Here is a 57,393-nt window from a genome sequence, read left to right as displayed (position 1 = left end):
ACTAGCAACCACCTGTTCCTGCTGGATCTGGTAAGTAAAAACCTGACGGGTAAAGAAGCCGATGCTGCGCTGGGTCGTGCGAACATCACCGTGAACAAAAACAGCGTACCTAACGATCCGAAGAGCCCGTTCGTGACTTCCGGTATCCGTATCGGTACGCCAGCGGCCACTCGTCGCGGTTTTAAAGAAGCGGAAGTACGTGAACTGGCTGGCTGGATCTGTGATGTGTTGGACAACATCAACGACGAAGCGACTATTGAACGCGTGAAGCAAAAAGTTCTGGATATCTGCGCCCGCTTCCCGGTTTACGCATAATTCGGCATTTTTCTCTGACATCACTGTCGGATCTTGTCTCAAACGCCAGCCTGTGTGCTGGCGTTTTTTATGGCGGGCCATCCCTGGCCGCCACCTTGCGGGCCGTCGCAAGCGACGTTGAAAAACGTTCCCCACGTTTTTTATGGCGTGGCGTTGCTGACGTAACGTTAAAAATTTCTCCCGGAAACTTTTATGTCTGTTGATCAAGCTGATACCTTCGTTCGCGTTTAATATCGAATAACGCGTTGCGCCGCCGCATGCACTCTGACACAGTAACCAGCAAAAAAAGTAACCAGCAAAAAACACTGGCAAAAAGAATCGTGAGTAAAAAGCGTTCGCGCATTTTCAGCGTAAAATTTTAAACGTAGTGTTTGCAACGGTTCGTAAGGGGGTGAACGAGGATGTTCACCGTCGAAAGGGAGGAATCATGGTTTTGCAATCGACGCGCTGGTTGGCGCTGAGCTATTTCACCTACTTTTTTTGCTATGGCGTTTTCCTGCCGTTTTGGGGCGGGTGGCTGAAAGGCGAGGGGCTATCCGCTGAGTCGATCGGCATGCTGCTGGGCGCGGGGTTGGTGGCGCGCTTTGTCGGTAGTCTGGTCATCACGCCCAGCGTGAAAGATCCGTCCAAATTGATTACGGTGTTACGTGGGCTGGCGTTGCTGTCACTGGCGCTGGCTGTTGGTTTCTGGCTGGGGAATGCCTGGCTGTGGCTGATGATAGTGATGATCGGGTTTAACCTGTTTTTTGCGCCGCTGGTACCACTGACTGATGCATTAGCTGCGACGTGGCAGCGGCAGGTCGTGATGGATTACGGCAAGGTGCGCGTCTGGGGCTCAATCGCGTTTGTTATCGCTTCTGCTGCAACGGGGGAACTGGTCGCTATTTGGGGACACCCTGCGATTCTGGCAATCCTCAGCGCGGGGCTGGTTGTGATGCTATTAGGCACGCTGCTTCGTCCTAGCGTGATGCCGCAAGCAGCAACGTCGACAGCGCAATCGGTTAGCGTCACGCCGTGGAAACGATTGCTGACCGAACCCGCGGTATGGCGTTTCCTGCTTTGCGTGTCGCTGTTGCAAGGTGCACACGCGGCTTACTATGGTTTCAGCGTCATTTATTGGCAGGATTCGGGCTATTCCGCCTCGATTATTGGCTATCTCTGGTCGTTGGGCGTGGTCGCGGAGATTGTTATTTTTACCTTCAGCCAGCGCCTCTTCCGGCGTTGGAGTGCCAGACAGCTTCTGCTGCTTTCTGCCGTATGCGGCGTGGTGCGCTGGGGCTTGATGGGGGCGACGGTGGCTCTGCCGTGGCTGATTGTGGTACAGATATTGCACTGCGGTACATTCACAGTCTGTCATTTGGCCGCCATGCGCTTCATTGCGGCGCGCAGCGGTGGTGACGTATTGCGATTGCAGGCGGTATATTCCGCGTTGGCGATGGGCGGGAGTATCGCGATGATGACAATGGTGTCCGGTTTCCTGTTTGAGCATTTGCAGGGCGGTACGTTTTGGGTGATGGCGCTGTTGGCGCTTCCGGCACTGTTTATCAGGCCTTCTGTCAGCCACCATACTGCTGTCGAGAAAGCGTAAGAAAATGGTGCGTACTGTCAATATAACATTTTGTGGTAAAAATAATGTTACATTATAACGCTTTTAACGGGTGGGGCGGGCGTATAACGTTGCTAATGGCAGGTCTGGCGTTTGGTCAGCCCGTTTTCGCTCACCCACACAGTTTTATTGATATGCAGACGACAGTCGAGACTCAGAACGACAACATCACCGGTTTACGTATGCACTGGACGATGGATCCCATCACGTCGGCCGACCTGCTGTATGACGCTGGAAAAGCGAAAGCGGATTCTGAAGTTTGGAAAAAGCTGGCCGCAGAAGTGATGGCGAATGTGTTAGGGCAGCACTATTTCACTGATATTTATCGTGATAACCAGCCCGTGAAATATGCGCCGATGCCAACTGAATATCACCTTTCTCGCAAAGGCAATCAGGCGGTACTGGAGTTTGTGTTGCCGCTGGCGCATCCACAGCCGCTGGTCGGAAAGCCGTTGCTGATTTCTACTTACGATCCTACCTACTTTGTCGATATGTCCTACCAGAATGATAAGGCTGTTACGCTGGCGCCTGCGCTGGCATCACGTTGTAAAACCACGCTCCACACACCGGAACCTAATGCTGAATTGCAATCTTATGCACTGTCGCTGGATAAGAACGATGCGCCGGATGAAGACATGGAGCTGGGGAAACAGTTTGCACAGCGGGTGACGTTGCAATGTCAATAAACCTTGGATCGCTGCCGCGTCAACGCTCGTTGTTGAGCCGACTGCGCGATCTGTGGCTGCTGTGGTTGTTTTTAGCGCTGTTGGCCTCGGCGCTGTATTACATCGTAGGGTACTGGCCGCAAATCGTGCTGCAAAGTGCGATTTGGCAGAAGTCACTGCACCAGCAGATGTCGCACCTGTTGCAGATGGTGGAACAGCAGCCGCATCAGGCTGGGCTGAGTTTGATGATGTTCAGTCTGGTCTATGGTGTGCTCCATGCCGTTGGGCCGGGGCATGGCAAAGTCGTCATTATGACCTATCTGGCGACACATCCGTCGAAACTGAAAAGCAGCCTGAAGTTAACGCTTGCCGCCTCGCTGGTTCAGGGGCTGATGGCGGTGGCGCTGGTGACCGTAGTATTAGGGATCTTGCAGCTGTCTAGTCGAACGTTGCATAACAGCAGTTTCTGGATGGAAAAGGGGAGCTTCGTGCTGGTGGCGGGGCTGGGACTGCTGCTCTGTTTCCGTGCGTTGAAACAGCTGTATATCGCCGTCGTGCGGCAGCCTAAACCGGCGACGATTTTGCGTGTAACGCCTTTGCACGTAACGCCTTCTCACGTAACCCAGTTTAACGTACCAACCGATAGACGTATGGTGCTTCGCCCGACGCCTGCGCTTTCCTCTTCTCATCAGCACGATGCTGACTGCGGCTGCGGACACCGCCATCTCCCCAGCAATGAGGAACTTGAGCGCGATAGCAGTTGGCGCACACGTCTGATGATTGTGCTGGCGATGGGCATGCGCCCATGCTCAGGCGCCATTCTGGTGCTGCTTTTCGCTAAAGTGATCGACGTTTATTGGTGGGGGGCGGCCTCTGCACTGACAATGGCCGCCGGAACGGCGATCACCATCTCGGTACTTGCCGTGCTGGTTTTTTACTGCCGTCGCGTCATTGAACGGTTAGGTGCAAATCGCGCATCGCCTGCTTGGCAGCGTGCGATGTTTTCTCTTCTGGCTTTTGCTGGCGGGATGATTTTGGCTGGCTCCGGCATTCTGCTTTACCTCAGCGCACAGCCCGCGATGATGGGCGGTATTCGGCCATTCTCCGGCTGATTTCACTTTTTAATAACCTCACGTTAAAAACCCATTGCCTCCGATAATCACGGCGGGATATCATTTCAATAATGATAACCATTATCATTTATGACCATAATCGCAGAAGGAAATAATAATGAAAAAATGGCTGTTCTCAGTCGTTGTTCTGTTGGGATTGAGTGCGAGCGTTGTTGCCAGCGCTAACCCGATTGTTATTGAAGACGTTAGTGGCAGGAAGGTTGAAATTAAATCCGAAGTGAAGCGGATTATTTTAGGGGAAGGTCGACAGATTTACCTGCTGGCTGCCTTTGATACAGAAGCCCCGTTCCAGCGTGTGGTTGGCTGGCGTGATGATTTGCCGAAAGCGGATTATGACGGCTATCTGGCCTATGAAAATAAATACCCGGAAATCAAAAAGCTGCCGACTTTTGGCGGTGCGAAAGATGGCACTTTCAACGTCGAGCAGGCATTGACGCTGAAACCGGATTTGGTACTGATGAATCTGGAGTCAAAAGCAGCGACGGATGAAGGCAAATTGATTGATAAACTCAATTCGCTGGGCATTCCGGTGGTGTTCATTGATTTTCGCGAGAAGCCGTTTGAGAATGCGGAGAAAAGCATTCACATCATGGGCCAACTGGTCGGTAAACCAGAGCGTGCTGAAGAGCTGATTAAATTCCGCCGTGAGCAGATTGAGATCGTCACCGATCGATTGAAAAACTATCAGGGGCCACGTCCGAAAGTGATGATCGACCGCGCTGGTGGTTATGACGAAGAATGCTGTATGTCATTTGGTGATGAGAACTTCGGTCGCATGGTTGAGGCTGCTGGCGGTGACAACATTGCCAAAAACATCATTCCTGGCACGTTTGGCACGCTGAACCCTGAGCAGATTATCAGCGCGCGTCCTGATGTCGTAGTGGTGACTGGCGCTAACTGGAAAAACTACAATACGGCGAACGGCTGGGTTGGCGTCGGACCAGGAGCCGATCAGAAAGAAGCGCTGCAACGCCTGCAAAAACTGATGGAACGTTCGGCATTTAAAACGCTGCCGGTAGCAACCAATGGTAATGCTCATGCGATCTGGCATCAGTTTTATGACAGCCCGTATCAGTTTGTGGCGATTCAGGTATTAGCGAAATGGATGCACCCGGAGCTGTTCAAAGATCTCGATCCTGACGCGACGTTCCGTACCTTCCATGAAAAGTTCCTGCCGCTGCCGTATCAGCCAGGCTATTGGGTCACGCTGCCTGCGAAAAAATAACGCCGTCAGACAGTCTCAAATAATAAAAAAGCACTGAACCTCATTGGTCAGTGCTTTTTTTGCTACAAAGTGATTAGACGGTGGGTTCGCTGACCAATCCGTCGATAATCACCTGCGGCACGCCCTGTGAACACCGCTCAATACGTCCGCGGACGCCATAGACCGCAGATAAACTTTCTGGGCTAATGACCTCAGCAGGCTCGCCATCAGCAATCAGGTTGCCGTTTTGCAGCATCAGTACGTGATCGCCGTGACGCAAAGCGATATTGATGTCATGCACCACCACAACGGTAATGATGTTGCGCTTACGCGTTTCCTTTCGTACCAAATCCATCACGTGGAATTGATAATTCAGATCCAACGCACTGAGCGGTTCGTCCAGCAAAAGCAACGAGGGTTGACGGATCAGCGACTGCGCCAGCCCAACCAGCTGTTTCTGTCCGCCAGAGAGCTGATCAAGATAGCTCAATGCCAGATGCTCGATGCCTAACTGACGCAGCAGGGTCATGACTTCATCCTGTTTTTCGGCGTTGTGCATGCCGCCTGACGCGCGCTGTGCGACGATAATGGATTCCAGCACGTGCAGGTGAACGCCCGCGGGCAAGGACTGCGGCAGATAAACCACTTTTTCCGCCCGCTGAGCGAACGGGAGTGTCATCAGATTAGTGTCATCCAACCACAGTTCGCCTTCGGAAGCGTTCAGTCCCGCCATGGCACGCAGCAGGGTTGATTTACCGCTGCCGTTAGGGCCAAGCAGTACGGTGATCTTTCCGCGTGGCAGTTGTGGCACGGACAGATCGCGGATTACCTGACGTTTAGGATAACCCGCACGAAAGTGAGAAAGTCGTAATCCAGAAGCGGTTTGCTGGCTCATACGTTCCCTCTGTGACGCAGGATGATACTCAGGAAGAAGGGTACGCCAACCAGTGAGGTGACAATACCGACCGGGATAATGACACCGGGAATGAGATTTTTCGAGGCAACAGACGCCATCGATAGCACCAGCGCGCCAGTTAACGCGCTGGCAGGTAAATAGAAACGGTGATCTTCACCGAAAATCATACGCGCGATATGCGGAGCAACCAGCCCGATAAAGCCGATTGGACCAACAAACGCGACTGAAATAGCGGATAAAATGCTGATGCGCAGCAGCGTCGCCAGACGCAGACGACGCACATTAATGCCAAAACTGACGGCACGATCTTCACCCAATCGCAGCGCCGTGAGCTTCCATGAACTCATCAGTGAGATTGGCATAACGGCGACGAGCACCAGCAGCAGGATACCCAGTTTTTCCCACGAAGCACGGGCCAGACTGCCCATCGTCCAGAACACCAGACCTTGCAGCGTGTCTTCGTTGGCGATGAACTGGAGCATGGAAACCAGCGCATTGAAGGTGAACACCAGAGCAATACCGAACAGGACGACGCCGGAGGTAGCGACCTGCGTCCAGCGCGTAATGCCATCAAGCAGCAGCGCTGCCAATAGAGCAAAGATAAAAGCATTCGCGGAGATAAACCACTGAGCCGGAATGCCGGGAATACCGATTCCAAGGACGATCGCCAGCGCCGCGCCGAATGCGGCAGCGGAGGAAACGCCAAGCGTAAACGGGCTCGCCAGCGGGTTGTTCAGGATCGTCTGCATTTCTGCGCCAGCCAGGCCGAGCGCCAGGCCGACGATGATAGCCATCAGCGCATAAGGCAGACGAATATCCCAGACGATCACGCGAGTGCCTGCATCGGCACTGGCCGGATCGGTCAGCGTCTGCCAAAGCACATCAAGCGTCAGCCCCGAAGGCCCCATCGTGAAGTCCAGCAACAACGAGCCGATGATGATCAACAGCAGTATCGCCATAACACCCACACGGCGTCGAATGATGCCACGATAGTTGTCCATAATGGTGTTGGCATCCGCCGCAGTATTGCGGATACCCGGTTCAGTGGTTGTACTCATGAAAAATTACTCACCTTGTTTCCAGGCAAAGATAAATTCACTGTCAGGCAGCGAGGTAAAATTTTGAATGATATGGCGGTACGTGTCATCCGGGTTCAGGCTAGTGAATAGTTGGGGATAGATCGCTTTCGCCAAATATTCCATGCCGACAATGTTGTAAGGGTGGTTGTAAAACGGGTGATAGATACCGACAACATGTTTCTGTACCACTGCTGGGATCTGACTAACACCCTGACGAGAAATAAGTTTTTCTGCGCTGGCTGCAATGTCTGCTTTATTGGCGTTATAGCCAAGCGGAAGCGTTTTGCTGGACGGCGAGTTACGTTTTGCGCCTGTCATGATATAAACGTCCGGTTTCATACTGATGAGTTTTTCCAGCGAGACGTCGCCGTTAGCGCCCGGCAGTAGTGCGGAACCGATATTATTGGCTCCAATGGCTTCAACCATACCTCCCCAGCCGTTGTGCGCGTGGCTGAAACAGCAGCTATCGGAACGCCCAGCCCAGGCTTCGACAAACACATTGGCTTTTTTAGGCAGTGTTGCGGTTTTTTGCTGAATCGCGGTCAGATGCTGGCGATAAAATTCGCTATAGGCTTTGGCATTATCTTCCTGATTCAACACTGTACCAAGTAAGTCAATGCTGCTGGCAGTATTTTTCGCTGGGTTGACTTCGGAATCAATGAAAACGACCGGAATATTCAATGCACTGAGTTTTGCCAGCACACCACTTTCGGTCAGTGACGGCTTGGCGCGTAGCTGAGCCACCATCAAGTCAGGTTGTTTGGATAATACGCTCTCCAGCTCAACTTCGCCTTTATCGCCAAATCCCATATCCAGAATCTTATCCGCTTCCGGCCATTGGGTCTTCAGCACATTCCAGGTCGCGGTATCGGATTTTTTAGGGATGTTATTCCAGGCAACCAGTCTTTTAAATGGGTTATCGCGATCCAATAAGGCCAGCGTCATAATATCTCGTCCGTCCTGTACCACGATGCGTTTTGGTTCTTGATTGATTTTGACGTTACGACCATCAATGTCTGTGATGGTTACAGGATACTCTGTAGCATAAGTACTGAAGGATGCAGGGAGCGTTATCGCCACAAGCAGTGACATAAACGTTTTTTTCAACATGATCATTTCCTGGCGCATATCTGATGAATAAAGGAGAATGATTTTAATAATTATTATCAGGTATGGATAGTGTAGATCTGGGGAGTAAAGGGAACAACAAACATGAGTAAGTAAAAAAAATGCGCCAGCTCGGTGCTGACGCGGTATTTAATTTTTGTCGGAAACTGTATCAGCGTTTCAGCGCATCGCTCAGTTCTTCACGGATGGTGCCCAAAATGGCTTTCACCACGCGCGGGTTTCCTGCGACCAGATTGCCAGACGCCAGATAGTTATGGCCGCCAACGAAGTCCGTCACGATCCCGCCTGCTTCACGCACCAGCAGTTCGCCACCGGCAAAATCCCACGGCTTCAGACCGATCTCAAAGAAACCGTCGACGCGACCCGCGGCGACATACGCCAAATCCAGTGCGGCAGAACCTGTGCGGCGGAAATCCGCACACTGGGTGAACAGCGCGCTAACGACATTGATATAACTTTTGCTGTGTTGTTTTAATTTGAAGGGGAAGCCTGTTGCCAGCACGGTGCCTTCTAAATCGCGGGCAGTGCTGCTACGCAGACGATAGCCGTTCAATTGTGCGCCCTGACCGCGGGTGGCACTAAACAGTTCATTGCGCATAGGATCGTAAACAACGGCAACTTCGGTACGGCCTTTAATACGGACCGCGATAGAAACAGCGAAGTGGGGTAAACGTTTGATGAAGTTGGTGGTGCCATCCAGAGGATCGATAACCCATTGTACTGCCGGATCGTCACCTGCCAGTTCGCCACACTCTTCACCAATAATGGTGTGCTGTGGGTAAGACTTGCGGATGACTTCAATGATCAGACGTTCTGCATCCCGATCGACGTTGGTCACAAAATCATTGCTGCCTTTCTGGCTAGCTTCGACGGCGTCTGGCGTTTCATAGTTCTTGGCAATTAAATTACCGGCTTTACGCGCAGCGCGTATAGCGATGTTAAGCATCGGATGCATGGTATCGGTCCACTGGAATGTTAAAGAACGGAAAGCGGCGCAAATTATAGCAGCAGAGTAGCAGAAAAGTAAAACAGCTAAGTTTGTGATAAGGTATGGCGGTTTCGGTTTCGTTCGCATGACTTCTTTTATCTATCGCACAACAGAGTACTTATGTTAGACAATATTCGCATTGTTCTGGTTGAAACATCGCACACTGGCAATATGGGGTCAGTGGCCAGAGCGATGAAAACTATGGGATTACGTAAGCTTTATTTGGTCAATCCACTGGTTAAGCCTGATTCGCAGGCGATTGCGTTGGCCGCAGGCGCCAGCGATGTTATCGGCAATGCCACTCTGGTTGATTCGCTCGATCAGGCGCTCGAAGGATGTAGTCTGGTGGTTGGCACCAGTGCGCGTTCCCGAACTTTACCTTGGCCGATGTTGGAGCCGCGTGAGTGTGGTGTTCGCAGCGCACAGGAAGCGGAGCACGCGCCGGTAGCGCTGGTATTTGGGCGTGAACGTGTAGGGCTGACGAATGATGAACTGCAAAAATGTCATTACCACGTGGCGATTCCTGCTAATCCAGAATACAGCTCGCTAAATCTGGCGATGGCGGTACAGATCATCGCTTATGAAGTGCGTATCGCGCATTTGGATCGGTTACAGGCTGGGCAGCCTGAGCATGAAGAATCGCCGTACCCGCTGGTCGACGATCTGGAACGCTTTTATCAGCATCTTGAGCAGACATTGCTGCAAACCGGCTTTATCCGACCAGCACACCAAGGGCAGGTGATGAACAAGCTGCGTCGCTTGTTTACCCGCGCCAGACCTGAAGCTCAGGAACTTAACATCCTGCGCGGAATACTCAGCTCGGTACAAAAAACACACGACGAATAATACCTGAGTGTTTTACTCGGTTAAATAGTTGACTAAAACACTCGGGAATGTCAGACTCGCGGTATGTTCTGCCAATACATGTTTTAATAATACATGTTTTACCTACAGGTATCACTATCATGAGACTGACATCCAAAGGCCGTTACGCCGTTACCGCCATGCTCGATGTGGCTCTGCACTCCCAGGAAGGGCCAGTTCCATTGGCGGATATTTCCGAACGCCAAGGTATTTCACTGTCTTATCTGGAGCAGCTGTTTTCGCGCTTGCGTAAGAACGGACTGGTTGCCAGCGTTCGTGGTCCAGGCGGCGGTTACCTGCTGGGTAAAAACGCGAATGAAATCGCTGTTGGTATGGTTATTTCTGCTGTCGATGAGTCTGTTGACGCAACGCGTTGCCAGGGCCGCGAAGGCTGCCAGGGTGGCGATCGCTGCCTGACGCACACGCTGTGGCGCGATCTGAGCGATCGTATTACTGACTTCCTGAATAACATCACGCTGGATGAGCTGGTGAACAATAAGGAAGTGCTGAACGTTGCGGATCGTCAGGATGCTGACACACGCCGCACCGCAAATGGACGTATCCAGGAAACGATCAACGTTAACCTGCGCGCCTGACACACCTTCAACGTGACGAGCCATCTTTACTCGTCACGTTTTGCCTTTCTGATAGCCGCATAATCCTGACCACATTACCCTATGTGGCATCGGTGTTAGTCCGACTGTCACGGCATGTTCCGACGATAAATTGTTCTGACTATAACATCGTTAAATTTTTTGCATTGGCCCGAGAGGTTGCGGGTATAAACAGCCTGTCAATAAAACAAAACGCATTGCACGTTTTGAAGTGATGTACGGAGTTTATGAGCAATGAAGTTACCTATCTATCTCGATTATTCAGCGACTACGCCGGTTGACCCGCGCGTCGCTGAGAAAATGATGCAGTGTTTGACGTTGGACGGTACGTTCGGTAATCCGGCTTCCCGTTCACACCGTTTTGGCTGGCAGGCGGAAGAGGCGGTTGATATCGCCCGTAACCAAATTGCTGAACTGGTCGGTGCCGACCCGCGTGAGATCGTCTTCACGTCAGGTGCGACCGAAGCCGACAACCTCGCGATTAAAGGTGCTGCCAACTTCTACCAGAAGAAGGGTAAGCACATCATCACCAGTAAGACCGAGCACAAAGCCGTGCTGGATACCTGCCGTCAACTCGAACGTGAAGGCTTCGATGTCACTTATCTGGCTCCTCAGCGCAACGGCATTATCGATCTGGCCGAACTTGAAGCGGCGATGCGTGAGGACACCATTCTGGTTTCCATCATGCACGTCAATAATGAAATCGGCGTAGTGCAGGATATCGCAGCCATCGGCGACATGTGCCGTAGCCGCGGTATCGTGTTTCATGTCGATGCCACGCAGAGCGTAGGCAAACTGCCTATCGATCTCAGCCAGTTAAAAGTGGATCTGATGTCTTTCTCCGGCCATAAAATCTATGGGCCGAAGGGGATCGGAGCACTGTATGTTCGTCGTAAACCCCGTATCCGCCTCGAAGCGCAGATGCACGGCGGCGGCCATGAGCGCGGTATGCGTTCTGGCACCTTGCCTGTGCACCAGATTGTCGGTATGGGCGAAGCCTACCGCATCGCGAAAGAAGAGATGACAGCAGAAATGGATCGCTTGCGTACGCTGCGCGATCGTCTGTGGAACGGTATTAATGATATTGAAGAAGTCTACCTGAATGGTGATATCGAACAGGGCGTGCCTAACATCCTGAACGTCAGCTTCAACTATGTTGAAGGTGAATCGCTGATTATGGCGCTCAAGGATCTGGCGGTATCGTCCGGTTCTGCCTGTACGTCGGCCAGTCTGGAGCCCTCCTACGTGCTACGCGCGCTAGGCATGAATGATGAGTTGGCACATAGTTCGATCCGTTTCTCGCTGGGGCGTTTTACCACCGAAGAAGAGATCGACTACACCATCGAGCTGGTGCGTAAATCTATCGGTCGTCTGCGCGATCTTTCTCCGCTGTGGGAAATGTTCAAGCAGGGCGTAGATATCAGCAGCATCGAATGGGCGCATCATTAATTCACCAGATCGGGGACGACTATCATGGCTTACAGCGAAAAAGTAATTGATCACTATGAAAATCCACGCAACGTGGGGTCATTTGACAACGCCGATCCTTCTATCGGCAGCGGCATGGTCGGCGCGCCAGCGTGCGGTGATGTGATGAAGTTGCAGATAAAAGTCAACAACGAGGGTATCATCGAAGATGCCCGCTTCAAGACATACGGTTGTGGTTCTGCCATTGCCTCCAGCTCGCTGGTAACAGAGTGGGTAAAGGGCAAATCGCTGAATGAAGCTGAAGCGATTAAGAACACGCAGATTGCCGAAGAGCTTGAGCTACCGCCAGTGAAGATTCACTGCTCCATTCTGGCGGAAGACGCTATCAAGGCCGCGATTGCGGATTACAAAAGTAAACGCGACGCGCAGTAATCTCTGCGGGGCACCGTTTCTTGCGGTGCCTGTTCTCGTCGAGGTGGCGAACGATCGAGGTAACAGTATGTCGATTTCTCTGAGCGAAAGTGCGGCACAACGCGTGAACGCTTTCATCGCAAACCGGGGTAAAGGCCTTGGACTGCGTCTTGGCGTACGGACATCCGGCTGTTCCGGTATGGCGTATGTGTTGGAGTTTGTTGATGATTTAAACGACGGTGACACGGTCTTTGAAGACAAAGGCGTCAAAGTCATCGTGGACGGCAAAAGCCTGGTCTATCTTGACGGAACCGAGTTGGATTTCGTTAAAGAAGGGCTGAACGAAGGCTTTAAGTTCAATAATCCTAACATTTCCGGCGAATGTGGTTGCGGCGAGAGTTTCAACGTCTGACCCCTCTTGGGTAGTCAGCACGCGATAGATTAATGACACGCGCTGCTACCCAGAACTCCCAGAGTACCACTATGGATTACTTTACGTTATTCGGGTTGCCCATTCGCTATGATGTGGATGGCGGCCTGCTTGTATCCCGTTTTCAGGATTTGCAGCGTCAGTTTCATCCTGACCGTTATGCTACCAGCCCAGAGCGCGAGCGTATGCTGGCGGTGCAGCAGGCGGCAACGATCAATAACGCCTATCAGGCGCTCAAGCATCCGCTGAAACGCGCGGAGTACATGCTGTCGCTGCACGGTTTTGATGTGAACAACGAACAGCACACGATGAAGGACACCGCATTCCTGATGGAACAGCTGGAACTGCGTGAAGAATTGGAGGCGATCTCGCAGCGATCGGATGCCGATGAGGCGCTGACGGCCTTCGCCGAGCGATTGCAGGCAACGATTGTTAAGCGCCGTTCGCATATGCGTGATGAACTCGATAATGAGACGTGGACAGACGCCGCAGATACCGTGCGCAAGCTACGCTTTTTAGACAAGCTCCAGCAACAGGTTGAAGAACTCGAAGAACAATTGCTGGACAGATAACTGGTTAATCCGGCGGGTAGCCCGATGGTGATTGCCATACGGGTTTTTTCGCCAGCCAATTGATGGAAGCTCAATATGGCCTTATTACAAATTAGTGAGCCTGGCCTTAGCGCCGCACCGCACCAGCGTCGTCTGGCTGTCGGTATTGATTTAGGCACCACCCATTCTCTTGTTGCCACCGTACGCAGTGGCGAAGCCCAGACGCTGATGGACAGCTATGGTCGCGATCTGCTGCCGTCGGTTGTCCACTATCGTCACGATGGTCACAGCGTTGGCTGGGATGCACGCGACAATGCTGCCCACGATCTGGAAAATACCGTCAGCTCAGTCAAACGCCTGATGGGGCGTTCTCTGGTCGACATTCAGCAGCGTTACCCTCATTTACCCTATCGTTTTCACGCCAGCGATAATGGCCTGCCGCTTATTCATACCTCGGCTGGCAATCTCAATCCTGTACAAGTTTCGGCGGACATTTTGTCTGCGCTGGCTGCGCGTGCGGAAGCGGCGTTAGGCGGCGTGCCTGATGGCGTGGTGATTACCGTTCCCGCGTATTTCGATGACGCACAGCGTCAGGGTACCAAAGATGCGGCACGTCTTTCCGGGCTGCACGTATTACGTCTGCTCAACGAACCAACTGCTGCGGCGATTGCTTATGGTCTGGATTCCGGTAAAGAAGGCGTGATCGCTATTTACGATCTGGGCGGCGGCACTTTTGATATTTCCATTCTGCGTTTAAGCCGTGGCGTCTTTGAAGTGCTGGCGACTGGCGGTGATTCTGCGCTGGGCGGTGATGATTTCGATCATCTGCTGGCGGAGTGGCTGCACGAGCAGGCTGGTGTTCACGATCGTGACGATCGCCAGTTGGAGCATGCGTTTCGTGACGCGGCGGTGAAAGCCAAAATTGCGCTCAGCAGTGCTGATGCGATCGATGTGGATGTCGCAGGCTGGCAGGGGATTATCACCCGTGAACAGCTTGATGCACTAATTGCCCCGTTGGTGAAACGCACATTGCTGTCCTGTCGTCGTACGTTGAAAGACGCGGGATTGACGGTAGAAGACGTGCAGGAAGTGGTGATGGTTGGTGGATCGACGCGTGTTCCATTGGTACGTGAGCAGGTGGGGACATTTTTTGGTCGTACGCCGTTGACGTCTATCGATCCAGACAAGGTCGTGGCGATCGGCGCGGCAATTCAGGCAGATATTCTGGTTGGCAACAAGCCGGACAGTGAAATGCTGCTGCTGGACGTGATCCCCTTGTCGCTCGGGTTGGAAACGATGGGCGGGCTGGTGGAAAAAATCATTCCGCGTAATACCACGATCCCCGTCGCTCGTGCGCAAGAATTCACAACCTTTAAAGACGGGCAGAGCGGCATGATGGTGCATGTCTTGCAGGGCGAACGTGAAATGGTAGCGGATTGCCGTTCGCTTGCGCGTTTTTCACTGCGCGGTCTGCCGCCGCTACCTGCCGGTGGGGCTCATATCCGCGTGACTTTTCAGGTCGATGCGGATGGTTTGTTGAGCGTTACGGCGATGGAGAAATCGACGGGCGTTGAGGCATCCATTCAGGTTAAACCGTCGTACGGTTTAAGCGATACGGAAATTGCCACGATGATCACCGACTCGATGCTGAATGCTAAGGAAGATGTCGGGGCGCGTCGTCTGGCAGAGCAAAAAGTGGAGGCTGCACGTGTGCTGGAAAGCTTGCACAGTGCTCTGGTGACCGATGCAGCGTTATTGAGCAATGACGAAAAAAGTATCATTGCCGCGGCATCCGAACACCTGCACATGATGATGCAGGGAAGCGATCCCGTGGCGATTGAGGCCGCGATTAAAACAGTCGATCAACAAACCCAGGAATTCGCCGCCCGTCGTATGGATGCCTCTATCCGTCGTGCGCTGGCAGGCCATTCTGTGGATGAGGTGTAACATGCCTAAGATAGTCTTTTTACCGCATCAGGATTTGTGTCCTGAAGGTGTGGTTTTGGAAGCGGAACGCGGCGAAAGTATTCTGGAAGTCGCCCTGCGTAATGGTATTGACGTTGAGCACGCCTGCGAGAAATCTTGTGCCTGCACCACCTGCCATTGCATCGTGCGTGAAGGCTTTGACTCGCTGGCAGAAAGCACGGAAGAAGAAGACGACATGCTGGATAAGGCCTGGGGGCTGGAACCAGAAAGCCGTCTGGGCTGTCAGGCGCGTGTTGCCGGAGACGATCTCGTTGTCGAGATCCCGCGCTATACGATCAACCATGCGCGTGAGCACTGATCTGAATAGGGAGGAATGGTTATGGGACTAAAATGGACAGATAGCCGGGCGATCGGTGAGGCACTTTACGATCAATTCCCCGATCTCGATCCGAAAACGGTGCGTTTCACCGATATGCACCAGTGGATCTGCGAGCTGGATGAATTTGACGATCGGCCGGATGCCTCCAATGAAAAAATTCTGGAAGCGATCCTGCTGGTCTGGTTAGATGAAGCCGACTAAGCAATATGACGGGGCTGCCTGGTTAATGCCGATCGTTTGAGAACCGAGATACACGGAGCGACCACGGGCGAGGTATCCCTGCTGGAACTTCATCCCCGTGTTTCTCCTAATATGAGGCTTACGTGACCAGTATTAGGCTGGTGGCTCATTTTATTTTCGTGCCAAAATTCGTAACATTTTCATGTCATGATGCACGGTTTATGTATCTGCAAATATGAAAAGTACCTGCAAACATGAAAAGTGGCAGGAATATCCATTATCGGAGAAGCACTATGACGAACAATACCATGCTGATTTCACTCTCCACTCAACCAGCTGATGCGCGCTGGGGAGAAAAAGCGACGCTGAGTGTGAATGAGCAGGGGTTTACCATTCATGTTGGCACGACGTCACTGAATGGCAAAGCTGCACTGGCAACGATCCAGCGTGCCGCCCGCAAAATCGACGGGCAGGGGATTAAACACGTTACGTTGGCGGGTGAAGGCTGGGATCTGGCAAACAGTTGGGCATTCTGGCAGGGTTATCGTGGGCCGAAAGGGCAAAGAACGGTTGAATGGGCTGACCTGAACGACGCCGACAAGAAAGAGCTGGACGACCGTCTTAAGATTGTTGACTGGGTGCGTGACACCATCAACCTGCCTGCTGAAGATTTGGGGCCAGAGCAGCTGGCAACTCGTGCGGTTGACCTGCTGTGTGACGTGGCCTGTGAGGCCGTCAGCTACCGTATTACCAAAGGTGAAGATCTGCGTGAACAGAATTATGCCGGTCTGTACACGGTTGGTCGCGGTTCTGAGCGTCAGCCCGTGTTGTTGGCACTGGACTATAACCCGACGGGTAACCCGGATGCACCGGTGTTCGCCTGTCTGGTCGGCAAAGGTATTACGTTTGATACCGGTGGCTACAGCCTGAAACCGAGTGGGTCAATGGATTCCATGAAGTCAGACATGGGCGGTGCGGCCACGCTGACGGGTGCACTGGCGCTGGCAGCGTCACGCGGTTTGCAACAGCGCGTGAAACTGTATCTGTGCTGTGCAGACAACATGGTGAGCGGCAATGCCTTCCGTCTGGGCGATATCATTCGCTACCGCAACGGTAAAACGGTTGAGGTGATGAACACCGACGCGGAAGGGCGTCTGGTGCTGGCGGATGGTTTGATTGATGCCTCCGAGCAGAATCCGCAGTGGATCATTGACTGCGCGACGTTGACGGGTGCGGCGAAAATGGCGCTGGGTAACGATTATCACGCACTGTTCAGCTTTGATGATGAGCTGGTTGCGGCATTGCAGGAAAGCGCGAAAGAAGAAAATGAGCCGTTCTGGCGTCTGCCGCTGGAAGAGTTCCACCGCAGCCATCTGCCGTCCAGCTTTGCCGATCTGAACAATATTGCCAGTGGTGCACACACCGCCGGTGCCAGCACGGCAGCCGCTTTCCTGTCGCACTTTGTGAAAAATTATCAGCAGGGCTGGCTGCACATCGACTGCTCCGCAACGTATCGTAAAGGTGCGGTAGAACAGTGGGCAACGGGCGCAACCGGACTCGGCGTGCGTACGCTGGCGAATCTCCTGCTGAGCAACGCCAGGTAGTCGGTTCAGTTTGCCATGCGCAGAATGTGTTGAGAATTAAAGCCGCGCTGAGACCCGTTTGAAATTGATGGCTGTTGCCGTTTATTTTATCCAGGTCTCAAAGCGTCGGTGTTTAACGTAATCATGTTGAGGAAAGTATGGAGTTTTCGCCACGTAATAAACTGGAAGAAGTGCTGATTCTGGCCGCCACGGAGCCTGCACATCGCCCTGAGTTTTTCAGCGAACTGATGGAAGCCACGGTGTTCGTGCTGGGGAGCACGGATGACGGGGGTGAATCCGGTGAGACGGTGTTGCATGCGGGCAGTAATGTAAACATTCAGCACTGGGAAAAAGACGATGGTTCATCCGCTATTCCTTTCTTCTCTTCTCTGGAAGCATTACAGAGCGTGATTACGGAAGAGACATCTTTTCTGGCGCTGCCAGTGCGTTCGCTGTTTGAAATAACACAGGGCGTGACGCTGTTTCTCAATCCTAAATTGCCGTATGGCAAAGAGTTTTTGCCGCAGGAAATTGAACATATTCTGTCTGGCGAAGGTAATGGCTTTGTTCAGCAGAGGGTTGTTGAGGAAGAGATGCAGGTCATGCTGAGTCAGCCAGCCGAGATGCCAGCACAGATGATTGATTCCCTGACCCAACTGTTTACCAAGCATCGCCATGTAAAACGGGCGTTTCTGGCACAGATTCAGGAACCGGGTGAAGAGCAGCCGCACCTGTTGATTGGCATTGATGCCGATCAGGATGAGGAAACCATCATTCGTGAAGCAGGCAGCGTCGCTAGCGATACTTTACCGGACGAGCGTCCAGTCGATCTGTGTCTGGTGAAGGAAGGCGAACCGGGCATCAGTCATTACATGATTAAACACACCACGCCGTTCTACGAGCGCAAGTGGGGGAGTTTCCTGAGGGAGTTTAAGGGAAGCGGCAACGCGTAATACCGTGGGTATAAGTTTTATGACGGCGACAGCGGATTACGATTTTTCCGCTGTCGCCTGCAACAACAGTAAATCGATCAGCATCACCAGATTCGATTCAAATGAGCTAATCTCGCCCGCCTCCGCTGCATAGTGAACTGCATCATCGTAGAGCCGGAAGTGCAAATCGGCTAACTCGCCTAATGAATTCAATGACGCGCGGGTAAACGCGATCACCTTCATACCAATGTTTTTGGCAATACGCGCCTTATCCAGCACCTGCTCGGTTTCTCCACTGCGGGATATCGCGATAAACACCTGATACTTCGGCGCGTTATTGAGAAAAATGCCTCGACTGTCTCCTAACCCGGAAGAGAATGCGTCTTTCCCCAGCACCTGAAGTTTCTTCGCCAAATATTCGGCAAATAAATGGGAAAACCCTGCGCCGTAGAGGAAAAAGTGGCTTTCCTGTCTCAGAATAGCGCTGAAGGCTGCTCTATCCTGATGGCTAATGTAGGCAAATGTGCGCTGATAATTGTCGATAAAATGCTGGAAAGTATCAGGAAGCGAGGCATCATCATGCGTGATGACCGGTGAGGGCGCGAGACGCGGATTGTCCGTAAGCAGCGTTTTGCAATGATAAATAAATTCACTGTAGCCGCTAAAGCCGATTTTCTGGCACAGCCGCATGATCGTTGCCGTGGACACATAGGTTTTCTGTGCCAGTTCCCGCACCGTGATTTTGCCGATCAGCGATGAATGTTCGGCGATAAAAGCCAGCACGCGATATTCCGCGCGCGTCAGCGCCTGACCGTGCTGCATTAACGATGCCAGCCGATTATCCACCTGCTACTCCTGAGCGATTCCTGATAGACAAGGAATAAATAGACTGACAACAACATACCGTGCGGAGTTAATCGCGCGCAATCGGAACATCATCGCGGCTGCCCCAGTCGCTCCAGGATCCGTCGTACAGCGTCACATTGGGCACATTTAATTGCGTTAGCGCCAATACCACGACGGATGCCGTTACACCGGAACCGCAGCTGGCGACGATGGGGCGAGTAAAATCCACGCCGTGCTTATGCAGAATGGTCGCCAGTTCAGCATTGGGCTTCAGCGCACCGTTATTTACCAAATCGGTCCACGGCACATTCAGGCTACCGGGGATATGACCACGGTGCAGGCCGGGACGCGGTTCGTCTACTTCTGCATGAAAGCGCGGGGCGGGGCGGGCATCGACAATCTGTTCTGATTTATCCCGGCTGATTGAGAGCACTTCATCGCGTGAGCGGATGGCGTTTTCATCCAATGTGGCGTGAAACGTGACGGGCTTGCGCGTCACGTTTCCCTGTTCCAGCGGCAGATTCTGCGCTTTCCAGCCAGCCAGACCACCACTCAGGATTGAAATGGATGTCGCGCCGAAGGTGTGCAGCATCCACCATGCGCGGGGGGCGGAGAAGAGGTTACCTTCATCGTAAATCACCAGATGCTGCTGGTTATCGACGCCCAGCTCACCCATCGCGCGTGCGAAGTCTTCGTGAGTTGGCATCATATGCGGCAGATCGGTGCTGTGATCGGACAGGGTTTCAATATCAAAAAAAACCGCGCCAGGCAGATGAGCGGCGCGGTATTCGGCATGAATATCTCGGGTGTCGTTACCCGGTGGCAACATTCTGGCATCAATGAGCGTGATGCTGCTGTCATTCAGGTGGCTGGCAAGCCAGTCTGCGGAGACAAACCGCTCATGAGAAACGGGCAAATCAGAAGACGATGCTGACATAGATCCTCCACGTTGGGGCCGACGAATTCGACCCCGAATCTATCATTGATATGCAATGATAGATTCATTGTCAGCGATTTTCCTTAATCCGACAAGTCGCAGATTATTGGGCGATACCGTCTCTATATGCTTGTTTTAATTGCGGCCAGTAATCCTGATTGGCTTCAATCATATCGTCCAGAATGGCTTTGGCGTGCTGCATGGTCGGCACGGTACGGTTCAGGGTAAATGCCTGCAACGCCTTCTCGTAACTACCTTCCAACGTGGCTTCAACCAGTAATTGTTCGGACGCCAACTGCTGCTCCAGTAAGGCACGATGGAACTGCGGTACATTCCCCATGCGCACGGGTTCCGGCCCTTGTGCGGTGATATAAGCGGGAACTTCCACCATCGCGTCGTAAGGCAGATTGGCGATGGCACCTTTATTTTCTACGATGACCAGATGACGCTGGCGGAGATCGAACGCCAGCGAGCAGGCGACGTCAACAATGAACGAACCGTGTACGCCAACGTGGAATGCATCCGGCAGAATACCGGTTTCCTTGTAGCTGGCAGCGGCCGCAAACAGCTTCTTCTCACGTCCGTCCATCACTTCGTTGGCGCGTGTGTAGTCTGGATCCTGATGTTCTACGATCTGGTTAGGCATTAGGTAATACTGCAAATACGGATTCGGCACGAACTCTGGGAAATGATCCATGACCGGTTTGATGTTACGCCATGTTTTCACCCATGACGGATCGGCGTGCTGCGGATCGGTATCGGCGGCATCGGCGGTCAACAGGCCGTAACGGGCGATATGTTCGCGCAGTTCCGGCATGCGATCGACGCCATCGACCAGCACGCGGGTAAACCAGCCAAAGTGATTCAGCCCGAAATAGTCCACCGTGATGTCGTGGCGATCGACGCCCAGCACGGCTGCGATGTTACGTATTGCGGCAACCGGCATATCGCAAATATTCAGCACGCGGGCGTTAGGGCGCAGACGACGAACGCCTTCGGCGACAATCGCGGCGGGGTTAGAGTAATTGACGATCCACGCGTCTTTATGTGCATAGCGTTCCACCAGATCGATCAGCTCGGCCATCGGCAGAATCGTGCGCAGGCCGTAAGCCAGACCGCCGGGGCCACAGGTTTCCTGCCCGACGACGCCGTGGCGTAGTGGAATTTTCTCGTCCTGTTCGCGCATTTTGTACTGGCCAACACGCATCTGTGCAAAGACAAAGTGAGCACCGGTAAACGCGGTTTCCGCATCGGTCGTGACGGTAAAGACGATGCTGTCACTGTGGTCGCGAATTACCTTTTCCACCACCGGTGCGATGATGTCCTGCCGCTGGCCGTCGATATCATACAAACGAATCTCTGCCAGCGGGAAATCCGCAAGACGTACCATCAGACTTTTTACGATGCCTGGGGTATAGGTGCTGCCGCCACCAGCAATCGTCAGAATGAATGGGGGTTTCGTCATGGTCAGTCTCCTGTTAAAGCGCGTTTTCAACTGCTTCGCGTATAGTTTTGACGTGAAGTCCGTAAACGACCTGTACGTTGTTACCCTGACGGATAACGGCTTTCGCACCGGTGTTCTTAAGCTGTTGTTCGTCTACCAAATCTGGGTCGATGAGCGTAACCCGCAGGCGGGTGTAGCAGTTATCCACCACCTCGATATTGGGTTTGCCGCCCAGCCCCGCGATGATGGTGGCTCCGACAAGCTGGGCATCACCTTTCACTGCGTCCTGCGTTTTCGCCTGATTCTCGGTCTTGGACTGATATTCGGTTTTGGAGTAAAGCTTCGTTTCTTCCTCATCGGTTTCACGCCCTGGTGTTGGCATGTCGAAATACAGAATCAGGAAGCGGAAGACGAAGAAGTAAATCACCGACATGGTCAGCCCGACCGCGATATACATCGGCCAGTTGGATTTCTCTACGCCCAGCGGCAGGTTATAGAGCAGGAAGTCGATGACGCCATTGGCACCAATCGCATGCACGCCCATGATGGAGAACAGCATCATGCCTATGCCGGTGAGCACCGCGTGAACGGCAAACAGCATCGGCGCGACGAACAGGAAGGAGAACTCCAGCGGCTCGGTGACGCCCAGTAAGAAGGAGGTAAAAGCGGCCGGAATCAGAATGGCTTTCGCCGCCAGACGTTTTTCTGGCTTCGCGGTGACGTACATCGCCAGCGCTGCGGCAGTCAGGCCAAACATTTTACTGATGCCGCGTGCATCCCAGACCACGGTGGAACTCAGTTGCTTGACGTCCTGACAGGCCATTTCAGCAAAGTAAATGTTGCGTGCGCCCTGATACAGCTTGCCGCACACCTCGGCGGTGCCGCCCAGTTCGGTGTACAAGAACGGGGTATAGACCAGATGATGCAGCCCGGTAGGGATCAGAACGCGTTCCAGAAAACCATAAATAGCGATGCCAACAGGGCCTGCACCTTTGATGGCGAAGGCCAGCCAGGTAATGCCGTGTTGAGCAAAGGGCCACAGGGCGCTCATCGCAAAGCCCAGCGCAATCGCTAATGGAATAACCAGAATAGCGACAAAGCAGTGGCCGGAATAGATCGCCATGACGCCGTTAAACTGTTTACTGGAATAGCGGTTATACAGATAGCCTGCGAACCCGCCGATCAGAATACCGGCGAAAACGCCCATTTCCAGCACCTGAACGCCCAGCACCATTCCTTGCCCAGCAGGGCGCATCTCTGCGGCTGAGACGAGTTTCCCCTGTAGTTGCAGCGTGATATTCATGGCATTAATGAAAATGATGAACATCACCAGACCGATCAGTGCAGCATAGCCCTTGTCGCGTTTTGCCAATCCGATAGGAATACCAACGGCGAACACTAACGCCAGGTTAGCCAGAATCGCTACAGCAGATTTGGAAACCAGTTGCCCAAAATCTTGAATTAAGGGGTGATTAAGTAGAGGAACATAGCCTGCTAAGTTGCCATTACCGAATACATTCCCAAATGCGATGAATAGCCCGACAATCGGGAGTATCAGCACCGGCCCATACAGGGACTTGCCGAAATTTTGCAATGCATTGACCGCTCTTTTCATTATCAGCCCTCTTACTGGCCATTCTGGTGGGTACAACAGCAAGGCTAGCAGTGAACGCCAGAGGGATTCCAGTTATCTTATTGTTTTAAAAACAAATAACCTATAACGTTACAAGTAACCTTCAGAACTGTGATCGCCGATGATTTGTTACATTCCGTACAGGGGCGGTGGGGAACGAAAAAGCGCGATGCACAATCGTTAATGAAGGGGAAATGAGAGGTAATATTTTTTTAATAAAATGTTATCTACTTGGTAGGCAACAAAGGTCAGTACCCCTATAATTTGCGCCACTTTCACCGGCCGGGTATACAATTCTTATAATCCGGCTGCAATCTGACAGTTTAGTTAATGAGGTCAATATGACGATAGAACGTACCTTCTCCATCGTAAAACCTAATGCGGTTGCCAAGAATGCCATCGGTGCGATTTATGCACGCTTTGAAAGCGCAGGTTTTACCATCGTTGCGGCTAAAATGCTGCGCCTGAGCCGTGAGCAAGCAGAAGGCTTCTACGCTGAGCATAAAGGTAAGCCGTTTTTTGATGGCCTGGTTGAATTCATGATGTCTGGCCCGATCATGGTGCAGGCGCTGGAAGGTGAAAACGCCGTTCAACGTAACCGTGACATCATGGGTGCGACGAACCCAGCCAACGCGCTGGCGGGAACGCTGCGTGCCGATTACGCGGACAGCTTCACGGCGAACGCGGTGCACGGTTCAGATTCTATTGAATCTGCTCAGCGTGAAATTGCTTATTTCTTCAGCGACGACGAAATCTGCCCGCGCGCGTAATTCTGCCGACGGGTAAAATCACGCACGATCATTTTTTGTGCGTGATAACAGGTAAGCGCCTGTGATATTGCTTTTTTTCATTGTGTCAGTGCGTGACGTTGACGTGGTGGCACAGAAAAAAAGCGGTGATGGTAGCTTACCTGTTTTAAACTTTGTACAATGCTGCGCCCCGGATGAGCCTGCACTTGCCCGGGGCGTTTCTTTGGTCATTACCATCGAACTCCACCTTCTTCTTTAGCGCCATAACGTGTAACAACGAGGCCAGGATTTACAATGTCTAAGCAAATCGCGTCTGAAATCATCGTATCTGAAATGACCGCATCTACCGCTGTCGCATCTACAGCAACTGTATCCGAGCAAACCGTGTCTGAATTCTCTCCGGCGTCTGCTGATGCCCCTCAATCCGTGAAAGCCAGTGCGGAAAAAATTAACCTGCTGGATCTCAATCGTCAGCAAATGCGTGACCTCTTCATGTCGATGGGAGAGAAGCCGTTTCGCGCCGATCAGGTCATGAAGTGGATGTATCACTACTGCTGTGATGATTTCAACCAGATGACGGATATCAATAAGGTTTTCCGCACCAAATTGCAGGCGATCGCTGAAATTCGCGCACCCGAAGTGGTGGATGAACAGCGTTCTTCCGACGGCACGATCAAGTGGGCGATTCTGGTGGGGGGACAGCGAGTTGAAACGGTTTATATTCCAGAGGAAGATCGCGCTACGCTGTGCGTATCGTCTCAGGTCGGCTGTGCGCTAGAGTGTAAATTTTGTTCAACGGCACAGCAGGGTTTTAACCGTAACCTGCGCGTATCGGAAATCATTGGTCAGGTGTGGCGTGCGGCGAAGATCATCGGTGCTTTTAAAGTTACCGGCCAGCGCCCGATCACCAACGTGGTGATGATGGGAATGGGCGAACCGCTGCTGAACCTGACTAACGTGGTGCCAGCAATGGAAATCATGCTGGATGATTTCGGTTTTGGTTTGTCCAAGCGTCGCGTGACGCTGTCCACGTCAGGCGTCGTGCCTGCATTGGATAAACTGGGCGATATGATTGATGTTGCGCTGGCGATTTCACTGCATGCGCCAACCGACGACATTCGCAACGAAATCATGCCGATCAACAAAAAGTACAACATCGAAATGTTCCTGAGTGCGGTGCGCCGCTATCTGGAAAAATCCAATGCCAATCAGGGTCGTGTGACCGTTGAGTATGTCATGCTGGATCATATCAATGACGGTACTGAACATGCGCATCAGTTGGCTGAATGCCTGAAAGATACGCCGTGCAAGATCAACCTGATTCCGTGGAACCCGTTCCCTGGCGCGCCGTATGGCCGTAGCTCAAACAGCCGCGTTGACCGTTTCTCCAAGGTGCTGATGGAATATGGCTTCACGACCATTGTACGTAAAACCCGTGGGGATGACATTGACGCTGCCTGCGGTCAGTTGGCGGGTGAAGTCGTGGACAGAACCAAGCGTACGCTGAAGAAGAAAATGGCCGGTGAACCTATTTCGGTGAAAGCGGTCTGATAACGAATGGCGTGGGCTAACGCAGAAGCACTAACCTGTTTCTTGCCGCTGATGTCGTTTTATCAACGTAATTTGCAGGGAAAATGAGAGCAAATTGCGAAGCGCGCCGCGTTGTTGTCAGGTACGGCTGCCACTCTGTTCCTATTCAGGTAACCTCTTTGACAAGGATGACAATGCAGGGGGAACAGGGATGGTGAAACCTTTATCACAGGGAATGTATTGGCTGAGTGGCCTGTTTGTGATGTTACTGCTGGCGGGGTGTGCTCATTCTCCTCTGGAGACGACAAATCCAGCGGTTGCCCAAACCCGCTTACAGCTTGGGCTGACGTATCTGGCACATAATAATCTGGATTCGGCTCGGCAGAATCTTGAGAAGGCGGTGGCGATAGCGCCGCTGGATTATCGAACACAATTGGGAATGGCGCTTTACGAGCAGCGAATAGGTGAAAACCGTCTAGCCGAACAGCGTTATCAGCATGTGTTGGATATGGCACCGGAAAATGGCAGCGTCATGAATAATTACGGTGCGTTTCTGTGTAGTTTAGGGCAGTATGTAGCGGCGCAGCGACAGTTTAGTGCGGCTGCACAACTTCCTGATTACAGTCAGGTTGCTGATGCATTGGAAAATGCGGGGTACTGTTTTTTCAATGCTGGACAGACTGAAGACGCGCGCAATTTATTAAGTCGGGCGTTAAAATATGACCCGACGAAAGGCAGTGCTTTGCTGGCGGAAGCAAACAAACAGTTTTCTGCCGGGAAAAATGAGCAAACGCGGCTGCTGCTTGATGTTTATCAGCATAGTCTTCCGGCCAGTGCCGAAAGCTTATGGTTACAGATTCGTTTCGCCGCGTTAGCGGGCCATGATGGCGAGAAAGAACGTTATGGCAACGTGCTGGCGCGAAGTTTTCCACAATCTAAACAGTACCAGCATTTCTTAGCTAATGAATACTGAAACCACCCAAGATACAACAGAAGCAAAACTACCCGGCGAACGTCTGCGTGAGGCGCGTGAACGCCTTGGGCTGACTCAGCAAACTATTGCTGAGCGCTTGTGCCTTAAAATCACTACCGTTCGTGATATCGAAGAAGGTACAACCCCTGCCGATTTAGCGCCGACTTTTCTGCGCGGCTATATTCGTTCTTATGCCAGGTTGGTTCATTTACCCGAAGATGAGCTGCTTCCCATAGTAGATAAACAGGCCGGGCCTAAAGCGATATCGGTCTCGCCGATGCAGAGTTTTTCGCTGAAAAAAAGTCGCAAAAAGCGTGATGGCTGGCTAATGACAATCACCTGGCTGGTCGTACTGGTCGTTCTGGGACTGACGGGCGCGTGGTGGTGGCAAAACCATCAGGCTCAGCAGGCGGAGATCAACAGCATGGTCGATCACGCCACTTCAATGCAGTCGCAAACGGAAGGGCAGTCCGTTCCTTTGATGGATAGCAGTGCAGCGCAGGAAACGGCGGCATCGGGTTCCGCTGCAACATCCCCTTCAACGCCAGTCGATCTTCCTGCGACTGTCGAGGCAACACCTTCAACGCCTTCTTCCACAGCGCCTGCGCCTGCTACATCATCCAGCCAATCACCTTCACAAGCGAACGCCACACAGCCGCAGGATGCGAGTAATGCCTTGTTGGGGGCTGGGGCTGTCGCAACTGCTGCTGAGATAGCGGACAGCAATCAGGCTTCTGCGGCTCATGCATTGGTGATGACCTTCTCGGCCGATTGTTGGTTGGAAGTCACGGATGCCAGCGGTAAGAAACTGTTCAGTGGCATGCAGCGTAATGGCGGCACGCTGAATCTGGATGGTCAATCACCGTATAAACTTAAAATTGGTGCACCTGCTGCGGTACAGATTCAATTTCAAGGTAAGCCAGTCGATTTAAGTCGATTTGTGCGCAGCAGTCAGGTTGCACGCCTGACGTTGACCGCAGAATAACGTGTTGTTTAGGTAAGACTGCAATGTTGGAGATGAAGTAATGCATAACGCTGCACCCATAACCCGTCGAAAATCAACACGGATTTACGTCGGCAAGGTGCCTGTTGGTGATGGTGCGCCGATTGCGGTGCAATCCATGACCAACACACGAACCACCGACGTTGAAGCAACCGTCAATCAAATCAAAGCGCTGGAGCGTGTTGGCGTCGATATCGTCCGCGTTTCCGTACCAACTATGGACGCGGCGGAAGCCTTTAAACTTATTAAACAGCAGGTAAATGTCCCGCTCGTCGCAGACATTCATTTTGATTACCGCATCGCACTGAAAGTCGCGGAATACGGCGTCGACTGTCTGCGTATCAATCCCGGTAATATTGGTAACGAAGAGCGTATTCGCTCGGTTGTCGACTGCGCGCGTTATAACAATATCCCGATCCGTATTGGTGTTAATGGCGGTTCGCTGGAAAAGGATTTGCAGGAAAAATACGGCGAGCCAACGCCAGAAGCATTGCTGGAATCGGCGATGCGGCATGTTGATATCCTCGACCGTCTGAATTTCGATCAGTTTAAAGTCAGTGTTAAAGCCTCGGATGTTTTCCTGGCCGTGCAATCCTATCGCCTGCTGGCGGCGCGTATCGATCAGCCTTTGCACCTTGGTATCACCGAAGCTGGTGGTGCACGTAGCGGTGCGGTGAAATCGGCTATTGGTCTCGGTCTGCTGCTGTCTGAAGGTATTGGTGATACGCTGCGTATCTCATTGGCCGCCGATCCGGTTGAAGAAGTGAAAGTCGGCTTCGATATCCTGAAGTCACTGCGCATTCGTGCGCGCGGAATTAACTTCATTGCTTGCCCGACCTGCTCTCGTCAGGAGTTTGACGTGATAGGTACGGTGAACGCATTGGAGCAAAGGCTGGAAGATCTCATTACGCCGATGGACGTCTCGATTATCGGTTGCGTGGTGAATGGCCCCGGTGAAGCGCTGGTGTCTACCATTGGTGTTACGGGTGGGCATAATAAGAGCGGCTTCTATGAAGACGGCGTGCGGCAGAGAGAACGCTTTGATAACGAACAGATGATCGATCAGTTAGAAGCCAAGATCCGCGCGAAAGCCTCTATGATGGACGAAAATCAGCGTATTACCGTCAATCTGGTGGATAAGTAACTCTGACGGCGTGACGGTATGCCGTCACCCGCCTAATTCACGATTCCTGAACCCGATGGGGATGCCTCGCATTGAAGATGCGACGACAATCCCTCTATAATCGGGTTTATTTTTTGAAAAAAGCATAGAGAACTGACGTGGCAAAAAATATTCAAGCCATTCGCGGCATGAACGATTACCTGCCAGCCGAAACGGCGTTGTGGCAGCGTATTGAAAATAGCCTGAAACAGGTGCTCAGCGGCTACGGCTATAATGAAATTCGTTTGCCGATTGTTGAGCAAACGCCGCTGTTTAAGCGCGCTATCGGCGAAGTGACTGATGTCGTCGAAAAAGAGATGTATACCTTTGACGATCGCAATGGCGATAGCCTGACGCTGCGCCCGGAAGGGACAGCAGGCTGTGTTCGCGCCGGTATTGAGCACGGTATTCTCTACAATCAGGAACAGCGGCTGTGGTATGTCGGCCCGATGTTCCGCTACGAGCGTCCACAGAAAGGGCGCTACCGCCAGTTCCATCAGTTGGGCTGTGAAGTGTTTGGTCTGCAAGGGCCGGATATTGATGCCGAACTGATCCTGATGACAGCCCGCTGGTGGCGAGTACTTGGCATCGCCGATCATGTTAAATTGGAACTGAACTCGATTGGTTCGTTAGACGCGCGTGCCCGCTATCGCGAAGCGTTAGTCGCGTTTCTCGAACAGCATAAAGATCAGCTTGATGAAGACTGCCTGCGACGGATGTACACTAACCCGTTGCGCGTACTGGATACGAAAAATCCACAGATTCAAGAATTGCTGAATGACGCGCCTGTGCTGACAGACTATCTGGATGATGAATCGCGAGCACACTTTGAAGCACTGGGTGAACTTTTAACGCAGTCCGGTATCCCATATACCGTTAATCCGCGTCTGGTCCGTGGTTTGGATTACTATAACCGCACCGTATTTGAGTGGGTGACGACCAGTCTGGGCGCTCAGGGCACGGTCTGTGCCGGTGGGCGTTATGATGGTATGGTGGAGCAACTGGGCGGACACGCGACGCCAGCGGTCGGTTTTGCAATGGGGCTGGAGCGTCTGGTTCTGCTGGTGCAGTCTGTGAATCCGGATTTCAAAGCACTGCCAAGTGTAGATGCTTACCTGATTTCTTCCGGCGCGGGAACGCAGGTTGCCGCAATGCAGCTGGCGGAGAAATTACGTGATGCATTGCCACAGTTGAAATTGATGACCAATTACGGCGGCGGCAACTTTAAGAAACAATTCGCTCGCGCTGATAAATGGGGCGCACGGGTTGCATTGGTATTAGGCGAAAATGAAGTGGCGGCCGGTCAGGTTGTGGTTAAGAATCTGAGCAATGGCGAGCAGGATACATTGGCACAGGCCGACGTCGCATCGCGGCTGGCAACGTTACTGGGTTGAGGAGAGAGACACCGTGGAAGTCTATACCACAGAGAATGAACAGGTTGATGCACTACGTCGTTTCCTCGCGGAGAATGGAAAGGCGTTAGTTGTCGGTGTTGTGTTGGGCGTTGGTGCACTGGTTGGCTGGCGTTTCTGGCAAAGCCATCAAAATGACAGCGTGCAGGCGGCATCTGCGTCTTATCAGCAGGTGACGGAGCAACTGGCTGAAGGCAAATCTGAAGCGATTGCTTCAACAGAAAAATTTACGGCTGAGAATAAGAATACCTATGGTGCGCTGGCTTCTCTGGAACTGGCTCGCCATTACGTTGATCAGAAAGATTTCGCTAAAGCAGCACAGCAGCTCGTACAGGCACAGTCGCAAACTAAAGATGCCGACCTGCTGGCGGTAGTGAATCTGCGTCTGGCGCGGGTTCAGCTACAGGAAAACAAAGCGGATGATGCGTTGAAAACGTTGGATGCCATCAAACTGGAAGGCTGGGCATCACAGGTAGCAGAGGTGCGTGGCGATATTCTGGTGAGCAAAGGTGACAATCAGGCTGCGCGTGATGCGTACAACAAAGGGTTGTCTTCCAATCCATCGCAGGCACAGCAAGCGTTACTGCGCATGAAACTGAATAACCTGTCCAGCTAAGAGGAATTCCATGCAATTGCGTAAAACACTGTTGGTAGGACTGGTTTCTGTTGCCCTGCTGAGCGGATGCTCGCTGTTTAACAGCGAAGAAGATGTCGTCACTATGTCTCCACTGCCGCAGGTGGAAAACCAGTTCACGCCAACCAAGGTGTGGAACAGCTCGGTTGGGAGTGGGGTGGGTGAGTTTTATTCCAACCTTCACCCAGCATGGCAGGATAATCACGTTTTTGCTGCCGCTCGTCGTGGCACGGTGAAAGCCATGGATCTTAGCGACGGCAAAGAGATTTGGCGTGCCGATTTATCAGAGAAGACCAATTTCTTCTCCCGCAATAATCCGGCGCTGCTGTCTGGCGGAGTAACGGTTTCTGGTAACCATGTCTATGTCGGCAGCGAAAAGGCACAGGTCTACGCGCTGAATGCAGAAGATGGTACGCCGGTATGGCAGACTAAAGTGGCAGGTGAAGCGCTGTCTCGCCCTGTCGTTAGTGATGGTGTCGTACTGATTCATACCAGCAACGGTATGTTGCAGGCCTTGAATGAAGCGGATGGTGCAATCAAGTGGAGCGTTAACCTGGATATGCCGACGCTGTCTTTGCGCGGTGAATCTGCACCGACAACGGCATTTGGTGCGGCGATTGTCGGCGGTGATAACGGTCGTGTGAATGCCGTAATGATCAATCAGGGTCAGCTTATCTGGCAACAGCGTATTTCGCAGCCGAGTGGCGCAACCGAAATCGATCGTCTGAACGATGTCGACACGACGCCAGTGGTCGCGGGCGAAGTGGTTTACGCGCTAGGGTACAATGGCAACATGACTGCGCTGGATCTGCGTTCTGGTCAGGTTCTGTGGAAACGTGAACTGGGTTCAGTGCATGATTTCATCATTGACGGCGACCGCATCTATCTGGTTGATCAGGACGATCGCGTTGTTGCATTGAACACCAACGGTGGCGTGAGCCTGTGGCGTCAAAGCGATTTGTTGCACCGTAATCTAACGGCTCCGGCGCTGTATAACGGTTATCTGGTTGTGGGCGATACCGAAGGGTACCTGCACTGGCTGAATACCGCAGATGGCCGCTTTGTGGCACAACAAAAAGTGGATAGCTCTGGTTTCCTGAGCAAGCCTGTGGTTGCCAGCGATAAGCTGCTGATTCAGGCGAAAAACGGTGATGTCTACGCGTTCACTCGCTAAGTAATCCCGTATTGATTCGGAGCGCAGCGCTTTTGGATGCGTTCCCATAACGGCTCCTGACACTATCAGGGGCCGTTTCGTCTTTTTATCGTCAGCGAGTATTTCGCTGTAACGTATTGAAATATAAGTAATGAGGTTGTAACAATGATACCTGTCGTCGCGCTGGTCGGGCGCCCGAATGTGGGGAAATCCACGCTATTTAACCGCTTAACGCGCACTCGTGATGCATTGGTGGCGGATTTCCCTGGGCTGACTCGTGACCGCAAGTATGGTCGTGCAGAAGTTGAAGGGCATGAATTTATTATCGTCGATACTGGTGGTATCGACGGTACAGAAGACGGTGTGGAAACGCGCATGGCCGGTCAATCGCTGGTGGCGATTGAAGAGGCGGACATCGTGCTGTTCATGGTGGATGCTCGGGCGGGGTTGATGCCTGCGGATGAAGGTATTGCCAAGCATTTGCGCAGCCGCGAAAAGATGACGGTACTGGTTGCTAACAAAACCGATGGCCTTGATCCAGATATGGTCACGGCAGATTTTTACTCGCTCGGTATGGGAGAAGTCTATGCGATCGCAGCATCTCATGGCCGTGGCGTGACGTCGCTGCTGGAAACGGTTCTGCTGCCGTTTGTACAAGATGAAATAGAAGAGCCGGTCGAGCTAACCGAAGAAGAAGAGAATGCCGCTTATTGGGCGGCGTTAGAAGCGGAAGAACAGGCCAGCGAAGAAGAAGCGGAAGACGATTTCAATCCTGAAGATTTGCCGATCAAACTGGCGATTGTCGGGCGTCCGAACGTGGGTAAATCCACGCTGACTAACCGTATTCTGGGTGAAGAACGCGTGGTGGTGTACGACATGCCGGGCACGACGCGTGACAGTATCTACATCCCGATGGTACGCGACGAACGTGAATATATTCTGATTGATACCGCTGGGGTGCGTAAGCGCGGTAAAGTCACTGAAACGGTTGAGAAATTCTCCGTTATCAAGACGCTACAGGCGATCGAAGATGCTAACGTAGTGCTGTTGGTTATTGATGCGCGTGAAGGCATTTCCGATCAGGATCTCTCGCTGCTGGGCTTTATCCTCAATAGTGGGCGCTCACTGGTGATCGTGGTGAACAAATGGGATGGCCTGTCGCAGGAAGTGCGTGATCAGGTGAAAGATACGCTGGATCTGCGCCTCGGCTTTATCGATTTTGCCCGCATTCACTTCATTTCTGCGCTACACGGTAGCGGTGTAGGTAACCTGTTTGAGTCGGTTGCCGAAGCCTATTCTTGCGCGACTCGTCGTGTAAGCACGGCGATGTTGACGCGTGTTATGCAGATGGCGGCAGACGATCACCAACCGCCGCTAGTGCGTGGTCGCCGCGTGAAGCTGAAATATGCACATGCCGGGGGTTATAACCCACCGATTGTAGTGATCCACGGTAATCAGGTGAAAGACCTGCCGGATTCCTACAAACGCTATCTGATGAACTACTATCGCCGTTCGCTGGAAGTGATGGGCACGCCGATTCGTATTCAGTTTAAAGAAGGGGAAAACCCTTTTGCGGACAAGCGCAACACGCTGACACCAAACCAGCTACGCAAGCGTAAGCGGCTGATGTCACACCTTAAAAAAAGTAAGTGATTTACTAACGGGGCGAATAGCGATATTCGCCCCGTTTTATCTGAGACGAAACAAACTGTAGTTAACAAAACAAATAATATTCAAGGAAAGTCATGTCCTGGGAAACCTGGAGTTTTGCGTTCAACGTCACGATGCCTAATCTACTGATGCTATTAATCGGTGTGGCATTGCGTAAGCTGAATTTGTTGAACGATGCTTTTTGCGACGCTGCGATGCGGTTAGTATTCAACCTTTCTCTGCCTTGTTTGCTGTTTTTCAGTGTCGCGACCAATCATCAGGCGTTCTCAGAGCAGTGGCCGCTCGTGGTGTATGGCACAGTAGGGACGTTGGCGACCTTCCTGCTACTGGAGATAGTGGCGCTTCGCCTGGTCAAGGAACCCACAGAGAGAGGCATCTTCGTTCAGGGTGGTTTCCGTTCCAACACCGGCATTATGGGCATGGCGTTTGCGATGAGTGCCTATGGTGAGGAGGGCGTTGCCGTCGGGTCAATGTATCTGATGGTGACGGTGATTATGTTCAATGCGCTGTCCGTTATTACGCTAACGCGCAGTTTGCAGCGGCAGTCCCCGGATCAGCGTATTCCGGTGAGCACGCTGCTGCGCGGTATTGTCACCAACCCGCTGATTATCGGTTTACTCTGTGGTGCCGCATATGCGCAGAGCCATTTACCGATACCTACCGTGGTTAAGCAAACGGGCGGTTTTATTTCCTCAATGGCGCTGCCACTGGCGTTACTCTGTGCTGGAGCAAGTCTGGAATGGCGCAGTATGTTTCGCTCGTCCAACGTCGCCATGCTTTCCTCCGTGGCTAAGCTGCTGGTCGTTCCAGGACTGTTGACGTTCGGGGGATGGATGGCTGGTTTCCGGGGCGTTGAACTGGGTATTATCTTCCTGTTTTCCTCAACGCCGACGGCATCGGGAAGCTACGTGATGACGCGGGCGATGGGGGGGAACGCCACGCTGGCGGCGAATATCATCGGGCTGACGACAGCGGGAGGCTTCTTTGTGATTGCGCTAGGACTCTACTTTTTACGCTCACTGGGCGTGATTTAACACGAGCGTTGAGCGCACATGTTTAGCGATAAGGTCGGGAGGCGATAAGATGGATGCAATCTGTCCACACTGCCATAGCGTGATGGGCTGGCAAACCGGCAACACATTTCAGTGTACTGCCTGCCAGCAGCATTATCTGCGTGAGGCTACATGTCCTGAATGTAAGCACTTGCTTCAGGAATTGAAAGCCTGCGGCGCGGTGGATTATTTTTGCCAGCAGCACGGGATGATTTCCAAACGGCAGGTGGTATTTAGCTATACGCTTGCCGATTAAATTCGTCGTTACTACTCATCTTCTGTCACTGAGGTAGGCCGTTGCGCCACAGCTCAGCCAGCTCCGGCGGCGCGTTGTCTTCCGGGATTAGCAAAATAATATCGGCATACTGATTCTGCTGCGGGTGGCTGTAGCTAATACTGATACGATAATAAAATTGGTCGCCACGGCCCGGACTGTCTGGTTTGCCGGGCTCGCGAGCCTGAGGGAAAGCATTGCGGATCGCATTACAAATACGCTCCCGTTCGGATGATGGCACACTGGCGAGTGCGAAACGTCGCGTCCCCGCCAGCTTGGGAATCCAGGCGAATCCTCCTTCACGTGCCAGTTCAATAGTGGCGTCGTCGTTGAGATCCGGCATCGTTTTCATAAGAACTCCTTCCGTACCTCCACGCCCACGGTTTCCCACGATTGCTGGACGATGTCAGCAACGGTTTGGTTAAAGCGTTGGGCTGCATGTTGAATAGTATGGCGCGCGAAAATCTCGAAATCCGCATTTTGTGGTAGCGTTTTATCACACAGCGTGTCGTACCAGATTCGGCCCGCTTTTTCCCAAGAGTGGCCTCCTAGCGCGATGGCCGTCAGATAGAATGCCCGGTTGGGAATGCCCGAATTCAAATGTACACCGCCGTTATCTTCACGCGTATTTACATATTCATTCATGTGAGAGGGCTGGGGATCGATACCCAATAGCTCATCATCATACGCAGTACCTGGATGAGACATAGAGCGTAGTCCCATGCCATGGATACCGTCTGCCAGAAGCTCGGCGCCGATAAACCAGTCGGCCTGCTCAGCGGTTTGTCCTAAATGATACTGTTTGACCATGGAACCAAAGACGTCGGACAGCGATTCATTGAGGGCGCCTGACTGTCGGAAATAAATCAGTCCCGCTTCATGTTCGGTGATGCCATGAGTGAGTTCATGTGCAATCACATCGAGTGCAATCGTGAAACGGTTGAATATTTTGCCGTCGCCATCCCCAAAAACCATCTGCTGCCCGGTCCAGAAGGCATTCTGATAATCCTGACCGTAATGCACGGTGCCAGACAGCGTCAGCCCTTCAGCGTCCAGCGAATTACGTTGGAAAATCTTCCAGAAGAAGTCATAGGTTACGCCGAGATAGTCGTAGGCTTCATCTACGGCGACATCACCGTTGCTGGATTGGCCTTCTGTACGTACCAGTTTTCCGGGTAACTGTTGTAGCTGTTCTGCGTCGTGGATGATGCGATTTGCCTGCCCGGCGGGCAGTTTCTCATGAGGTTCTGGGCGCGGATTGTGGCTGACCATTAATGACTGAACGTGCATCAGCGTTTGTTGCGCGCAGTGGCGCTGCTCGTCGGTGCCGTTTGCAATAATACGATGCAAAATATAAGGGGGTATCACGCTACAAATCGGTCTGGACTTCATACCTCATCTCCTTGAAAACGCTCATCAGGGGTAACACAGACGATCAATAAAGCTCACTGTATTGTTATCCCATCAGCTTCACAGCGAATATGCGGCTTGAAGTATGACGGGCATAAATTTTAGTGAGCTGGAAATGAGTATAGTTCAGATGCCAGAGGCAAGAATGGGGGATCGCCGTCGTTTTAGGATAAATCCCCATGCTGTGAATTTTATGCTAATCGCATGGTTTTTAGGGTTGTGATGAGGGTTTTCGGCGCTTTTTCACGTAACTTGGATTTGGAACCAGCGTCGTGACCTGACTTTCCACCCAGCCGTCCTGCAAACGGGTTTTCAGTGTTTCACCGGGAGTAATTTGCGCGACATTTTTCAGCACCTTACCGTCCGGTGCTGTGGTGACGTTATAGCCTCGTGCCAGCGTTGCCAGCGGGCTAACGCCTTCCAGCCGCGAACAGACGACGCCCAGCTTCTGCTTATTTTGATTCAACTGACGATCGACCGCGCTCTGCATCTGATAGCTAAGTTGCTGTAAACGTTGTTGTGCTCGATGAATTCGGGTCTGCGGCTGCTGTTGCATCAGGCGCTGTTGTAAACGTTCACTCCGGCGCGAGGTCTGACGAAGCTGCTGCTGCATGGCATCATCCAGTCGCTGGCGCAGTTTGACCAACTGAGCCTGCTGACGTGCCAGCCGGAGCTGCGGATGCTGCTGCTGCAAGCGATGGTGTAGCCGGGTAAACTCACGATTGCGCTGGGCAAGGTAGTAGTCCATCGCCATTTCCAGGCGCTGGCGCTGGGACTGGATCTGGCGCAACAGCTCAAGTTGGTTACGACTCACTAACTCGGCAGCGGCGGACGGTGTGGGCGCACGCAGGTCACCCACGAAATCGGCGATGGTGACATCGGTTTCATGGCCGACAGCACTGACGATAGGGATGCGACTGGCGAAGATAGCGCGGGCTACGCGCTCATCGTTAAAGCTCCAGAGGTCTTCCAGCGAACCACCTCCGCGCCCGACAATTAATACGTCACACTCATCTCTCTGGTTAGCCAGCTCAATGGCGCGAACAATCTGTAGCGGTGCTTCCGCCCCTTGCACTGACGTGGGATACACGATAACCGGCAGTGACGGATCGCGACGCTGTAACACTTGCAAGATATCGTGCAGGGCAGCACCGCTGGCTGACGTAATCACACCGACCTGTTTGGCGGGCGAAGGGAGCACTTGCTTAAACTGCTGGTCGAACAACCCTTCGGCGGCGAGGCGCTGTTTGAGCTGTTCAAACTGTTGCTGTAACAGGCCGTCGCCAGCGGGCTGCATGCTTTCTGCCAGCAGCTGATAGTCGCCACGGGGCTCGTACAGCGTAATGCTCGCGCGAATGAGAACCTGCTGACCATTTTGTGGACGAAACGTCACTCTACGGTTGCTGGTGCGAAACATCGCGCAGCGTACCTGCGCCCGCTCGTCTTTCAGCGTGAAATACCAATGGCCGGATGAGGGCTGAGAAAGGTTGGAAATTTCGCCGGAGAGCCAAATCTGGCCCATTTCCATTTCCAACAGTTGTCTAACCGTCTGATTCAGGCGGCTAACGGTAAAAATTGCAGAGGAGGGAAATTGAGACATTGTGAGCCAGATCAAATTTTAAAACAGTCACTTAATTGATCGATACTACCTACCTGAAACAGGTAATCAAGCATTTTAGTAAAATAATGCTGGAGGCAACCGATTACGCTCTGTATAATGCCACGGCAATATTTTATCTATTCTTACATCCACCTTGGTGAGATATTGCCCATGCTACGTATCGCTAAAGAAGCACTGACGTTTGACGACGTCCTCCTGATTCCTGCTCATTCTACTGTTCTGCCTAATACTGCCGATCTGTCCACGCAGTTGACTAAAAACATTCGCCTGAATATTCCTATGCTGTCCGCAGCGATGGATACCGTTACCGAATCCGGCCTGGCCATTGCGCTGGCGCAGGAAGGCGGTTTGGGCTTTATTCACAAAAATATGTCGATTGAGCGTCAGGCTGAAGAAGTTAGCCGCGTGAAAAAACATGAAAGCGGCGTTGTGGTCGATCCACAGACTGTGACGCCAGAAACAACGCTGCGTGAAATGAAAGAACTGACCGAGCGTAACGGCTTTGCGGGTTATCCGGTTGTAGCAAAAGACAACGAATTGGTCGGTATTATTACCGGTCGTGACGTGCGTTTTGTTACCGATCTGGAAAAACCGGTTAGCGCGTTCATGACACCGAAAGAACGTTTGGTCACCGTTAAAGAAGGCGAAGCGCGTGATGTCGTGTTGCAAAAAATGCATGAAAAACGCGTTGAAAAAGCGCTGGTGATTGACGAGCAATTCCACCTGATCGGCATGATCACGGTAAAAGACTTCCAGAAAGCAGAACGTAAACCGAACGCCTGTAAAGACGAACACGGTCGTCTGCGCGTAGGTGCGGCGGTTGGCGCTGGCGCTGGTAACGAAGAGCGTGTTGATGCACTGGTTGCCGCTGGTGTTGACGTACTGCTGATCGACTCCTCACACGGCCATTCCGAAGGCGTATTGCAGCGTATTCGTGAAACACGCGCTAAATACCCGAACCTCGAAATCATCGGCGGTAACGTTGCAACGGGCTCAGGTGCGAAAGCGCTGGTTGAAGCGGGCGTTAGCGCGGTCAAAGTGGGTATCGGCCCAGGCTCTATCTGTACCACTCGTATCGTTACTGGTGTGGGCGTACCGCAGATTACGGCGATCTCCGATGCGGTTGAAGCGCTGGAAGGCACGGGCATTCCGGTCATCGCCGACGGAGGTATCCGCTTCTCCGGTGACATCGCTAAAGCCATCGCAGCAGGCGCAGCCTGTGTCATGGTCGGTTCTATGCTGGCGGGCACGGAAGAGTCTCCGGGCGAAATCGAACTGTATCAGGGTCGTTCATTCAAATCTTATCGCGGTATGGGGTCGCTGGGCGCGATGTCCAAGGGCTCATCAGACCGTTACTTCCAGACCGATAACGCGGCTGACAAACTGGTGCCGGAAGGTATCGAAGGCCGCGTCGCCTACAAAGGCCACCTGAAAGAGATTGTTCACCAGCAGATGGGCGGCTTGCGCTCCTGCATGGGGCTGACTGGTTGCGGCACCATTGATGCGCTACGCACGCAGGCTGAGTTTGTCCGCATCAGCGGCGCGGGCATTCAGGAAAGCCACGTTCACGACGTTACCATTACTAAAGAGTCACCAAACTACCGTATGGGTTCATAAGGTAATTTGCGGGCTGATTTAACCCGATAAACCCGGTACCATTGCCTATCTTTTTAGGGCTATTCGCCGGGTTTACTTATTTTTTAGCTTTTTGGAACATGCTCCTCATGACGCAAAACATTCATCAACACCGCATTCTTATTCTGGATTTCGGCTCGCAGTACACGCAACTGGTTGCTCGTCGCGTGCGTGAACTGGGCGTTTACTGTGAACTGTGGGCATGGGATGTCACGGAAGCGCAGATTCGCGGGTTTAATCCGAACGGGATTATCCTGTCCGGTGGCCCGGAAAGCACCACCAAGTTTGGCAGCCCGCGCGCGCCAGAATACGTTTTCAACGCTGGTGTACCGGTATTAGGCGTGTGCTACGGCATGCAAACGATGGCGATGCAGTTGGGTGGCCACGTTGAAGGTTCCAACGAGCGTGAGTTTGGTTATGCGCAGGTAGAAGTTAAAACGAATAGCGCGCTGGTGCGTGATATTCAGGATGCGTTGAGCGCCACGGGCGCACCGCTGCTGGATGTCTGGATGAGCCACGGCGACAAAGTAACGGCGATCCCGGAAGGGTTTGAGACCGTTGCCAGCACCGATACTTGTCCGTTCGCTATCATGGCTAACGAAGAGAAACGTTTTTACGGCGTGCAGTTCCACCCGGAAGTGACGCACACGCGTCAGGGGCTGCGGATGTTAGAGCGTTTTGTTCTTGATATCTGCCAGTGTGAAGCACTGTGGACGCCAGCCAAGATTATCGACGATGCAGTGAGCCGTATTCGTGAGCAGGTGGGTAACGACCGCGTGATTCTGGGTCTGTCTGGCGGCGTGGATTCTTCCGTCACCGCGATGCTGCTGCACCGTGCGATTGGTGATCGTCTGACCTGTGTGTTTGTCGATAACGGCCTGCTGCGTTTGAACGAAGCCGATCAGGTTCTGGAAATGTTCGGCGATCATTTCGGTCTGAACATTGTGCACGTAGCAGCGGAAGATCGCTTCCTGGGCGAGCTGGCGGGTGAAAACGATCCAGAAGCCAAGCGTAAAATCATCGGTCGCGTGTTTGTTGAAGTGTTTGATGAAGAAGCCAGCAAGCAAGCTGAAGTGAAATGGCTGGCGCAAGGCACCATCTACCCGGACGTCATCGAATCCGCAGCCTCTGCGACGGGCAAAGCGCACGTGATCAAATCACACCACAACGTGGGTGGCCTGCCAAAAGAGATGAAGCTGGGGCTGGTTGAGCCGCTGAAAGAGCTGTTCAAAGACGAAGTGCGCAAGATCGGTCTGGAACTGGGTCTGCCGTACAACATGCTGTACCGCCATCCGTTCCCGGGGCCGGGTCTGGGCGTGCGCGTACTGGGTGAAGTGAAGAAAGAATACTGTGACCTGCTGCGTCGTGCGGATGCGATCTTTATCGAAGAACTGCACAAAGCCGATCTGTACAACAAGGTTAGCCAGGCATTTACCGTCTTCCTGCCAGTCCGTTCCGTAGGCGTGATGGGTGATGGCCGTAAATACGATTGGGTTGTCGCGCTGCGCGCGGTAGAAACCATCGACTTTATGACCGCGCACTGGGCACATCTGCCATACGATTTCCTCGGCCGCGTTTCCAACCGCATCATCAACGAAGTCGACGGCATCTCCCGCGTCGTCTACGATGTATCGGGCAAGCCACCGGCAACGATTGAGTGGGAATAAGTTTTTAGCATCCACTGACATCCGTTAACGTCTAAAATCGCCAGTAAAATCATAGGGTTTACTGGCGATTTTTTCTTTTGTGAGCCATAGAAATCCATTTGAATCCATTCTCTGATACCGTCATTTTTGACGGTAGCGTTTTTCGTCTGCTGTGCTAAGTTGGAAAAATACCGTCGCGGGTGACGGTACTTTGGAAGCAGAATGGGAGGCGGAGATGTTGACGGATACCCGGTTGAAATCGCTGAAACCTAAAGAACGGCTTTACAAGGTTGCCGATCGCGACGGGATGTATGTGGCGGTGTTGCCTTCGGGAACCATTTCGTTCCGCTACGATTATCGTATCAACGGCAGACGGGAAACGCTGGCGATAGGCAAATACGGCCCGATCACGCTGTCAGAGGCCAGAGAACGGTTAAGGGAAGCCAAGAGGCTGATCGAACAGGGTATTTCTCCGGCTATTGAAAAACAACGCCAGAAACAGCAGGCCAAATCCACTTATTTCGGCGACTGGATGACGCGCTGGTTTGACGATGCCAACTACAAAGACAGTACGCGCCGCATGATACAGGGCATTATCAAACGCGACGTCGCGCCGAAATTCGGCAAAAAGCTGTTAAGCGAAATCACGCCCGATATACTGCGCAACCACTGCGATAAGGTGAAAAGCCGTGGCGCGGCGGCATCGGCGGTGAAAACGCGCGATATTATCGGCTGCGTATTTACCTACGCCAAAGCGCGCGGCGTGAAATGCGACAATCCGGCGGAGCACGTGCCGCCGTCCACTATCGCCACCTTTGTTCCACGGGATAGGGCGCTATCCAAAAAAGAGATTGGCCTGTTTTTTAATACGTTAAAAAACGCGCAAACTTCTCATGCGCTAAAAGTTGCGCTCAAGATCATTATGCTGACGCTGGTCAGAAAAAACTCCGTTGTTAATGCCACATGGGATGAGATTGATTTTGTGAATGCCGAATGGACCATACCGGCGGAGAAAATGAAAGCCAGCCGCCGTGGCGCGGGGCGTCCGCATGTGGTCTATCTCTCCCGGCAGGCGTTGGATCTGTTTATGCAGTTACATATTCTGGCAGCGGGATCGCCGTTTGTACTGCCGAGTTTCGGCCAGTCTCAACATGGTACGATCGCGTTAAGTTCGCTCAACCGCGCAGCGAATCACGCGATCCAACTGGCACAAAAGCAAGGGCTACCATTAGGAGATTTCACCATCCACGATATGCGCCGCACCGCCTCCACGCATCTGCATGAAGCCGGGTATAACTCGGACTGGATAGAAAAAGCCCTTGCCCACGAACAGCGCGGCGTTCGGGCGGTTTACAACAAGGCGGAATACGCCGAACAACGCCGGAAGATGTTGCAGGATTGGGCGGATATGGTTGATGGGTGGGTTGGGGAGTATGGCGAAATAATTAATTGGAATCATACTACTTAAATTTTCTCGTGGATACTTCAATTCAATACCCGTGTCGAATAGTGCTTCACTTTTTGTTATCACTTTTTGAGGCAAGGGACAGGAGCATTCATTCTAGCCACCAAACGACATTATATGGGAGTTACGATGTGGTGCTAAACAACCTACACGCCAATAAATAATAGATGCGGTAATATCAGACGCAACTATTTAGTTATGGCAGTAATTAGTTTTACTAGTAAAGCTAATGTTTTTATTAAAGATATTATAAAATAAAGAATTGTGCCATTAAGGAAATAATGTTATTAATTGGAGTGATGTAAGTGGAGGTGATTATATTGTTTTATGTTGGATTCATAAAGTGAATTTTTTATAATGCTACGATTAAACTGTTTATTGTGAAAATGTATATGGTGCATGCAATATTGCAAGCTGTGATAGGTTTTTGACATCATTAAATGGTGTGGAGTGAAAATGTTGAATATATCTCTGGTATTTTGGCCATTCTTTTATATATCGACTTCCGCCGTGAACTAATTCGTTGCGAAGATCAAATAACCAAGAAGCTTTTTCTGAAAATTTAGGATCAATTCCTAATGCTTTAACTCCTGATAGGATAGATTGTTCAACAGTCCCTCTTTGTCCAAATAATGCATCTAATGCTACAAAATAATTAATATATGCTTCAATATCATCTGAGTTCATGCCTCGGTTTAAAAAATGAGCACATTTTTCAATTCTATCTTTGCTTTGTAAACTACAAATTGATAATCGATTATACCAGTTTTTTATTTCTGTTATTTCATCGGGACCAATTGGTATTTGAGACGCGTAGAATGGAGTTAATGACCCAATATTACTTCTGGTTATTTTTTGATCTATGTTGTCACAATGAGGAAATTGTATACAGAAATCTGCTGATTGAGCCATGGATTTATGATATGAATATTTTGCTCTTTTTGATGCGCTAGAGAAAAGGATAGAAAGAAATTTTCTAAACTTTAAAGAACTGCTAAATTTTGTTCCTTCCTGTGTTCCATTTTCTTCTGAAACCAATAGGCATGTAAATTCGTTTTGAGGCATAAAAGTGCGATCTTGTCTCCCAGCAATTATTGGATTTTCTGGCGTCCATCCATTAAATAAAAATCCTTTGTCAATTAATGTATTCCAATATTTTCTATCATTTTTAGCTATTGCATGGATTGAATCTTCAATTAAATAGAAGCTAGTTATTTGAAATCTTGGTACTAAATATATAGTGCATCTTCTACAAATTAAGATATTTATATTTTCCTCTGTAGCTGAAAGTATAGTTTTTGCGTATTGTGTAACAGGAATTATTCGGCAATCGAACAGTGATCTTTTTTTTGAAAAACATACGGCATCTGTATCGAAAATATCACGATTAGTGCATATTTCTTGCAGGGTTTTTATTATCGTTTCTGAACATGTTTCTGGGTCACAATCTTTAAAATAAGGAAACTCTTGAATAATAAGATTGACCAAAGATTCTCGAACATTAAACATGTCTTTATTATACCACCACGTCAGTACTATTCCTGTAGGAAATGAAAATGGGGAATGTTTTCCAGGAAAAAACTGGGCTGCCGGATGCTTTGAAGGATCTTCCGAGATTAGCAGTATGCTTTTAGTTAGATGAACTATTTGGCTGAGAATTGGAGTCAATTTTTTCTCTTATTCTTAATAAGAAGATGTGATATTAATGATCATTTCTACACACTATTCAACTAGAAATTTAAAGATCAAACAAATCCTTCATTTTAATCTCCAACCCATCAGCAATAACCCCAATGACTTCCAACGTCGGATTTCTAACGCCTCGTTCAATGCCGCTAATATAGGTGCGATCCAAACCGCACTTATCGGCGAAAGCCTCTTGGGAGAGTCCTGCCTGTAAGCGAAGTGTTTTTACGCGTTGTCCAAAACGGACGGTGATGTTTTTTGCATTTTCCATGCAGGTAAGCATTATCTCTTGTTGTTTATCAGACCACGGACGATGAGTCACATATGAGAGATTTTGTCGATTTAATCGGTAAGGTTGGAATGTCAGGCAGGATCGTGAAATGCAAACAGCGTGGTTAGATCGGTATGTAACCCAATTGCGATGATGTTGAGCACTTCCAGCGTTGGGTTTCTGATCCCACGTTCAATGCCGCTGATATAGGTACGATCCAGCCCGCACTTTTCCGCAAAGGCTTCCTGAGACAGGCCAGCCTGCAATCTGAGCGCCTTAACGCGTTGTCCTAACAGGACTTTGATCGAATCGGATGTTTTCATGTGACAAGCATTCGGTTTTGATGCTTATCAGTCCACGGACTATTAGTCACAATCGTTAGTTTTTGTGCTACTATGTGACTAATAGTCAACAATGTGGGAGGACATATGGAACAACATGACTGGCATCCGGCGGATATCATTGCGAGTTTAAGAAAGCAGGGAACAACATTGTCGGCGATTTCCAGAGAGGCGGGATTGGCGTCGTCCACGTTGGCAAATGCGTTGACACGTCACTGGCCGAAAGGAGAGCGCCTGATCGCTGAAGCGCTGAATAAACGCCCCGAAGAGATCTGGCCTTCGCGCTATCAAAACAGCGGGCGTGGGCAGAGTGGGGCAGGGGAGTCAAAATGAAGGCCCCTCCGGCGTAAATTCACAAAACGTTACATTTTGCACAGGTGGATTTCGGCGCTCCCTAACGGATTTCTATGGAATGGAAATCCGTTAGGGAGCCAACAAGCGTAGCGCGTTAGCCGCTTGATGCGGGAAAGCTGGCGCAGTAAGTTATAGGTGCTTTATCGCTGCGACAAGCAGCATCCCACGTTGTCATGACCTTCAAGGCAACGCACAGGCCCAGCCTGTGAGGTCGACACCCAGCTCGTCATCACTGCCATTCAGCGGGAGTTCGCTTCGGCGACGGCAGTTACCTTATCTCCGCGCTTTAAGGGTTGCATCCTGTTCGTGAAGCCACCGCTTCGTTGCTATCTGTTTACGCGCTGATGCGTGTTTACACTCTTATCGCCAGTGACTGGCGCAACCGTCCACGGCCTTCTGCTGCCTCAGCTAATGCATCCATGAGGCAGCGGCGTCACTTCATACGGCGGAAAGCCGTTGCAAGTGACGCCGCAAACGATCTCTGCGCCAGCCCTTACGCCACAGCGCTTTCCGGCACGACCTGTCATCTGACGCACATTTGCTGCGCCAATTCTCATCAACCCACTTATCAGAGGAGGACTGAACCGATACCTGAGACAGGCTTTTAGCCTGAGGGGATCATCCTGCTGATGCAGGCGGCTGCACCGAGTGCATAACCGATATCCCCGCCATACCTCAACCGCTGCCGCTCCGGCGCGCAGGTATTGTTCAGTGCGGCACGGTAAATCTGTGTCGTAAAGTGCCGTGCGCCGGAGAACAGAGGTTATTGAGGACGGAGGGACAACTATGTCACGATTAAGCCGGGAAATGCAGACGCTGGCCCGACAGGCTGGCGGCAGCCATAAGACGGTGCATGACCGACTAAAAATTGCAGAGCGGCTTGCCAGCCATCTGCTGGTTTTGAATATTCAGATCCGCTCGATGCAGCATCTGAAAGCGAAACATATCGAATGCTATATCGCTGAGCGGTTAGAACAGGGAATTACTCTACGTACGCTGCATAACGAGATGGCCGCAGTGCGGGTGATGCTGCGTACCGCTGGGCGGAACAAGTTGGCGGACTCGGAACGGCTGAGCAATGAGGCGTTAGGGCTGGGCGGTGCCAGCCGTGACGGCGCACGTAGAGCTATTACGCCGGAACGTTATCAGGCGGCGCTGGCAATCCTGCAACAAAAAGACATTGGCCTGGCGCTGACGCTACAACTGGCGCGGATGATGGGCCTGCGTTCGCAAGAAGCGGTGCAGTGTTCGCAGTCGCTCCCGACATGGGCTGCCGCATTGGATCGGGGTGATGAGCGGTTTACCGTTGTTTTCGGCACCAAAGGCGGACGCCCGCGGGAAACGCTGGTCCTAAATCGGAAAGCGGTGCAGCAAGTGGTGCATCAGGCGCAGGCGGTCGCGGCCACCCGTAATGGGCGGCTGATTGATAAGCCTGACCTTAAAAGCGCGATGAACCGCTGGCGTTCGCAAACTGCGCTTGCCGGACTAAAGGGGCAATACTCGCCGCATAGTCTGCGCTATGCATGGGCGCAGGATGTGATTCGCCATTACCAGCAGGAAGGCTTCAGCCAGCGGGAAACCTATGCGCTGTCGTCAATGGATTTGGGACACGGCGACGGGCGGGGGCGGTTTGTGAAGCAGGTTTATGGGCGTGAGGTGTAAGCCAGCACTTTCTTTTCTATGGTCGGGCACCGTGCTTGGAGCCTATATGCTGGGAAACGCATACGCTGATCGGCTACTCATGTAGATTTTCAGCGATGCAGATAGATACCGAACTGGATAAGAGGCATCTACCTGCAACGGTATATATCACGGTATTTCTTTTTATGATTATTTTTATTCATTTAATATCAATTAGTTGTTATTGAATGCCATCATCGAGTGGGTCCCGCGTTCGGCATAGACCAGCAGCAAGTGGCATGAAACACCCTGAAGCCCGCGTAATCGCGGGCTTTCGGCTTTTTAGGTCTGGCACTTCGTTACAACGACTCGATCCTCGGTAGACAAGAAACTATCACTTTTTGTCGATATTGTGTCCGTGGGATAACGCTTTCAGAGGCGTGTGAATGGCTTAATGATACAAAGAAGACGATCGCAACGGGAGCAGGCAAGCAAAATCCGGTAATTATTGGTAAAATTAAAATCTTTCTTCAGACTCTGCCATTTTTTCCTGTATCACCGTCTTTGTTATTGATACGAAAAGCGGCTGAAATAAGGTATAAAGCCGCATGAAAATCCCAAATAGACTCCAACCTCTGGTCGATGATGGCCTCATAGACGATGTACTCCAACGCTTGAAGAGCGGCAAGGAGGCGGACGTTTACACTGTTTTATGTGGTGACAAAATCCAGTGTGCCAAAGTTTACAAAGAAGCAATGCAACGTAGCTTTAAACAGGCTGTTCAGTACCAGGAAGGGCGCAAAGTCCGTAATACGCGTAACGCCCGCGCAATGCAAAAAAGCTCAAAATTCGGACGCAAGCAACAAGAAGAATCCTGGCAAACGGCGGAGGTTGAAGCATTGTTCCGTCTTGCTAATGCTGGTGTTCGCGTACCGCAACCCTATATTTGCATTGACGGTGTGTTATTGATGGAGTTGGTCACAGATGCTGAAGGCGCTGTTGCTCCACGCCTTAGCGATGTGATTCTGACGGAAGAAAGCGCAATTGCTGATTTCGATACAATGATCCGCAATATTGTGCGCATGTTGTGTGCAGGTATTGTACATGGTGATTTATCGGAGTTTAACGTGCTGCTCGATGCGCAAGGACCGGTAATTATCGACTTGCCACAAGCTGTGGACGCCGCCGCCAACAACCTTGCTGAATCAATGTTTGCACGTGATGTTAATAACATCACCGCTTACTACGGTCAGTTTGCGCCACAATTATTGCAAACACGATATGCGAAAGAAATCTGGATGTTATATGAAGACGGAAAATTAACACCAGAAACAGCGCTAACCGGTCTCTTCGTCGAAGCGACGCATGAAGTGGATATGGGTTCACTGATTGATGAAATCATTGCAGCTGAAGATGAATTCTACGAACGTCAGCGGGCAAAAAAAGAACGCGACGATGAATAATGGTTGGAGCGATATAAGTCGTTGACGGCGCTTTCAGTTACAAAGAAAACTGAATTCGGGTTAGTCACCAGACGCCAGTTATAGCGTATTGCGCGCGACCATAAATGGCGGTATTACACTAAATGAATCAGAATGTTTGTTCTGGGTAAATGTCAAAACCGCAGTCAGTTTTATTGCCCACTACACTCTGTGCTAAATAGCAAAAAGCCTATCTAAACCCGCATAACTGCGGGTTTTCCCATTTTGAAGACGGCGGTTTCTTATTAAAGACACCGGCCACCGAAGGCGTGATTAATCAACTTGTCGCGAAATACTATTAAGCTTTGTGATTTGCTCGCCTGACAATACGAGATCTGCTGCGGCGAAATTCTCTCTGAGATGCGTCGTAGATGACGTTCCTGCGATGACAAGAATATTAGGAGATCGCTGTAGCAGCCATGCTAATGCAACCTGCTTTGGCGTCGCTCCGACCTCGTTAGCTACTTGCGAGAGGATCGATGATTGCAGAGGTGAAAATCCGCCCAGCGGGAAGAAGGGAACGTAAGCTACCCCTTGTGCCGCCAGAGCATCGATGAATTCATCATCGTCACGCTTGACCAAATTATACTGGTTCTGGACGCACACGATTGTCGTTATCGACTTGGCTTCGGCGAATTGTGTGGGTGAGACATTACTCAAGCCAATGTGACGAATCAGGCCTTGCCGCTGGAGTTTAACAAGTACCTCCAATGATTCGGCTACCGAACGTTCATCTGGCCCGTGTGCGCTGCCTAGCCGCAAATTGACAATATCGAGCGTTTCCAGACCGAGGCTTGTGAGGTTCTCATGCACAGCACGTTTGAGCCCATCTGGCGTAAGATCGGGTAACCAAGATGTATCGCCACCACGCACGAAGCCGACTTTGGTAACGATCGTCAGGCGATCGGAGTAGGGGGATAACGCTTCGCGGATGAGTTGGTTGGATATGCCCGGACCATAGAATTCGGCTGTGTCGATGTGATTGGCTCCCAGAGCTATCACTTCGCGTAGTACTGCCAGAGCAGCGTCTTTGTCACGCGGTGGACCCCAGACGTGCGGGCCGGGCAATTGCATGGTGCCATAGCCCATGCGTTTCAGATTCAACGATGTACCGGTCGGGGTAAATGTGCCACCAAGGTGCGAGGTATTCATGAAATTATCCTAATGTGGGTTGTTGAGGTTTATTGTGAAAGTACGACGATCTTACCGCGTGCATGACCGTAGATCTGGTAGTCCCACGCTTCATCAAAGCGATCGAAGGGAACTGCACGGTCAATGATCACCTTTACATTTCGACTGGCGATCGTTGCGACGAGATCGCCGAGACGATCGGCAAAGGGCTTGGCATAGAAGATGCTGGCTGTTACTCCATGTGCTCGTGCTTCTTCCTCGTCGGGTGGCATGACAGTAGAAATGAGGCGCCCACCCGCGCGGAGGACTTTGTAGGATCGGCTTTGGGTCTCTCCACCGACGAGGTCGAGAACCATATCGACGTCAGCAGCCAGTCTAGTGAAATCCTGTGAACGATAATCAACGACCTCATCAGCTCCCAGCCCTAGTGCAAGGGTAAGACCACTGCCAGACGCAGTTGCGATTACGCGTGCGCCTGCCATACGGGCGAACTGGACAGCAAAGCTGCCAACGCCACCAGCAGCAGCATGGATCAGTACTGTCTCGTGGGATTTCAATCTGCCGCAGGAAAATAGCGCGTGCCATGCGGTGATCCCGGCAGTCGGAATCGCGCAGCCCTGCGTGGCCGAAAGGTTTTCAGGTAATTGCACGCAGGCGTGGGCGGGGGTAACCGCAAAATCAGCAAGGCCACCTCCTGACCCGGCATCAACCCAGGCAATTACTCTGTCGCCAGCGTTCCATTGTGTAACTCCTGCACCAACACGCTCAATCGTCCCTGCGAAATCTGTGCCTAGCGTGATAGGCATGGTGATGTCGAAGAACTGGCGAGCCACCCCCGATGCCACGAGCGCATCAAGAGGATTGAGTGCAGTTGCCTCCACGCGCACGAGCACATCATTTTGGCCGACATCAGGTACGGGGATGTCCTCCCTACGTGGTGCTTCTGTGAAATTGTGAATGCGTATGGCTCTCATGTGTGATTTCCAACGTTGGGGAAAATAGGTATCGGTGATATATTTATGCACCAAGTGCAAAAACAAAATATTGCACTTGGTGCAAATTTTCAAGAAAAAAATATGTGAGAGCTTGGTATGGAACATGAGTTGAAACGCAAAGACGGCGTTCGCGAAAAGAAGCGCCGCGAGATGTACCACCGCATCACTGAAGTAGGCCTGAAGTTGTTCGCAGAGAACGGCTATGAAGCCACGACGCTCGATGAGATTGCCGAAGCATCGGGCATCGCCCGAAGAACCTTCTTTAACTACTTCGGCTCTAAGGAAGAAATCATCTTGGCTTGGCAAAATGCGCTGCCGAGTGAGTTACATGCGGAGATACTGAAGCAGGGTGTGGCAGCATCGCCAATTGAGACCATTCAAGCGGCGCTGGTTACTCAGACGGTAAATATGCGCCCGGATGTCGCGGTATTGATTGGCAGAATTGTGCAGTCGACTGAACAGCTCCAATTGGGCAATCAGGCTAAATTCCTGCGGATGGAGCAAGCAGCCTACGAGGCTCTGTGCGAGCTGTGGCCAGATATTGCCAGCCGATTCGGCTTGCGCCTTGCAGCCATGATTGGTGTCGGGGCAATGCGGCTTTCGATCGACGCATGGGTTACTGAAGGGTGTCAAAGACCACTAGTAGAGCACTTTGAGGAAAATTTTGGTTGTCTTAAAACCGAACTGGGTGCTTGCTAAGTGATACGGAGTCATGGTTTGTTTACAGGACGAATTTTTTACGAAAAGGGAAAGTTTCGAGCGTAATCGATAATGAGTTTATTTGTGGCACAAGCGCCACTCCCGATTCTGGGCGTTCAGTTACCGCTGTCCTGAGAGCCTATGTGCTTGGCAGACATTAAGCCACTGTGCAGTTCCTTCAGTTTAAAGATGTGGCTCATCGTCCGCGCCTTACTCATCACACGAAGCGATCCAATCCACCTATCAAAAATAATTTTGATAGGTGGATTGGAATGGGATGAATCACGCTGACAGGCACCCGGCGGATATCATCGCGGAATTACGGAAAAAAGGGACGACGCTGGCGGCGGTTTCCAGAGCTGCGGGGCTGGCGTCATCTACGCTGGCGAATGCGCTCACCAGACACTGGCCGAAATGAGAACGCCTGATTGCCGAAGCTATGGGGAAAAGGCCGGAAGAGATTTGGCCGCCGCGTTATTCAGGCGTGAAGTGAGCGCTGGGAGTAGGGACAATAACGAGAAAGCGCCACGGGTCATGGCACTTTGAAATTATCGTATTAATAAATATTAATACGATGTCAGTGAAGTCATTTCCTGACTTATAGCCCTGCGAATTTAAAAGGTTCGGCAGGTTTAAAGTGCTCTGAGGTCTGGCCGGAATAGATCGTACTTTGGTTTGGCCCCAAATCCAGTTTTGCAGCGTTACCTCCGCGTGGCGCAAAATCGATCTTTTTCAAATCGACCCAAAATATATTGGGCGAAACGGCAGACTCAAAGAAATATTGCAGTGATTTATGGTCGACAACGCTACGCCAGCGCGTTGAGGCAATATTTGGCATATCTGGTAAGGAATAACCATAAGGGACTGAAACACTACGAATGATACTGAATGCGGTGGCTAAGTCTGCTTTATCTTTTTCTATTTTTGGTTTTTCTGCTATGCCAGGAATGAGTTTATTGGGAGCAACATTTTTCACATAGAATGAGGCGCGAACAAAGCGATCGGCAGCGCGGTTCGTTCCCGGTAGCATCACATTGCCACCGATCTGATCCCAATAGGCATTAAGCGCCAACTGTTTATCGAAAGTTGGGGAATTGGTCATCACCTGATATTCGGGATCATGGTGAATGACTTGCTTGCCGTCGATATATTCAATAATTGCACTGTCGCCAGACGAATCAGATAACGAAAGGTGCAGCGTTGCTAACCTCTTCTGCCCTTCCACCTGTTTAGTAACCAGTATAAATTTTTCCTGTTGTAGTGACTTCACGGCTTCATCGACGGTAGCAAAATTATCCAACACGTATTGTGCCCAGGCGGCAATACTTAACCCTGGTTTTTTTGCTGTCGGATTGGTTGTGGGATATTCAGATTCAGCTAGCCAAAGCACGTTGGCTGCCAACCCTTTTTCATTAACCCCATCGGTTGTGGACGCCATTTTCTCGTTGCCATCAAAAGCAGAAGCAATAACACTGCCGTATTTTGATGTCCACTCCAGAGAATACTGACCAGCAGCGCCAGAGCGCTTTAATTCTCGTGGGAAAATCCAGAGATTAGTGTAGGTATCGTCGGCCCAGTCCATTGAACGGGCGGTAATAGGGTAATTAGGGTTATTGATATCTTTATAAACGAACCGCGTACAGGCGAGCGAAACCGCTGAGCCTAGTGTTAATGCGACCAATGATAATGCACATATCATAGGCTTAATACGCTTATTATTTTTTATCATTTAATTTCACCATTTTTATTTACAGAGATGTGCCGTTAATAAATCCAGCTAATTTATTATAGTCAGTGATTAATTAATGGCGTCAAAAATATTAAAATTAATGTAATGGCTTTAATTGATTTTTTAATAATTGTCTTTCGGGAATATATTATTTCCATGATATGGTTTTTACACCGTATTACGTGTCTTTCTGAGATGAAGTTTTCGGCATTTGATAAAAATCATGAGGGCTCCCTGAGAGCACCTGATCTTACTTAAGTCACTGGGGGCTGGCATAGCCAGTCAGACAGTTTCTTCCGTTTTTAATCCATCAAAGTTTTCAAAGTGCCAGGTTTCGCTGATGCGTCCTCCTTTAATACGGTGCATATCCATACCAGAGAAACGCACTTTATGGCCTCTGCGTAACGTAAAAATAGGTCAAGGCTTCGCCGAACGCTTTAACCTTAAGGCCAACTGGCAGTAAACTGATGGAATGATTTTTTGACCGATTTTCACTGTGGGCGTTCGCCTGCATGCACATCGATTCCGTTCCATCTCTTTTCAGTGAGCTATTTGGCCTATGACGTACCTCAAATTCTTGGGGATTGGGTTTATTTGTGTGCTGTTGCTGTCTTTTTGGCAAAGCTGGGCACAGTCGACGCGCAACGGCGAGACATTTAGTGGGCAAAGCTGGTGGTCTGCCAGGCGCGATTCTTCCGGGCTAGCACCGAACCCTGTGCAATTCCGCCAAACGGCTATCGTGCAGGTTTATGCTGCGCCGACTTACGGTTGGCGCGGGCTGGTCGCCGTGCATCCGTGGATCATCTTCAAGAAAGCAGGGGAAACCCAATATCGCCGCTACGAGGTTGTTAGTTGGGGAAGCGACAACGTCGTCCGTCTGAACCGCTCGATGGCCGATGCGTATTGGTACGGTGCGAAACCGAAACTATTGGTAGAACACCGTGGCGACAAGGCAGAAGCCATGATCCCGCAGATTGAGGCCGCCATTAAAAGCTATCCGTGGCCGAATACCTACCACGCCTGGCCGGGGCCGAATAGCAATACGTTTCTGGCACACATTGGTCGCGAAGTGCCCGCGCTCAAGCTGGATATGCCCGCCAATGCGATTGGTAAAGATTATCGCCCGATAACGCGACCGGTTGGGCTGTCGCCATCGGGGAGCGGCGTGCAGATTTCACTCTTGGGCGTGTTGGGTATCACGATGGGCGTTGAAGAGGGCATTGAAGCCAATATTCTGGGGCTGAATATGGGCGTGGATATAAATCCTCCCGCGCTGCGTTTGCCCTTTATTGGCCGCCTCGGCTATGAAAAAACGGGTAGCGAAGAAAGCTGAAAGTAGGTTTTCGCCTTACGCTCCGCATTGCCGCAGATGCGTCAGCAGATTGGTCACTTCAGGTTGCAGGGTTGCGGCGGATTTCACGCCCAGCCAGAGCTGACGTGAAGCCCACTCGTCGGTGAGGTTGATGGCACGTAACCCGGAGTTAAGCACTTCCGGGCGAATCGCGCCCTGCGGCAAAACGCTGATGCCTAACCCCGCTTCTATCATGCGGCAAATCCTGTCAAAGCTACTGAGCTGCACGCGCAGACGCAGCACTCTTCCCAGTTCATCCGAGGCGTCTTTCAACTGTTTCAGCAAAGCGCTACCGCTATTGAGGCCAACGTAATCGTAGCCTAATGTGTCGTTAAAGCTCACGTCTGACCGTGCGTAAAGTGGGTGCTGGGGCGAAACGAGTATGACAAGTTTGTCCTTACGGTAAGGAGTCTTCTCGACCCCTTGCGAGCTGACATTGTCCGCAAAAATCCCAATATCGGCTTCACCCATCGCCAGCGCTGTTACCACCGTTTTGCTGAGCTTTTCCTCCAGGTTAATTCGAATGAGCGGTCGCGTCAGAATGAACAGCGCGCAGTCCACGGTTCGCTCCAGTTCGGCGATACGTTTGCTCAGAGCTGAAAGCGTGATGTGAAATTTTTCTGCGGCTTTGGTCAGGCTGCCCGTCTGAGCAACCTGCAAAAAGACGCGGAGCGACTGGAGGTAAAAATGCGCAGGATTAGTCATGGTTAGCGAGAGTCCTCAGTCGGCTGGAAAACAGCACAATAGCTGGCAGTTTGATTCTGCGCAGCATGTTGTCATATGTCTTATGTCACGCTGTAAGTTAACTCGACTGGAGGTTTTCCTGACAGGAAAGGGTCATTGACGATTCAGTGATTATCAAAATGCGTCTCTGCACCTGGGATGGTGTTGTTCTCTCTCTATTTTTGCCTTATGGGTTATTTGGTCACGTTATGTTTAGCTTAATGATGTTCAGCGATATTTTGTTGTGTTTGCTTTTGGGGGTTGGGCTGGGTTTTTGCGGTGGAATGTTGGGAATTGGCGGGGGGATTATCGCGATTCCGATTCTGGGAGTGCTCTTTGGTATGGATCAGCATATGGCTCAGGGGACGGCGTTGGTGATGATAACGCCCAACGTGCTGATTGGTTTTCTACGCTATCGTCAGCGTAACCGTATTGATACGCGGGTGGCGTTGACTATGTGTGCTTTTGCTACGGGGTCTGCCTACCTCGCCGCTTATATCGCTTCATCGATTGATGTTCACAATCTTCAGCGCGCTTTTGCTACTTTCCTACTGGTGCTGGCGGCGTACTATATGTGGCAGTGGTATAACAAAAAGCGCAGTCAAACGTCGGAGATTGTACTGTCGACCAAGTATCTGCCGCTGCTCGGCGTAGCGAGTGGGTTTATGTCCGGTATTTTTACCGTCGGCGGCGGTCTGGTTGTGGTGCCAGCGTTGGTTACGCTGTTTGCCTTTGCGCAAACGCAAGCGCAGGGTATGGCATTGCTGCTGGTGGTACCGGGCGCACTGGCGGCGCTGCTTTCCTACTCGCAGGCGGGCAACGTTGACTGGAGTATCGGTTTACCGCTGGCGTTGGGGGGCATTGTCAGCGTGTCCTGGGGCGTTGCGGTTGCCCATAAACTGCCAGTCGCTTATCTACGTGGCGCATTTTGTCTGGTGCTGGTGGGCGTGGGGATCATCATGCTGGTGCTGAAATAGTCGCTACATCAATAGGTTTTGCCGCGAGGCGCGATGCATGCTGGTGAAAAAAATGGAAAATTTGTAGCGGTGTGCTGTCGCGCTGCGGTTCAACGACTCACTCACGATGTAATGGCTACTGTGGAAAAGAGTCGCTTTTATGATTCTGAGCCGCAAGCCTTAAGGAGACGCAGTTACCGGCCTAACTCGAATAAAGCCACCTCTCCTGTTCTGGAGGTGGCTCTTTCATATAAAAACCACTATTTACATTGACAGGTCGATGACCATGCGGCCTGTGATTTTCCCGCCTTTCATTTCAGCGAAAATAGCGTTGATATCTTTTAGCGGACGGCGGGTGACTTTCGGTTTTACTTTTCCTTCGGCCGCAAACTGGAATGCTTCCTTCAGATCTTCACGTGTGCCGACCAGCGAACCCAATACCTGAATACCATCCAGCACCAGACGCGGAATATTCAGATCCATTGATTCCGGAGGTAGGCCGACGGCAACAATGCGTCCACCTGCGCGAACAGAATCCACGGCGGAGTTAAATGCCGCACGGGCAACGGCGGTGACCACGGCTGCATGCGCGCCACCGGTTTTTTCCTGAATGATCTTGGCGGCATCTTCTTTGGCAGGATTGATGACCAGATCTGCACCCACTTCTTTGGCAAAGGCCAACTGTGCGTCGTTCACATCAATTGCGATGACTTTTGCATTAAAGACATTTTTGGCATATTGCAGTGCCAGATTGCCCAATCCGCCCAGGCCATAAATGGCGATCCACTGACCCGGCTTGATTTGCGAGACTTTCACCGCTTTGTACGTCGTCACGCCAGCGCAGGTAATGCTGCTGGCCGCGGCAGAATCGAGACCGTCCGGCACTTTTACCGCGTAATCGGCAACAACGATGCACTCTTCGGCCATGCCCCCATCGACAGAATAGCCTGCGTTTTTCACCGCACGGCACAGGGTTTCGTTACCGCTATTACAATATTCGCAGTGGCCACAGCCTTGATAGAACCAGGCTACGCTGGCGCGATCGCCGGGTTTTAGCGATGTCACACCTGGACCCACTTCTTTAACGATCCCGACACCTTCATGGCCGAGGGTGATGCCGGTAACATCGCCAAAATCACCGTCTTTGACGTGCAGGTCGGTGTGGCACACGCCACAGCATTCCATTTTTAGCAGAGCTTCACCGTGCTGGAGAGGGCGCAGTTTTTTCTCTTGAATCTCAACGGAATGATCCTTCGTAACGATGGCTGCTTTCATTAGTCTTCCTTTTACTGAATGTGTTGTGGGAATAATGTATTTAGGTTCTACCTATAAAAGAGTACACGCTGGCCCGGTAAGTGTCAAGATAGTTGGCACCCTTAGCTAATTTACGCCGCCTGTTTTTCCCGTTCCGGATTCAGCGTAACCGGACCTTCCGGTTGCCAGTTTCTTGTCTTTCCTGACCAGCGTTCCGGGT

Annotated in this window: 55 protein-coding genes and 1 pseudogene (1 of these 56 only partly in view); 37 read left to right on the top strand and 19 right to left on the bottom strand. The window is 51.5% G+C overall.

What is annotated here, in order from left to right; all coding sequences use genetic code 11:
• From glyA to KP22_RS17690, 5 genes are all read left to right on the top strand, one after another.
• Positions 1–315, top strand: the 3' portion of a protein-coding gene (glyA, locus tag KP22_RS17710) for a serine hydroxymethyltransferase (RefSeq protein ID WP_039325480.1). It extends 939 nt beyond the left edge of the window; only the last 315 of its 1,254 coding nucleotides appear in the window; its start codon lies beyond the left edge, outside the window; its stop codon occupies positions 313–315.
• A 427-nt stretch (positions 316–742) separates the two neighbouring features.
• Positions 743–1,903, top strand: coding sequence for a 3-phenylpropionate MFS transporter (locus KP22_RS17705; protein WP_039325478.1), 1,161 nt, complete (start codon positions 743–745; stop codon positions 1,901–1,903).
• A 44-nt stretch (positions 1,904–1,947) separates the two neighbouring features.
• Positions 1,948–2,607 carry a DUF1007 family protein gene (locus KP22_RS17700; RefSeq protein ID WP_039325476.1) on the top strand — a complete coding sequence of 220 codons (660 nt, stop codon included), beginning with the start codon at positions 1,948–1,950 and terminating at the stop codon, positions 2,605–2,607.
• Positions 2,598–3,698 carry a nickel/cobalt transporter gene (locus KP22_RS17695; protein WP_039325473.1) on the top strand — a complete coding sequence of 367 codons (1,101 nt, stop codon included), beginning with the start codon at positions 2,598–2,600 and terminating at the stop codon, positions 3,696–3,698. Before KP22_RS17700 ends, KP22_RS17695 begins: the two co-directional genes overlap by 10 nt.
• Before the next feature lie 118 nt (positions 3,699–3,816).
• Positions 3,817–4,944, top strand: coding sequence for an ABC transporter substrate-binding protein (locus KP22_RS17690; RefSeq protein ID WP_039325471.1), 1,128 nt, complete (start codon positions 3,817–3,819; stop codon positions 4,942–4,944).
• Positions 4,945–5,017: 73 nt separating this feature from the next.
• Here the strand turns inward: KP22_RS17690 and KP22_RS17685 are convergent, their stop codons facing one another.
• The 4 genes from KP22_RS17685 to suhB form a co-directional block, all read right to left on the bottom strand.
• Entirely contained in the window at positions 5,018–5,818 is an 801-nt protein-coding gene (locus KP22_RS17685) for an ABC transporter ATP-binding protein (RefSeq protein ID WP_039306112.1), read from the bottom strand.
• On the bottom strand, positions 5,815–6,798 hold the full coding sequence (locus KP22_RS17680; protein ID WP_414625930.1) for a FecCD family ABC transporter permease: 984 nt from the start codon (positions 6,796–6,798) through the stop codon (positions 5,815–5,817). The genes KP22_RS17685 and KP22_RS17680 overlap by 4 nt, the downstream gene beginning before the upstream one ends.
• Before the next feature lie 105 nt (positions 6,799–6,903).
• Positions 6,904–8,028: an ABC transporter substrate-binding protein gene (locus KP22_RS17675; RefSeq protein WP_039325469.1), complete on the bottom strand. Its 1,125-nt coding sequence runs from the start codon at positions 8,026–8,028 to the stop codon at positions 6,904–6,906.
• A gap of 169 nt (positions 8,029–8,197) precedes the next feature.
• A complete protein-coding gene (suhB, locus tag KP22_RS17670) occupies positions 8,198–9,001 on the bottom strand; it encodes an inositol-1-monophosphatase (RefSeq protein ID WP_039306121.1) in 804 nt (267 codons plus the stop codon).
• A 153-nt stretch (positions 9,002–9,154) separates the two neighbouring features.
• On the opposite strand from suhB, the gene trmJ reads away from it, so the two are divergent.
• From trmJ to sseB, 11 genes are all read left to right on the top strand, one after another.
• Positions 9,155–9,880, top strand: a complete 726-nt coding sequence (gene trmJ / locus KP22_RS17665; protein ID WP_039306124.1) for a tRNA (cytosine(32)/uridine(32)-2'-O)-methyltransferase TrmJ — start codon at positions 9,155–9,157, stop codon at positions 9,878–9,880.
• A 119-nt stretch (positions 9,881–9,999) separates the two neighbouring features.
• A complete protein-coding gene (iscR, locus tag KP22_RS17660; RefSeq protein WP_039306127.1) occupies positions 10,000–10,494 on the top strand; it encodes a Fe-S cluster assembly transcriptional regulator IscR in 495 nt (164 codons plus the stop codon).
• 252 nt (positions 10,495–10,746) lie between these two features.
• Positions 10,747–11,961 (top strand): IscS subfamily cysteine desulfurase, encoded by a 1,215-nt coding sequence (locus tag KP22_RS17655; RefSeq protein WP_039306129.1) that lies wholly within the window; start codon positions 10,747–10,749, stop codon positions 11,959–11,961.
• Positions 11,962–11,985: 24 nt separating this feature from the next.
• Positions 11,986–12,372 carry a Fe-S cluster assembly scaffold IscU gene (gene iscU / locus KP22_RS17650; protein WP_005970177.1) on the top strand — a complete coding sequence of 129 codons (387 nt, stop codon included), beginning with the start codon at positions 11,986–11,988 and terminating at the stop codon, positions 12,370–12,372.
• A gap of 67 nt (positions 12,373–12,439) precedes the next feature.
• Positions 12,440–12,763: an iron-sulfur cluster assembly protein IscA gene (gene iscA / locus KP22_RS17645; protein ID WP_014916217.1), complete on the top strand. Its 324-nt coding sequence runs from the start codon at positions 12,440–12,442 to the stop codon at positions 12,761–12,763.
• Between the two features lie 71 nt (positions 12,764–12,834).
• Entirely contained in the window at positions 12,835–13,353 is a 519-nt protein-coding gene (gene hscB / locus KP22_RS17640) for a co-chaperone HscB (RefSeq protein ID WP_039306134.1), read from the top strand.
• A gap of 75 nt (positions 13,354–13,428) precedes the next feature.
• Positions 13,429–15,279, top strand: coding sequence for a Fe-S protein assembly chaperone HscA (gene hscA / locus KP22_RS17635; protein WP_039325467.1), 1,851 nt, complete (start codon positions 13,429–13,431; stop codon positions 15,277–15,279).
• Between the two features lies 1 nt (position 15,280).
• Positions 15,281–15,616, top strand: coding sequence for an ISC system 2Fe-2S type ferredoxin (fdx, locus tag KP22_RS17630; RefSeq protein ID WP_039306140.1), 336 nt, complete (start codon positions 15,281–15,283; stop codon positions 15,614–15,616).
• A gap of 21 nt (positions 15,617–15,637) precedes the next feature.
• Entirely contained in the window at positions 15,638–15,838 is a 201-nt protein-coding gene (iscX, locus tag KP22_RS17625) for a Fe-S cluster assembly protein IscX (protein ID WP_005970169.1), read from the top strand.
• Positions 15,839–16,110: 272 nt separating this feature from the next.
• Positions 16,111–17,421 carry an aminopeptidase PepB gene (gene pepB / locus KP22_RS17620; RefSeq protein ID WP_039306144.1) on the top strand — a complete coding sequence of 437 codons (1,311 nt, stop codon included), beginning with the start codon at positions 16,111–16,113 and terminating at the stop codon, positions 17,419–17,421.
• 137 nt (positions 17,422–17,558) lie between these two features.
• On the top strand, positions 17,559–18,353 hold the full coding sequence (gene sseB / locus KP22_RS17615; RefSeq protein ID WP_039325465.1) for an enhanced serine sensitivity protein SseB: 795 nt from the start codon (positions 17,559–17,561) through the stop codon (positions 18,351–18,353).
• 36 nt (positions 18,354–18,389) lie between these two features.
• Here the strand turns inward: sseB and KP22_RS17610 are convergent, their stop codons facing one another.
• From KP22_RS17610 to KP22_RS17595, 4 genes are all read right to left on the bottom strand, one after another.
• Positions 18,390–19,178, bottom strand: coding sequence for a MurR/RpiR family transcriptional regulator (locus KP22_RS17610; RefSeq protein WP_039325463.1), 789 nt, complete (start codon positions 19,176–19,178; stop codon positions 18,390–18,392).
• A gap of 67 nt (positions 19,179–19,245) precedes the next feature.
• A complete protein-coding gene (sseA, locus tag KP22_RS17605; protein WP_039306153.1) occupies positions 19,246–20,115 on the bottom strand; it encodes a 3-mercaptopyruvate sulfurtransferase in 870 nt (289 codons plus the stop codon).
• Positions 20,116–20,218: 103 nt separating this feature from the next.
• Entirely contained in the window at positions 20,219–21,580 is a 1,362-nt protein-coding gene (locus KP22_RS17600; RefSeq protein ID WP_039325461.1) for a 6-phospho-alpha-glucosidase, read from the bottom strand.
• A 13-nt stretch (positions 21,581–21,593) separates the two neighbouring features.
• Positions 21,594–23,174: a PTS transporter subunit EIIC gene (locus KP22_RS17595; protein ID WP_039306159.1), complete on the bottom strand. Its 1,581-nt coding sequence runs from the start codon at positions 23,172–23,174 to the stop codon at positions 21,594–21,596.
• A gap of 359 nt (positions 23,175–23,533) precedes the next feature.
• Here KP22_RS17595 and ndk point away from each other — a divergent pair, with 359 nt between their 5' ends.
• The 11 genes from ndk (at position 23,534) to KP22_RS17535 (ending at position 34,787) form a co-directional block, all read left to right on the top strand.
• Positions 23,534–23,962 (top strand): nucleoside-diphosphate kinase, encoded by a 429-nt coding sequence (ndk, locus tag KP22_RS17590; RefSeq protein ID WP_014698955.1) that lies wholly within the window; start codon positions 23,534–23,536, stop codon positions 23,960–23,962.
• Positions 23,963–24,274: 312 nt separating this feature from the next.
• Positions 24,275–25,492 (top strand): dual-specificity RNA methyltransferase RlmN, encoded by a 1,218-nt coding sequence (gene rlmN / locus KP22_RS17580; RefSeq protein WP_081923407.1) that lies wholly within the window; start codon positions 24,275–24,277, stop codon positions 25,490–25,492.
• Between the two features lie 190 nt (positions 25,493–25,682).
• Positions 25,683–26,444 carry a type IV pilus biogenesis/stability protein PilW gene (gene pilW, locus KP22_RS17575; RefSeq protein ID WP_039325459.1) on the top strand — a complete coding sequence of 254 codons (762 nt, stop codon included), beginning with the start codon at positions 25,683–25,685 and terminating at the stop codon, positions 26,442–26,444.
• Complete coding sequence (gene rodZ / locus KP22_RS17570; protein ID WP_039306169.1) at positions 26,434–27,429, top strand: cytoskeleton protein RodZ; 996 nt, start codon at positions 26,434–26,436, stop codon at positions 27,427–27,429. Before pilW ends, rodZ begins: the two co-directional genes overlap by 11 nt.
• A 40-nt stretch (positions 27,430–27,469) precedes the next feature.
• The gene (gene ispG, locus KP22_RS17565; RefSeq protein WP_014698959.1) at positions 27,470–28,591 is read left to right on the top strand and encodes a flavodoxin-dependent (E)-4-hydroxy-3-methylbut-2-enyl-diphosphate synthase; all 1,122 of its coding nucleotides are present in this window, start codon (positions 27,470–27,472) and stop codon (positions 28,589–28,591) included.
• A gap of 137 nt (positions 28,592–28,728) precedes the next feature.
• Entirely contained in the window at positions 28,729–30,003 is a 1,275-nt protein-coding gene (gene hisS, locus KP22_RS17560; protein ID WP_039306172.1) for a histidine--tRNA ligase, read from the top strand.
• Positions 30,004–30,016: 13 nt separating this feature from the next.
• Entirely contained in the window at positions 30,017–30,637 is a 621-nt protein-coding gene (locus KP22_RS17555; protein WP_039325457.1) for a YfgM family protein, read from the top strand.
• 10 nt (positions 30,638–30,647) lie between these two features.
• Positions 30,648–31,829 (top strand): outer membrane protein assembly factor BamB, encoded by a 1,182-nt coding sequence (gene bamB, locus KP22_RS17550; RefSeq protein ID WP_039325455.1) that lies wholly within the window; start codon positions 30,648–30,650, stop codon positions 31,827–31,829.
• Between the two features lie 144 nt (positions 31,830–31,973).
• Positions 31,974–33,461, top strand: a complete 1,488-nt coding sequence (gene der, locus KP22_RS17545; RefSeq protein ID WP_039306182.1) for a ribosome biogenesis GTPase Der — start codon at positions 31,974–31,976, stop codon at positions 33,459–33,461.
• Between the two features lie 92 nt (positions 33,462–33,553).
• On the top strand, positions 33,554–34,513 hold the full coding sequence (locus KP22_RS17540; protein WP_039306184.1) for an AEC family transporter: 960 nt from the start codon (positions 33,554–33,556) through the stop codon (positions 34,511–34,513).
• A 49-nt stretch (positions 34,514–34,562) separates the two neighbouring features.
• On the top strand, positions 34,563–34,787 hold the full coding sequence (locus KP22_RS17535) for a zinc ribbon domain-containing protein (RefSeq protein ID WP_039306187.1): 225 nt from the start codon (positions 34,563–34,565) through the stop codon (positions 34,785–34,787).
• A 25-nt stretch (positions 34,788–34,812) separates the two neighbouring features.
• Here KP22_RS17535 and KP22_RS17530 read toward each other — a convergent pair whose 3' ends face one another.
• From KP22_RS17530 to xseA, 3 genes are all read right to left on the bottom strand, one after another.
• A complete protein-coding gene (locus KP22_RS17530; RefSeq protein ID WP_039306191.1) occupies positions 34,813–35,157 on the bottom strand; it encodes a protealysin inhibitor emfourin in 345 nt (114 codons plus the stop codon).
• On the bottom strand, positions 35,154–36,197 hold the full coding sequence (locus KP22_RS17525; RefSeq protein ID WP_039325453.1) for a M4 family metallopeptidase: 1,044 nt from the start codon (positions 36,195–36,197) through the stop codon (positions 35,154–35,156). The genes KP22_RS17530 and KP22_RS17525 overlap by 4 nt, the downstream gene beginning before the upstream one ends.
• A 229-nt stretch (positions 36,198–36,426) precedes the next feature.
• Positions 36,427–37,815 (bottom strand): exodeoxyribonuclease VII large subunit, encoded by a 1,389-nt coding sequence (xseA, locus tag KP22_RS17520; RefSeq protein ID WP_039325451.1) that lies wholly within the window; start codon positions 37,813–37,815, stop codon positions 36,427–36,429.
• A gap of 171 nt (positions 37,816–37,986) precedes the next feature.
• Here xseA and guaB point away from each other — a divergent pair, with 171 nt between their 5' ends.
• The 3 genes from guaB to KP22_RS17505 all read left to right on the top strand — a co-directional run bounded on the left by guaB (position 37,987) and on the right by KP22_RS17505 (position 42,585).
• On the top strand, positions 37,987–39,453 hold the full coding sequence (gene guaB, locus KP22_RS17515) for an IMP dehydrogenase (protein WP_039306199.1): 1,467 nt from the start codon (positions 37,987–37,989) through the stop codon (positions 39,451–39,453).
• A 107-nt stretch (positions 39,454–39,560) separates the two neighbouring features.
• Positions 39,561–41,138 carry a glutamine-hydrolyzing GMP synthase gene (gene guaA, locus KP22_RS17510; protein WP_039306202.1) on the top strand — a complete coding sequence of 526 codons (1,578 nt, stop codon included), beginning with the start codon at positions 39,561–39,563 and terminating at the stop codon, positions 41,136–41,138.
• Positions 41,139–41,352: 214 nt separating this feature from the next.
• Positions 41,353–42,585: a tyrosine-type recombinase/integrase gene (locus KP22_RS17505; protein ID WP_039325449.1), complete on the top strand. Its 1,233-nt coding sequence runs from the start codon at positions 41,353–41,355 to the stop codon at positions 42,583–42,585.
• A gap of 372 nt (positions 42,586–42,957) precedes the next feature.
• Here KP22_RS17505 and KP22_RS22480 read toward each other — a convergent pair whose 3' ends face one another.
• The 3 genes from KP22_RS22480 to KP22_RS17495 all read right to left on the bottom strand — a co-directional run bounded on the left by KP22_RS22480 (position 42,958) and on the right by KP22_RS17495 (position 44,862).
• Positions 42,958–44,250, bottom strand: a complete 1,293-nt coding sequence (locus KP22_RS22480) for a HEPN domain-containing protein (protein WP_156107284.1) — start codon at positions 44,248–44,250, stop codon at positions 42,958–42,960.
• Between the two features lie 70 nt (positions 44,251–44,320).
• Positions 44,321–44,539, bottom strand: coding sequence for a helix-turn-helix domain-containing protein (locus tag KP22_RS17500; RefSeq protein WP_039325506.1), 219 nt, complete (start codon positions 44,537–44,539; stop codon positions 44,321–44,323).
• Between the two features lie 92 nt (positions 44,540–44,631).
• Positions 44,632–44,862, bottom strand: a complete 231-nt coding sequence (locus tag KP22_RS17495) for a helix-turn-helix domain-containing protein (RefSeq protein WP_025919135.1) — start codon at positions 44,860–44,862, stop codon at positions 44,632–44,634.
• A 105-nt stretch (positions 44,863–44,967) separates the two neighbouring features.
• Here KP22_RS17495 and KP22_RS17490 point away from each other — a divergent pair, with 105 nt between their 5' ends.
• From KP22_RS17490 to KP22_RS17480, 3 genes are all read left to right on the top strand, one after another.
• Positions 44,968–45,213 (top strand): helix-turn-helix domain-containing protein, encoded by a 246-nt coding sequence (locus KP22_RS17490; RefSeq protein ID WP_025919136.1) that lies wholly within the window; start codon positions 44,968–44,970, stop codon positions 45,211–45,213.
• Positions 45,214–46,020: 807 nt separating this feature from the next.
• Positions 46,021–46,896, top strand: coding sequence for an integrase domain-containing protein (locus KP22_RS17485; RefSeq protein WP_039325443.1), 876 nt, complete (start codon positions 46,021–46,023; stop codon positions 46,894–46,896).
• A gap of 566 nt (positions 46,897–47,462) precedes the next feature.
• A complete protein-coding gene (locus KP22_RS17480) occupies positions 47,463–48,317 on the top strand; it encodes a PA4780 family RIO1-like protein kinase (protein WP_039325441.1) in 855 nt (284 codons plus the stop codon).
• Between the two features lie 291 nt (positions 48,318–48,608).
• On the opposite strand, the gene KP22_RS17475 is transcribed toward KP22_RS17480, so the two are convergent.
• Positions 48,609–49,487, bottom strand: a complete 879-nt coding sequence (locus tag KP22_RS17475; protein WP_039325440.1) for an aldo/keto reductase family oxidoreductase — start codon at positions 49,485–49,487, stop codon at positions 48,609–48,611.
• 29 nt (positions 49,488–49,516) lie between these two features.
• Positions 49,517–50,566: an NADP-dependent oxidoreductase gene (locus KP22_RS17470; RefSeq protein WP_244880043.1), complete on the bottom strand. Its 1,050-nt coding sequence runs from the start codon at positions 50,564–50,566 to the stop codon at positions 49,517–49,519.
• Here KP22_RS17470 and KP22_RS17465 point away from each other — a divergent pair.
• Positions 50,558–51,160 carry a TetR/AcrR family transcriptional regulator gene (locus KP22_RS17465; protein ID WP_039306215.1) on the top strand — a complete coding sequence of 201 codons (603 nt, stop codon included), beginning with the start codon at positions 50,558–50,560 and terminating at the stop codon, positions 51,158–51,160. The two genes, KP22_RS17470 and KP22_RS17465, sit on opposite strands and share 9 nt — an antisense overlap.
• A 277-nt stretch (positions 51,161–51,437) precedes the next feature.
• Positions 51,438–51,653 (top strand): annotated as a pseudogene (locus KP22_RS17460) (helix-turn-helix domain-containing protein).
• A 105-nt stretch (positions 51,654–51,758) separates the two neighbouring features.
• On the opposite strand, the gene KP22_RS17455 reads toward KP22_RS17460, so the two are convergent.
• A complete protein-coding gene (locus KP22_RS17455; RefSeq protein WP_052012557.1) occupies positions 51,759–52,889 on the bottom strand; it encodes a linear amide C-N hydrolase in 1,131 nt (376 codons plus the stop codon).
• A gap of 559 nt (positions 52,890–53,448) precedes the next feature.
• On the opposite strand from KP22_RS17455, the gene KP22_RS17450 reads away from it, so the two are divergent.
• Positions 53,449–54,222 (top strand): DUF3750 domain-containing protein, encoded by a 774-nt coding sequence (locus KP22_RS17450; RefSeq protein ID WP_039306219.1) that lies wholly within the window; start codon positions 53,449–53,451, stop codon positions 54,220–54,222.
• A 15-nt stretch (positions 54,223–54,237) separates the two neighbouring features.
• On the opposite strand, the gene KP22_RS17445 is transcribed toward KP22_RS17450, so the two are convergent.
• Positions 54,238–54,945, bottom strand: a complete 708-nt coding sequence (locus KP22_RS17445) for a LysR family transcriptional regulator (protein WP_039306221.1) — start codon at positions 54,943–54,945, stop codon at positions 54,238–54,240.
• A 227-nt stretch (positions 54,946–55,172) separates the two neighbouring features.
• On the opposite strand from KP22_RS17445, the gene KP22_RS17440 reads away from it, so the two are divergent.
• Positions 55,173–55,940 (top strand): sulfite exporter TauE/SafE family protein, encoded by a 768-nt coding sequence (locus KP22_RS17440; RefSeq protein ID WP_039306428.1) that lies wholly within the window; start codon positions 55,173–55,175, stop codon positions 55,938–55,940.
• Positions 55,941–56,183: 243 nt separating this feature from the next.
• On the opposite strand, the gene adhP is transcribed toward KP22_RS17440, so the two are convergent.
• On the bottom strand, positions 56,184–57,194 hold the full coding sequence (gene adhP / locus KP22_RS17435) for an alcohol dehydrogenase AdhP (RefSeq protein WP_039306226.1): 1,011 nt from the start codon (positions 57,192–57,194) through the stop codon (positions 56,184–56,186).
• Positions 57,195–57,393: the final 199 nt, after the last annotated feature.

This window comes from Pectobacterium betavasculorum, from assembly GCF_000749845.1.
GTDB classification, from domain to species: domain Bacteria; phylum Pseudomonadota; class Gammaproteobacteria; order Enterobacterales; family Enterobacteriaceae; genus Pectobacterium; species Pectobacterium betavasculorum.
Note: the sequence above shows the minus strand (reverse complement) of the source record. Positions and strands in the feature narration are given on the sequence as shown.

Excerpts from the sequence above, each read along its gene's own strand:
- KP22_RS17535 (WP_039306187.1), top strand. The coding sequence starts at position 34,563 with ATGGATGCAATCTGTCCACACTGCCATAGCGTGATGGGCTGGCAAACC.
- KP22_RS17525 (WP_039325453.1), bottom strand. The coding sequence starts at position 36,197 with ATGAAGTCCAGACCGATTTGTAGCGTGATACCCCCTTATATTTTGCAT.
- KP22_RS17440 (WP_039306428.1), top strand. The coding sequence starts at position 55,173 with ATGTTTAGCTTAATGATGTTCAGCGATATTTTGTTGTGTTTGCTTTTG.
- ndk (WP_014698955.1), top strand. The coding sequence starts at position 23,534 with ATGACGATAGAACGTACCTTCTCCATCGTAAAACCTAATGCGGTTGCC.
- KP22_RS17705 (WP_039325478.1), top strand. The coding sequence starts at position 743 with ATGGTTTTGCAATCGACGCGCTGGTTGGCGCTGAGCTATTTCACCTAC.
- KP22_RS17500 (WP_039325506.1), bottom strand. The coding sequence starts at position 44,539 with ATGGAAAATGCAAAAAACATCACCGTCCGTTTTGGACAACGCGTAAAA.
- pepB (WP_039306144.1), top strand. The coding sequence starts at position 16,111 with ATGACGAACAATACCATGCTGATTTCACTCTCCACTCAACCAGCTGAT.
- KP22_RS17695 (WP_039325473.1), top strand. The coding sequence starts at position 2,598 with ATGTCAATAAACCTTGGATCGCTGCCGCGTCAACGCTCGTTGTTGAGC.
- KP22_RS17490 (WP_025919136.1), top strand. The coding sequence starts at position 44,968 with ATGGAACAACATGACTGGCATCCGGCGGATATCATTGCGAGTTTAAGA.
- guaB (WP_039306199.1), top strand. The coding sequence starts at position 37,987 with ATGCTACGTATCGCTAAAGAAGCACTGACGTTTGACGACGTCCTCCTG.
- KP22_RS17595 (WP_039306159.1), bottom strand. The coding sequence starts at position 23,174 with ATGAAAAGAGCGGTCAATGCATTGCAAAATTTCGGCAAGTCCCTGTAT.
- bamB (WP_039325455.1), top strand. The coding sequence starts at position 30,648 with ATGCAATTGCGTAAAACACTGTTGGTAGGACTGGTTTCTGTTGCCCTG.
- KP22_RS17530 (WP_039306191.1), bottom strand. The coding sequence starts at position 35,157 with ATGAAAACGATGCCGGATCTCAACGACGACGCCACTATTGAACTGGCA.
- trmJ (WP_039306124.1), top strand. The coding sequence starts at position 9,155 with ATGTTAGACAATATTCGCATTGTTCTGGTTGAAACATCGCACACTGGC.
- adhP (WP_039306226.1), bottom strand. The coding sequence starts at position 57,194 with ATGAAAGCAGCCATCGTTACGAAGGATCATTCCGTTGAGATTCAAGAG.
- KP22_RS17700 (WP_039325476.1), top strand. The coding sequence starts at position 1,948 with ATGTTACATTATAACGCTTTTAACGGGTGGGGCGGGCGTATAACGTTG.
- KP22_RS17505 (WP_039325449.1), top strand. The coding sequence starts at position 41,353 with ATGTTGACGGATACCCGGTTGAAATCGCTGAAACCTAAAGAACGGCTT.
- KP22_RS17540 (WP_039306184.1), top strand. The coding sequence starts at position 33,554 with ATGTCCTGGGAAACCTGGAGTTTTGCGTTCAACGTCACGATGCCTAAT.
- KP22_RS17475 (WP_039325440.1), bottom strand. The coding sequence starts at position 49,487 with ATGAATACCTCGCACCTTGGTGGCACATTTACCCCGACCGGTACATCG.
- sseB (WP_039325465.1), top strand. The coding sequence starts at position 17,559 with ATGGAGTTTTCGCCACGTAATAAACTGGAAGAAGTGCTGATTCTGGCC.
- rlmN (WP_081923407.1), top strand. The coding sequence starts at position 24,275 with ATGACCGCATCTACCGCTGTCGCATCTACAGCAACTGTATCCGAGCAA.
- xseA (WP_039325451.1), bottom strand. The coding sequence starts at position 37,815 with ATGTCTCAATTTCCCTCCTCTGCAATTTTTACCGTTAGCCGCCTGAAT.
- fdx (WP_039306140.1), top strand. The coding sequence starts at position 15,281 with ATGCCTAAGATAGTCTTTTTACCGCATCAGGATTTGTGTCCTGAAGGT.
- iscA (WP_014916217.1), top strand. The coding sequence starts at position 12,440 with ATGTCGATTTCTCTGAGCGAAAGTGCGGCACAACGCGTGAACGCTTTC.
- KP22_RS17675 (WP_039325469.1), bottom strand. The coding sequence starts at position 8,028 with ATGTTGAAAAAAACGTTTATGTCACTGCTTGTGGCGATAACGCTCCCT.
- KP22_RS17685 (WP_039306112.1), bottom strand. The coding sequence starts at position 5,818 with ATGAGCCAGCAAACCGCTTCTGGATTACGACTTTCTCACTTTCGTGCG.
- KP22_RS17480 (WP_039325441.1), top strand. The coding sequence starts at position 47,463 with ATGAAAATCCCAAATAGACTCCAACCTCTGGTCGATGATGGCCTCATA.
- KP22_RS17445 (WP_039306221.1), bottom strand. The coding sequence starts at position 54,945 with ATGACTAATCCTGCGCATTTTTACCTCCAGTCGCTCCGCGTCTTTTTG.
- rodZ (WP_039306169.1), top strand. The coding sequence starts at position 26,434 with ATGAATACTGAAACCACCCAAGATACAACAGAAGCAAAACTACCCGGC.
- hscB (WP_039306134.1), top strand. The coding sequence starts at position 12,835 with ATGGATTACTTTACGTTATTCGGGTTGCCCATTCGCTATGATGTGGAT.
- KP22_RS17465 (WP_039306215.1), top strand. The coding sequence starts at position 50,558 with ATGGAACATGAGTTGAAACGCAAAGACGGCGTTCGCGAAAAGAAGCGC.
- KP22_RS17455 (WP_052012557.1), bottom strand. The coding sequence starts at position 52,889 with ATGATAAAAAATAATAAGCGTATTAAGCCTATGATATGTGCATTATCA.
- KP22_RS17470 (WP_244880043.1), bottom strand. The coding sequence starts at position 50,566 with ATGTTCCATACCAAGCTCTCACATATTTTTTTCTTGAAAATTTGCACC.
- iscR (WP_039306127.1), top strand. The coding sequence starts at position 10,000 with ATGAGACTGACATCCAAAGGCCGTTACGCCGTTACCGCCATGCTCGAT.
- KP22_RS17600 (WP_039325461.1), bottom strand. The coding sequence starts at position 21,580 with ATGACGAAACCCCCATTCATTCTGACGATTGCTGGTGGCGGCAGCACC.
- pilW (WP_039325459.1), top strand. The coding sequence starts at position 25,683 with ATGGTGAAACCTTTATCACAGGGAATGTATTGGCTGAGTGGCCTGTTT.
- der (WP_039306182.1), top strand. The coding sequence starts at position 31,974 with ATGATACCTGTCGTCGCGCTGGTCGGGCGCCCGAATGTGGGGAAATCC.
- ispG (WP_014698959.1), top strand. The coding sequence starts at position 27,470 with ATGCATAACGCTGCACCCATAACCCGTCGAAAATCAACACGGATTTAC.
- iscU (WP_005970177.1), top strand. The coding sequence starts at position 11,986 with ATGGCTTACAGCGAAAAAGTAATTGATCACTATGAAAATCCACGCAAC.
- suhB (WP_039306121.1), bottom strand. The coding sequence starts at position 9,001 with ATGCATCCGATGCTTAACATCGCTATACGCGCTGCGCGTAAAGCCGGT.
- hscA (WP_039325467.1), top strand. The coding sequence starts at position 13,429 with ATGGCCTTATTACAAATTAGTGAGCCTGGCCTTAGCGCCGCACCGCAC.
- KP22_RS17495 (WP_025919135.1), bottom strand. The coding sequence starts at position 44,862 with ATGAAAACATCCGATTCGATCAAAGTCCTGTTAGGACAACGCGTTAAG.
- KP22_RS17655 (WP_039306129.1), top strand. The coding sequence starts at position 10,747 with ATGAAGTTACCTATCTATCTCGATTATTCAGCGACTACGCCGGTTGAC.
- sseA (WP_039306153.1), bottom strand. The coding sequence starts at position 20,115 with ATGTCAGCATCGTCTTCTGATTTGCCCGTTTCTCATGAGCGGTTTGTC.
- KP22_RS17450 (WP_039306219.1), top strand. The coding sequence starts at position 53,449 with ATGACGTACCTCAAATTCTTGGGGATTGGGTTTATTTGTGTGCTGTTG.
- KP22_RS17485 (WP_039325443.1), top strand. The coding sequence starts at position 46,021 with ATGTCACGATTAAGCCGGGAAATGCAGACGCTGGCCCGACAGGCTGGC.
- guaA (WP_039306202.1), top strand. The coding sequence starts at position 39,561 with ATGACGCAAAACATTCATCAACACCGCATTCTTATTCTGGATTTCGGC.
- KP22_RS17680 (WP_414625930.1), bottom strand. The coding sequence starts at position 6,798 with ATGGCGATACTGCTGTTGATCATCATCGGCTCGTTGTTGCTGGACTTC.
- KP22_RS17690 (WP_039325471.1), top strand. The coding sequence starts at position 3,817 with ATGAAAAAATGGCTGTTCTCAGTCGTTGTTCTGTTGGGATTGAGTGCG.
- iscX (WP_005970169.1), top strand. The coding sequence starts at position 15,638 with ATGGGACTAAAATGGACAGATAGCCGGGCGATCGGTGAGGCACTTTAC.